Annotated in this window: 46 protein-coding genes and 1 tRNA gene (1 of these 47 cut by a window edge); 21 read left to right on the forward strand and 26 right to left on the reverse strand. The window is 44.5% G+C overall.

The window, feature by feature from the left end; genetic code table 11:
• The 7 genes from EWM62_RS03515 to EWM62_RS03545 all read right to left on the reverse strand — a co-directional run.
• Positions 1-880, reverse strand: partial view of an aldose epimerase family protein gene (locus EWM62_RS03515; protein WP_317127789.1) — the 5' portion only. It extends 200 nt beyond the left edge of the window; only the first 880 of its 1080 coding nucleotides appear in the window; it begins with the start codon at positions 878-880; the stop codon falls past the left edge of the window.
• A 134-nt stretch (positions 881-1014) separates the two neighbouring features.
• A complete protein-coding gene (locus EWM62_RS03520) occupies positions 1015-1884 on the reverse strand; it encodes an HAD-IIA family hydrolase (protein ID WP_129875240.1) in 870 nt (289 codons plus the stop codon).
• 106 nt (positions 1885-1990) lie between these two features.
• Entirely contained in the window at positions 1991-3028 is a 1038-nt protein-coding gene (locus EWM62_RS03525; protein WP_203234974.1) for a hypothetical protein, read from the reverse strand.
• Between the two features lie 91 nt (positions 3029-3119).
• Entirely contained in the window at positions 3120-3500 is a 381-nt protein-coding gene (locus tag EWM62_RS03530; protein ID WP_129875242.1) for a GxxExxY protein, read from the reverse strand.
• A 57-nt stretch (positions 3501-3557) separates the two neighbouring features.
• Positions 3558-4916, reverse strand: coding sequence for a glutamine synthetase family protein (locus tag EWM62_RS03535; protein ID WP_129875243.1), 1359 nt, complete (start codon positions 4914-4916; stop codon positions 3558-3560).
• Positions 4917-5085: 169 nt separating this feature from the next.
• Complete coding sequence (locus EWM62_RS03540) at positions 5086-6099, reverse strand: glutamine synthetase beta-grasp domain-containing protein (RefSeq protein WP_129875244.1); 1014 nt, start codon at positions 6097-6099, stop codon at positions 5086-5088.
• Positions 6100-6376: 277 nt separating this feature from the next.
• Positions 6377-6895 (reverse strand): hypothetical protein, encoded by a 519-nt coding sequence (locus tag EWM62_RS03545; RefSeq protein ID WP_129875245.1) that lies wholly within the window; start codon positions 6893-6895, stop codon positions 6377-6379.
• A gap of 274 nt (positions 6896-7169) precedes the next feature.
• Between EWM62_RS03545 and EWM62_RS03550 the strand changes: the two genes are divergently transcribed.
• The gene (locus EWM62_RS03550; RefSeq protein WP_317127790.1) at positions 7170-8699 is read left to right on the forward strand and encodes a malate:quinone oxidoreductase; all 1530 of its coding nucleotides are present in this window, start codon (positions 7170-7172) and stop codon (positions 8697-8699) included.
• 13 nt (positions 8700-8712) lie between these two features.
• Here EWM62_RS03550 and EWM62_RS03555 read toward each other — a convergent pair whose 3' ends face one another.
• Positions 8713-9714 carry an energy transducer TonB gene (locus EWM62_RS03555; RefSeq protein WP_129875247.1) on the reverse strand — a complete coding sequence of 334 codons (1002 nt, stop codon included), beginning with the start codon at positions 9712-9714 and terminating at the stop codon, positions 8713-8715.
• A gap of 75 nt (positions 9715-9789) precedes the next feature.
• A complete protein-coding gene (locus tag EWM62_RS03560) occupies positions 9790-10791 on the reverse strand; it encodes a toxin-antitoxin system YwqK family antitoxin (protein ID WP_129875248.1) in 1002 nt (333 codons plus the stop codon).
• A gap of 96 nt (positions 10792-10887) precedes the next feature.
• Here EWM62_RS03560 and EWM62_RS03565 point away from each other — a divergent pair, with 96 nt between their 5' ends.
• The 7 genes from EWM62_RS03565 to rseP all read left to right on the forward strand — a co-directional run bounded on the left by EWM62_RS03565 (position 10888) and on the right by rseP (position 18156).
• A complete protein-coding gene (locus EWM62_RS03565; protein WP_129875249.1) occupies positions 10888-11838 on the forward strand; it encodes a glycosyltransferase family 2 protein in 951 nt (316 codons plus the stop codon).
• Between the two features lie 107 nt (positions 11839-11945).
• The gene (locus EWM62_RS03570) at positions 11946-12914 is read left to right on the forward strand and encodes a glycosyltransferase (RefSeq protein ID WP_129875250.1); all 969 of its coding nucleotides are present in this window, start codon (positions 11946-11948) and stop codon (positions 12912-12914) included.
• A gap of 9 nt (positions 12915-12923) precedes the next feature.
• Positions 12924-13652 (forward strand): hypothetical protein, encoded by a 729-nt coding sequence (locus EWM62_RS03575; protein WP_129875251.1) that lies wholly within the window; start codon positions 12924-12926, stop codon positions 13650-13652.
• A gap of 2 nt (positions 13653-13654) precedes the next feature.
• Positions 13655-15154, forward strand: coding sequence for a GH3 auxin-responsive promoter family protein (locus EWM62_RS03580; protein WP_129875252.1), 1500 nt, complete (start codon positions 13655-13657; stop codon positions 15152-15154).
• Between the two features lie 45 nt (positions 15155-15199).
• Positions 15200-15577, forward strand: a complete 378-nt coding sequence (locus EWM62_RS03585; RefSeq protein ID WP_129875253.1) for a four helix bundle protein — start codon at positions 15200-15202, stop codon at positions 15575-15577.
• Between the two features lie 63 nt (positions 15578-15640).
• Positions 15641-16816 (forward strand): 1-deoxy-D-xylulose-5-phosphate reductoisomerase, encoded by a 1176-nt coding sequence (locus EWM62_RS03590; RefSeq protein ID WP_129875317.1) that lies wholly within the window; start codon positions 15641-15643, stop codon positions 16814-16816.
• An 8-nt stretch (positions 16817-16824) separates the two neighbouring features.
• A complete protein-coding gene (gene rseP / locus EWM62_RS03595) occupies positions 16825-18156 on the forward strand; it encodes an RIP metalloprotease RseP (RefSeq protein WP_129875254.1) in 1332 nt (443 codons plus the stop codon).
• 300 nt (positions 18157-18456) lie between these two features.
• Here the strand turns inward: rseP and EWM62_RS03600 are convergent, their stop codons facing one another.
• From EWM62_RS03600 to EWM62_RS03645, 10 genes are all read right to left on the reverse strand, one after another.
• On the reverse strand, positions 18457-19005 hold the full coding sequence (locus EWM62_RS03600) for a DUF4199 domain-containing protein (protein WP_129875255.1): 549 nt from the start codon (positions 19003-19005) through the stop codon (positions 18457-18459).
• A 30-nt stretch (positions 19006-19035) separates the two neighbouring features.
• Positions 19036-19704, reverse strand: coding sequence for a hypothetical protein (locus EWM62_RS03605; protein WP_129875256.1), 669 nt, complete (start codon positions 19702-19704; stop codon positions 19036-19038).
• A gap of 11 nt (positions 19705-19715) precedes the next feature.
• Positions 19716-20969, reverse strand: a complete 1254-nt coding sequence (locus EWM62_RS03610; protein WP_129875257.1) for a dihydroorotase — start codon at positions 20967-20969, stop codon at positions 19716-19718.
• Positions 20970-20990: 21 nt separating this feature from the next.
• A complete protein-coding gene (locus tag EWM62_RS03615) occupies positions 20991-23036 on the reverse strand; it encodes a BatA domain-containing protein (RefSeq protein WP_129875258.1) in 2046 nt (681 codons plus the stop codon).
• Positions 23037-23127: 91 nt separating this feature from the next.
• Entirely contained in the window at positions 23128-23415 is a 288-nt protein-coding gene (locus EWM62_RS03620; RefSeq protein WP_129875259.1) for a hypothetical protein, read from the reverse strand.
• Between the two features lie 73 nt (positions 23416-23488).
• Complete coding sequence (locus tag EWM62_RS03625) at positions 23489-24232, reverse strand: hypothetical protein (protein ID WP_129875260.1); 744 nt, start codon at positions 24230-24232, stop codon at positions 23489-23491.
• Between the two features lie 15 nt (positions 24233-24247).
• On the reverse strand, positions 24248-26563 hold the full coding sequence (locus EWM62_RS03630; protein WP_129875261.1) for a family 20 glycosylhydrolase: 2316 nt from the start codon (positions 26561-26563) through the stop codon (positions 24248-24250).
• A gap of 218 nt (positions 26564-26781) precedes the next feature.
• The gene (gene trxB / locus EWM62_RS03635) at positions 26782-27738 is read right to left on the reverse strand and encodes a thioredoxin-disulfide reductase (RefSeq protein ID WP_129875262.1); all 957 of its coding nucleotides are present in this window, start codon (positions 27736-27738) and stop codon (positions 26782-26784) included.
• Between the two features lie 85 nt (positions 27739-27823).
• A complete protein-coding gene (locus EWM62_RS03640) occupies positions 27824-28999 on the reverse strand; it encodes a dipeptidase (RefSeq protein WP_129875263.1) in 1176 nt (391 codons plus the stop codon).
• Between the two features lie 135 nt (positions 29000-29134).
• Complete coding sequence (locus EWM62_RS03645; protein ID WP_129875264.1) at positions 29135-30763, reverse strand: acyl-CoA carboxylase subunit beta; 1629 nt, start codon at positions 30761-30763, stop codon at positions 29135-29137.
• A 157-nt stretch (positions 30764-30920) separates the two neighbouring features.
• Between EWM62_RS03645 and EWM62_RS03650 the strand changes: the two genes are divergently transcribed.
• Positions 30921-31259: a cupin domain-containing protein gene (locus EWM62_RS03650; RefSeq protein ID WP_203234975.1), complete on the forward strand. Its 339-nt coding sequence runs from the start codon at positions 30921-30923 to the stop codon at positions 31257-31259.
• Between the two features lie 222 nt (positions 31260-31481).
• Here EWM62_RS03650 and guaB read toward each other — a convergent pair whose 3' ends face one another.
• The 3 genes from guaB to EWM62_RS03665 all read right to left on the reverse strand — a co-directional run bounded on the left by guaB (position 31482) and on the right by EWM62_RS03665 (position 35713).
• Positions 31482-32951 (reverse strand): IMP dehydrogenase, encoded by a 1470-nt coding sequence (gene guaB / locus EWM62_RS03655; RefSeq protein ID WP_129875265.1) that lies wholly within the window; start codon positions 32949-32951, stop codon positions 31482-31484.
• 146 nt (positions 32952-33097) lie between these two features.
• Positions 33098-34402: a M16 family metallopeptidase gene (locus tag EWM62_RS03660; RefSeq protein WP_238989271.1), complete on the reverse strand. Its 1305-nt coding sequence runs from the start codon at positions 34400-34402 to the stop codon at positions 33098-33100.
• A gap of 48 nt (positions 34403-34450) precedes the next feature.
• Positions 34451-35713, reverse strand: coding sequence for a M16 family metallopeptidase (locus tag EWM62_RS03665; protein WP_129875266.1), 1263 nt, complete (start codon positions 35711-35713; stop codon positions 34451-34453).
• 228 nt (positions 35714-35941) lie between these two features.
• Between EWM62_RS03665 and EWM62_RS03670 the strand changes: the two genes are divergently transcribed.
• Positions 35942-36508 carry a hypothetical protein gene (locus tag EWM62_RS03670; protein ID WP_129875267.1) on the forward strand — a complete coding sequence of 189 codons (567 nt, stop codon included), beginning with the start codon at positions 35942-35944 and terminating at the stop codon, positions 36506-36508.
• A 131-nt stretch (positions 36509-36639) separates the two neighbouring features.
• Here EWM62_RS03670 and EWM62_RS03675 read toward each other — a convergent pair whose 3' ends face one another.
• Positions 36640-36984, reverse strand: coding sequence for a phosphoribosylpyrophosphate synthetase (locus tag EWM62_RS03675; RefSeq protein ID WP_129875268.1), 345 nt, complete (start codon positions 36982-36984; stop codon positions 36640-36642).
• 250 nt (positions 36985-37234) lie between these two features.
• Entirely contained in the window at positions 37235-39832 is a 2598-nt protein-coding gene (gene clpB, locus EWM62_RS03680; RefSeq protein WP_129875269.1) for an ATP-dependent chaperone ClpB, read from the reverse strand.
• 186 nt (positions 39833-40018) lie between these two features.
• Between clpB and EWM62_RS03685 the strand changes: the two genes are divergently transcribed.
• A complete protein-coding gene (locus EWM62_RS03685) occupies positions 40019-41350 on the forward strand; it encodes a sensor histidine kinase (RefSeq protein ID WP_129875270.1) in 1332 nt (443 codons plus the stop codon).
• Positions 41351-41748: 398 nt separating this feature from the next.
• Here the strand turns inward: EWM62_RS03685 and EWM62_RS03690 are convergent, their stop codons facing one another.
• Positions 41749-43179: an ATP-dependent DNA helicase gene (locus EWM62_RS03690; protein ID WP_129875271.1), complete on the reverse strand. Its 1431-nt coding sequence runs from the start codon at positions 43177-43179 to the stop codon at positions 41749-41751.
• 537 nt (positions 43180-43716) lie between these two features.
• Between EWM62_RS03690 and EWM62_RS03695 the strand changes: the two genes are divergently transcribed.
• The 4 genes from EWM62_RS03695 (at position 43717) to coaD (ending at position 46320) form a co-directional block, all read left to right on the forward strand.
• Positions 43717-44529, forward strand: coding sequence for a DUF3822 family protein (locus EWM62_RS03695; protein WP_129875272.1), 813 nt, complete (start codon positions 43717-43719; stop codon positions 44527-44529).
• Positions 44505-45038: a 16S rRNA (guanine(966)-N(2))-methyltransferase RsmD gene (gene rsmD, locus EWM62_RS03700; RefSeq protein ID WP_129875273.1), complete on the forward strand. Its 534-nt coding sequence runs from the start codon at positions 44505-44507 to the stop codon at positions 45036-45038. Before EWM62_RS03695 ends, rsmD begins: the two co-directional genes overlap by 25 nt.
• A gap of 18 nt (positions 45039-45056) precedes the next feature.
• Positions 45057-45638 (forward strand): GDP-mannose pyrophosphatase NudK, encoded by a 582-nt coding sequence (gene nudK, locus EWM62_RS03705; RefSeq protein WP_129875274.1) that lies wholly within the window; start codon positions 45057-45059, stop codon positions 45636-45638.
• 220 nt (positions 45639-45858) lie between these two features.
• A complete protein-coding gene (gene coaD / locus EWM62_RS03710) occupies positions 45859-46320 on the forward strand; it encodes a pantetheine-phosphate adenylyltransferase (protein ID WP_129875275.1) in 462 nt (153 codons plus the stop codon).
• On the opposite strand, the gene EWM62_RS03715 is transcribed toward coaD, so the two are convergent.
• Positions 46289-46927: an NUDIX hydrolase gene (locus tag EWM62_RS03715; RefSeq protein ID WP_129875276.1), complete on the reverse strand. Its 639-nt coding sequence runs from the start codon at positions 46925-46927 to the stop codon at positions 46289-46291. The genes coaD and EWM62_RS03715 overlap by 32 nt on opposite strands.
• Between EWM62_RS03715 and pyrE the strand changes: the two genes are divergently transcribed.
• The 6 genes from pyrE to EWM62_RS03745 all read left to right on the forward strand — a co-directional run bounded on the left by pyrE (position 46926) and on the right by EWM62_RS03745 (position 52600).
• Positions 46926-47567 (forward strand): orotate phosphoribosyltransferase, encoded by a 642-nt coding sequence (pyrE, locus tag EWM62_RS03720; protein WP_129875277.1) that lies wholly within the window; start codon positions 46926-46928, stop codon positions 47565-47567. The two genes, EWM62_RS03715 and pyrE, sit on opposite strands and share 2 nt — an antisense overlap.
• A gap of 7 nt (positions 47568-47574) precedes the next feature.
• Positions 47575-47970, forward strand: coding sequence for an SRPBCC family protein (locus EWM62_RS03725; RefSeq protein WP_129875278.1), 396 nt, complete (start codon positions 47575-47577; stop codon positions 47968-47970).
• A 366-nt stretch (positions 47971-48336) separates the two neighbouring features.
• Positions 48337-49965: an ABC-F family ATP-binding cassette domain-containing protein gene (locus tag EWM62_RS03730; RefSeq protein ID WP_129875279.1), complete on the forward strand. Its 1629-nt coding sequence runs from the start codon at positions 48337-48339 to the stop codon at positions 49963-49965.
• Between the two features lie 30 nt (positions 49966-49995).
• On the forward strand, positions 49996-50814 hold the full coding sequence (locus EWM62_RS03735) for a carboxypeptidase-like regulatory domain-containing protein (protein WP_129875280.1): 819 nt from the start codon (positions 49996-49998) through the stop codon (positions 50812-50814).
• Between the two features lie 50 nt (positions 50815-50864).
• Positions 50865-52430 carry an ADP-ribosylglycohydrolase family protein gene (locus tag EWM62_RS03740; protein WP_203234976.1) on the forward strand — a complete coding sequence of 522 codons (1566 nt, stop codon included), beginning with the start codon at positions 50865-50867 and terminating at the stop codon, positions 52428-52430.
• Between the two features lie 97 nt (positions 52431-52527).
• Positions 52528-52600, forward strand: a tRNA-Lys gene (locus tag EWM62_RS03745).
• Positions 52601-52676 lie beyond the last annotated feature (76 nt).

The raw sequence follows: 52676 nt of genomic DNA on the forward strand, positions 1-52676 counted from the left end.
AAGCGGGCTCTTCGGTAAATATCTCCATTTTAATGCCGCTTTTATCGCCAACAACAGTTGCTATCGGTGTGGTGATATCATGTTTGCTCAGCACAAAATTATGGTCGTAGCCCTTGCCATCTTTTAACTGGATGTTATCCGTATTAATGCGCGCGCCAATAGTGGTTGCCTTTGTAAAATCGAAAGGCGTGCCCGCAACCGCGTCTATTTTACCGGTTGGGATAAGCGTACTATCAACAGGCGTATAGTTATCGGCGTTAATTTGTACCAAATGATCTAAGATGGTACCGCTGCCTTCGCCGTTAAGGTTAAAAAAGGCGTGGTTGGTTAAGTTAACCACCGTGTTTTTATCTGTAGTGGCCGAGTAGCTTACCTTCATGGCATTGTCGTCGGTTATCTGGTAAGTAACCTTTACGTTTAAGTTACCGGGGAAACCACCCTCCATATCTTTGGCCTGGTAGCTTAACTCCAATGTGGCGCTGTCTATTTGCTTAGCATCCCAAACCACTTCCTGAAAACCCGGATGGCCGCCATGCAGGGTATTTTGCCCGTTATTGGTAACCAAGGTATATTCTTTACCATCTATCTTAAATTTCCCTTTGGCAATACGGTTACCGTAGCGGCCGATGGTTGCACCATAATATGGTTCTTTTGAATTGATAAAGCCATCAACACTTTCAAAACCTAAAACCACATCGGTTAGTTTGCCATCTTTATCGGGCACTAAAAGGCTCACAATACGGCCACCATAATTGGTAACGGCGGCTTCTACCCCATTCTTATTCTTCAGGATGTATAAGTGCGTTTGCTTGCCATCAATTGTTTTTTCGAAGGCCGATGCAGATGGTAATTTTGGTGTAGCTGTGGTACTGTCTGTCATGTTAGATGTGTTTTGTTTGGCGGATTGATTGCAGGCAGCAACAAGTAAACTTCCTGCTATCGCGAGCGCTAAAATTGGTTTTTTAAATGTATTTCGCATAATAATTTATAATTATTGGTTGTTTTGATTTAATATTAAAACGCTAAAACATCTGGCCCTAAAACCGCGCTGTTACATATATATGTGGGCACTATCCCTGTGGCCGAAATGCGGTTTTCGGCATCAGCCGGTTGTGTGTTGCCTGTTAGCACCAGCACCGTATCCAAGCCAAATTTATTGCCTCCTATGATATCTGTTTGCAGGGTATCGCCTACCATTACTATCTGCTTTTTGCTTATCTGGCGATAATCACGTATCAGGTCATAAGCAAACATAAACATCTGCGAATCGGGCTTACCAAACCGGATGAACTGCTTGCCAACTATGGCCTCAACCATTCCGGCAATACCGCCAATAGCTATACCCACATCATTTTTTGATACCGGGTAGGCGTAATCTGTATTAGCCACAATAGCCGGGATGGTACGCTTACGCAGCAGGTTAACGGTTTTATTCAGGTCCTGGCACCAGTCGAAGCCTTCATCATCCATAAAAACCAGCACATTAACTTTATCGATATTGGTGTTGTTGATATCGCGTACCGGCAAAGTATGCAATCCGGCACTTTCCAGGTAATGTGCCGAGTCTTCGGTACCTAAATAGGCTACTATACCATCATTCACTTTTAGGTCAAGATATTCCTTGGTTAGCATACCCGATGATATGATCCTATCGGCCGTTACGGCGTAAAGCCCTTTGTCGTGATATGATTGCGCCAATTGCCCCGGACTGCGCGATGCATCGTTGGTGACTATATAATATTCCTTTTTTTGCGATTGCAGGTAATCAAACGTACGTTCGATACCCGGCACCAGCCCGCTATGGGTTTTTAAAACACCAAACGCATCAAAAAATATAATTTCGTAACGGTCAATTATCGATTTAAAATCTTCAATGCGCTTCATTAATTTAATTATAAACGGTGCAGTTATTATAGTATCGTAAAATTCAAATTACCTGGCGGGATAAATTTATAAATGTTTATTAAACATTTATAATAATCATGCACTTTTAACTTAAGCCAAGCTCTTTTATTATTATTTCGGCGTTAAAATCCCTGTCGATGGATGGCAGGTAGATCTCCAGCGCCTCGGCCTGGAGTTTTTTGGCATACTGATCATTAAAAAAATATTTGCCATCTTTTATTACATAGTTAAGGATAAAGAAACGGTAAGCTTCCTTCAAAAACCGTATCTCGTCGGCAGTAACCGGGTTCACCTGGTGATATTCTTTCAAAAAGGTGATAAACCGGTCTTCCATCATCGGCCCTATTACATAACTAAATACCGTGCGGTCGCCGGCATCAGAAACCACGCGACTGAAAAAATAAAAATCCAGCAGGCGATAGCTCATCCTGAACCAGTCGTAATCCCAGCGCGAGTAAAGTTCCAGATCGGGCGTTACCGAAAAGTTACCGATGTTCCAGTCGATAAATACCGGTATGATCTCGAACGATTTCATATCATACCTTGATCTGTTCTTCAGAAACTGCTCGCAATGGTGTTTCAATAAATCAACCTGGGCGGCGTTGCCAAATTTACTTCCGTTTTTATCCAACTGGCGCTGCAGGTCGTATATATCGGTACGCAGCGTTTTTGATGATTTTGGTAGTACATTTTTAACACGCGAACAAGCTTTATGAAATTTACCCAATTGCGTACCCAGGGTTTTTATCTGGTCGGTATTAAGGCGGCGTGGCAACCTGTTTAAAATGCGGGTTGGGTTGTAAAACACTACCCATGCATCGTCTTTACCATGTTTATAGCGATATACATATACCCTGTTGTTTTTTAGCAGCGATTTAGATAGCAGATTCTCGAATGGATAAAGCAGATTATTAGATAGCGACTGGATAATGCGGTGATCCTCCTTAAAGTGCTCGAACTTGCCAAAAAACGAAAGCTTGGCAATAATAATATCCTCGTCGTCGAAAGTGATACGGTACACATGGTTGGTAGAAACCATCGCGCTGATATCCTCAATATCCTTAATAATTTTGGAGCTATCGTAGCCTTCCCAGGCCGATTTTATGATTAGATGAAAGTCCATTACCGGGATTAATTTATAATTGCATAGATAGTTTATTTAACCACAAAGAGCACAAAGTTTTTTCACAAAGGTCACTAAGATTGGTTATCTGCTATATTGAGCCATTAATAACTCGTTTTATCCCATCCTTTAATCTTACCACATTGAAATTGATAAGCAATCCTAATTTGTAATTTCCAAGTTTCAAATATGTTAGCGTTTGAGCTAAATGAACATCGTTAGTAGCTTCTACACTTTTAATTTCAATTACCAATTTATTATCCACCAACAAATCTATTCTGTAACCACAATCTAAACGCACTTCTTCAAACACTAAGGGCATCGGTTTTTCTTTTTCTACGTAATATCCCGCTTGAAATAATTTATAAAAAAGACATTCTTTATAAGCACTTTCCAACAAACCAGGACCCAAAGCCTTGTGAACTTCTATTGCAATACCTATTATACCATTCGACAATTCATTTTCATTCATAAAGCTTTGTGTACTTTGTGATTTTCCTCGGTGTTCTTTGTGGTTAAAACTAATAAACTAAATAGATTCGAAATACCTCTTCAACTCCCAATCGCTTACGCTTTTGGCGTATTGGCGGTGCTCCCAAAGGCGGGTATTAGTAAAATGCTGCACAAAGCCTTCGCCAAACAGCTCGTTGGCAATTGATGAGTTTTGCATGGCAATTGCGGCATCGTAAAGGCTGGTATGCAGGGTACCGTTACTTTTATCCTGGTAGCCGTTGCCTGTTGTTGGGGCAATATCGAGCTTCAACTTATTCCTGATGCCATATAAACCCGATGCTAAAGCGGCGGCCATGGCCAGGTAGGCGTTGGTATCAGAGCCCGGGATGCGGGTTTCTAAACGTGTTGATGATGCTGACGAGTTGATCACGCGCATGGCTGTAGTGCGATTGTCTATCCCCCAGGTAATGGTGGTTGGCGCCCAGGCACCTTCTACCAGGCGTTTATAGCTGTTAACATTAGGCGCGTACATGGGCAGCAAATGCGGCAGGCAGTAAAGCTGGCCTGCAAGATATTGCTTATATGTTTCGCTCATTTTATTTGCATCGCCGGTATCGTAAAACAAATTCCGGGTTTGGCCTTTATCCCACAAGCTTTGGTGGATGTGGCCGCCGCAGCCCGGCAGCTGCTGGTTCCATTTGGCCATAAACGATGCGGTAATGCCATGCCTTGCGCCGATCTCCTTAACAGCCGCTTTAAATAAAATAGCCTTATCGGCGGCATCTAAAACATCCGAATGCGCTATAGCCGCCTCGTATACACCGGGTCCTGTTTCGGTGTGCAGGCCCTCTATGGGTATATTAAATCGGGTTAGTAAATTAAACAGATCGTAATAAAACGCGCTGTTTTGTGATGTGCGCAGCAGCGAGTAACCAAACATCCCCGGCGATAAGGGTTCCAGGTTAGTAAAGCCTTTCTGATGCAACGTTTGCGGTGTTTCTTTAAAATTGAACCACTCAAACTCCTGTGTAAACGCGGCATGGTAACCCATATCAGTACAATTATTGGCAATTTGTTTTAACAGGCTGCGCGGGCAAGCGGGCAATGCACCCCCTTTAGGCCCGGTAAAATCAGCTAAAAAGAACGGGATGTTATCTTCCCATGGCACAGTACGGAAAGTAGACAGATCGATATAACATTGCTTATCGGGGTAACCGGTATGCCAGCCGGTAAGTTCAACATTATCGTAGGTAACATCAGCGCTGTCCCATCCAAAAACAACATCGCAAAAACCATATCCCCCCTGCAAGCCATCCATAAACTTTTGGGTACTGATAACCTTGCCCCGCAAAATGCCGTCGATATCGGCAAAAGCAAATTTCACTTTCTCAGTGTTGTTCTCTTTTATATAGGCAATAATCTGTTCCTTATTCATTATTTATAGTATAAAATGCCAATTTAAGCAAGATAAATAATATGTATCGTATTATATTATATGCAAATCGGCAATTGCCTCTTTGCATTACCGGTCATTACATCAAATTATAAGGCAAAAAAAAGTCCCCCGGTTATAACACGGGGGACTTTTGGCAGATATAGGGGTATTAAACTTTTGCAGATTTTACAGTTTTAATAATAACTGCGGCTACTTTGTACGGATCGGCAGCTGAGTTAGGGCGACGATCTTCCAGGTAACCACTCCAGTCGTGGTCTACAGTATATAACGGGATACGGATAGAAGCGCCACGGTCTGATACGCCGTAGCTGAAATCAGTGATAGAGGCTGTTTCGTGCTTACCGGTTAAACGCAGCTCGTTATGAGCGCCATATACGGCAACACACTCGTCAACCGCAGGGCGGAAAGCTTCACAGATTGCAGTAAAGGTTTCTTTACTGTTTGCAGTACGTAAAGTTGTATTAGAAAAGTTAGCGTGCATACCAGAACCGTTCCAATCTAAAGTACCCAATGGTTTGCAATGCCAGTTGATAGAAACACCATAGCTTTCGCCAATTCTTTCTAATAAATAACGCGCAACCCAGATCTGGTCGCCGGCTTCTTTAGCGCCTTTGGCAAATATCTGAAACTCCCACTGGCCGGCAGCAACTTCGGCGTTGATACCTTCAACGTTAAGGCCTGCTTCTAAACAAGCATCCAGGTGTTCTTCAACAATATCGCGGCCAAATGCATTGTTAGCACCTACCGAGCAATAGTATGGGCCTTGTGGTGCCGGGTACCCGTTTTTAGGGAAACCAAGCGGTTTATCTGTTTCAGGGTCCCACAAAAAGTATTCCTGCTCAAAACCAAACCAAAAATCATTATCATCATCCTGGATAAGTGCACGGCCGTTCGATTCGTGCGGCTGGCCTTTTGAATCTAAAACTTCGCACATTACAAGGTACGCATCCTTACGTTGCGGATCAGGACAAGCATAAACGGGTTTTAAAACGCAATCTGATGAACCGCCTGGTGCCTGTTCGGTGGATGATCCATCAAAGCTCCAGTTATCCAACTCTTCTACCGTACCATTGAATGGTTTATTAAGAATTTTAGTTTTACTACGCAGGCTTTGTGTTGGTTTGTAGCCGTCAAGCCAGATGTACTCAAGTTTAGTTGCCATTTTTAATGATTGATTTTAGTTTTTTAAGTTTAATTATAATTTCTTATAAGATTTACCAGCATTTATCCTGCGAATTTAAATTATTTTTATAAAATTCATAGTAATGTTGATAAATTTTATAAAAATTAACAATAAAACCCAATTAAAATTCTAAAATATATGATTTAAGTGCAATTTAGACAATAATTAATCATGCTTACAACAGTTATAATTAATCAAGAGCAAAAAAACGGGCAGCCATATGCAATGGTTGCCCGTCTTTACCTAAAAGGATTATCTATTTTGCTGAAGCTACGCCCCAATAACACTTATCCCTAATAAGTTTCAGTTCAGCTTTATCAATATTAACTTCATTTTTACCATTGTTTAACTCAAAATACAGTTTAGATAAGCTATTATCGTAAATAAACGATGCTACTTTGGGATTTGTAGCATTTTTTTCTAAAATCTCAACCTTTAAGCTATTTGTTGCCTTTTTTTTATTGGTTGTATCCTGAGGCTGCGCGCCCTCTATCCAATTAACAACGTAATATATATCTTTTGTCGACCTTGAAGAGGTAACAACCTTATAGTCTATTGTTTTTTGGATAACTCCTATAATGCATTTAACGCAGGGCTCGGCCACAGTGGCATTACCATAGTTTTTTTTAGGATTATTTATTACGCTATCCTTTTTTTGGTTTACAGTTACAGCGGTTTTGGTAATATCGTCTGAAACTGGTTTAGGTTTATTGTTATTGCAGGATATAAATGCTACACATAGCATTATCCATAGGGGGAGTATTGACCTGTACATTGTAGTATTGTTTACAGTTAAACGTTTATAACTGTAATTTGTGTTTTAGCATGCACGTTATTAATTATGTCCAATTTGCACGGCATAAATTCCAAACCAATTATTTGTTATTAAATAAGGCATCAATGGGTGATTTTGCATAAATTTTACTAAAATTGCGCTCTGTATATCATATAGATGATTACACAGCAATGTCGCGACTCCATTGCGCTTAGTGTAAACTTTATATCATTAAATTAGTTTATAAAAGGTATTAATCCATCAAATAATTTATTTGAATGTATCTTTAGCATTCAATAATATCATGAATAACGGCAGTAATAGTTCAAATACAACGGTTGATGTAGTTTTAGTTGGCGCGGGCATTATGAGCGCAACACTTGGGGTAATGCTTAAACAGCTGCAGCCCGATCTTACGATAGAAATTTTTGAACGCCTTGATACCGTAGCTGCCGAAAGTTCTGACGCGATGAACAACGCCGGTACAGGCCACTCCGCCTTTTGCGAGCTTAATTATACCCCACAGCGTAAAGATGGCAGTATTGAAATATCAAAAGCCATAAAAATTGCCGAGCAGTTTGAAATTACCAAAGAGTTTTGGGCCTTTTTAGTGGAGAATGGTTATGTGGGCGCACCGCAAACCTTTATTAGCAAAATACCACATATGAGTTTTGTTTGGGGCGATGATAATGTAAATTACCTAAAAAAGCGCCGGCAGGCATTGGTGCAACACCATTTCTTTAAGGGCATGCAATATTCTGAAGATCATGCGCAGCTTAAAAAATGGATACCGCTGGTAATGGAAGGCCGCGACGAAGGCCATAATGTATCGGCCACATATATGGATATTGGTACCGATGTTAACTTTGGCGCCCTTACGCGCAGCCTGATCGACAAATTGAAACAAAAACCCGGTGTTAACTTAAACCTTAACCACGATGTTAACGATATAAAGCGCAATAAGGATAACAGCTGGCAAATAAAGGTTAGCGACCGTGTAAGCGGCAATAAACGAAAATTAAACGCAAAATTTGTTTTTGTTGGTGCAGGCGGCGGTGCCCTGCCCCTGCTGCAAAAATCGGGCATACCCGAGAGCAAGGGTTTTGGCGGTTTTCCGGTGAGCGGGCAATGGCTGGTATGTACCAATCCCGATGTTATTAATGAACACTATGCTAAGGTATATGGTAAGGCATCGGTAGGTTCGCCGCCTATGTCGGTACCGCATCTGGATACCCGGATGATAGACGGCAAAAAGGCATTGCTTTTTGGGCCATACGCGGGTTTTTCCACCCGTTTCTTAAAAAAAGGATCGCTGCTCGACCTGTTTACCTCTATAAAACTGAACAACATACTGCCATTGCTTGCGGTAGCACGCGATAACATGGCGCTTACCAAATATCTTATCAGCCAGGTGATGCAATCATCGGGCGACAGGTTAAAGGCTTTGCAGGAATATTTTCCGGGAGCCAAAGCCGACGAATGGGTTTTGGATATTGCCGGCCAGCGTGTACAGGTTATAAAAAAGGATGCTAAACGTACCGGCGTACTGGAGTTTGGTACCGAGGTGGTAACCAGCGCCGATGGCAGTATATCTGCCTTGTTAGGGGCCTCGCCAGGCGCCTCAACATCGGTGCCTATAATGGTAGATCTGATAAGCCGCTGCTTTAAAGATAAGGCTAAAACTACCGAATGGCAGGACACATTTAAAAGGATGATCCCATCTTATGGACAGTCGCTTACAACCAACGAGGTTTTAGCAGATGCTACACGTGAGCGTACAAGTAAAGTGTTAGGATTGGTATAAGATTTTCAAGCGATCAATAACGACTTCTCGACTTGCGATTATTGGCCGGGGCATTCTCCGTTTGCAAAGCGTAACTTATGGGCACACTATATTGTACCCGTACCGGCTTACCTTTGGAAAGCCCTGGTTTCCATTTTGGCGATTCGGCAAGCACCCTCACAGACTCTTCATCCAATCCGCTCCCTAATCCTCGTAATACTCTTATATTGGTTATAGTACCGTCTTTTTCTACAATAAAAGTGATAACAACTCGTCCTTGCACATTATTTTCACGCGCCCTGGCCGGATATCTGATATTTCGTGAAAGATATTTCCCAAATGCCGAATCTCCGCCGGGGAAAGACGGCGATACATCTACTTTTTCAAATACACTGTCTTTTATCTTTAAAAACTCTTCTCCCGAAATAATCTGCCCCTGTTTATAAACAATAGTGTAAACAGTATCAGCAATATACCGTTTCCATTCGCCCTCCTCTTTTCCATTTAAAACCGGCCCTTCCATATAACCCTCTAAGTTACCGTCGCTCGTTTTTAACCACTTGCCGTTACCATTATTTGCAAGAATGTTTCCGGCAGTATCAAGGCATTGTTTAAGGTAGATATCTTTAAGCGAATGGTTTTGAATAGTGTGTAAGCTTCCGTTAGAATAATAAGTTACCGCATCGCCAACAATAACTCCTTTTTCAAAATTCCGGATACTCTTCCGTTTCCCATTAGGATAATATTCATAACAAATACTCCTGGCTCCGGGAAAAAAATTCAAGCTATCAACGGTTGTTTTTGCTGTAAGCTTTAATGTACCATCCATATAATAATCATTCACCCTAAACATGTTGGAATCGGTTTTGATCAATAGGCGCACAAATTTAGCATCTTGTTCGCTTGCCATGGTGGTTTCATCCAACATATAATACCCAACAGAATCAGGGCGCTTTTCGGTTTTACGGCTGTTGCTCTGAGCAATAGCAGTAGATGATAAGGCCCAAAGTATTGTAAGGTATATATATTTCACCATTAATATTAGTTCAAATAAGTCATAAACAGTATAAAGTAATCCCGGAGTTTCATGATCAATTATTTACAATGCTGATCAGTAATAACTACTCATGTCTTTGTGAAGCCCTATACGGCTTAGATTTATATCCAAAATCACCGGTGAAAAAGAAATGGCTTTATCCTTCTTATGCGCAGGTATCCAGGGTGACGTTTCATTTAGCACCCTGATGATCTCGGCATTAAATGTTGTATCGGTGGTAGCGTTTATCTTTATATTGGCAAGGCTTCCATCAGCTTTCACATCTAAAAAAACAAGTATCCGGCCATAGCCAAAAAATTTCGGGTTATTTAATTTCGAATATTTGATGTGTTTGCCTAAATATTTATATAATTCGGTCAAGCCGTTTTTATACATCGGGATTTTAGGAGAATAATCATACTTTCTTCCTGAGTAATCGTAATAAACACTCGATAAAAGTTTTCCATTTTTATAAGTATAAACCGTTTTAATAGAATCTTCATCAATGCCAACCCACTCGCCAGTTTCTTTTTCATTTTTAATATCGCCCTCTAATAACACGTTTTTAAACGACTCATCAAATTTTATGAAATGTCCGTTGCCATTTTCAACCAATATTTTACCGGTCGAATCCCTGCATTCTTTAAAACTAAACCCTTTGTTTTTGTAATACGATTTTATTGTGTAAGGTTTTCCATTAGGGTAAAAATCATATATATCACCATCCAGGTGCCCAAGTGTATAATTTTCAATAGCTTTTTTATGTCCATTTTCATAATATTCCAGATACGGGCCCTGGTATTTAACCTTAAATGAGTTAGTAAATGATTTTGCAACAGACCTGATCTTGCCACTCGGAAAAAAACTTCTGATCAAAAATAGATTTGTATCAGGTGCTTCGGGCGGGGAAATTACATATATAAAGTCGGCACTGTCTTTAGTTTCAACCAGTGCGCTGTCTTTTATATAATAAACAAGTGTTTCGGCTTTAATATCGTGAGTGATGTGAAGCGTTTGTGCGTAAGCAAATCCCGATAAAAAAACATTAAACAGGATAATAATTAAAGGTTTAGGCATTATCATATCAACGGTAAATTTACAGGTATTTTCTTTGTTTAAACAAACCCTATTTTTTATATTTTTGCAGCTGCCTGTGTAAGGGTTTCCCAATAAATGGATATATCAGTAGTAGTACCACTTTACGATGAAGTAGAATCGTTACCTGAGCTTACCTCGTGGATAAGCCGCGTAATGGACGAGAACCGTTACAGTTACGAGATTATTTTAGTTGACGATGGCAGCAAGGATGGTTCGTGGGATATGATAGTTAAGCTAAAGCAAAGCAACCCGTTTATAAAAGGTTTCAAATTCAGGCGCAATTACGGCAAATCTGCCGCGCTGAATATTGGTTTTGAAGCTGCACAAGGCAACGTGGTTATTACAATGGATGCCGACCTGCAGGATAGTCCCGACGAGATACCTGTACTTTACCGCCGCATAACCGAAGATAAATACGACCTGGTATCGGGATGGAAGGCCAAACGTTACGACCCTATAACCAAAACCGTACCCACCAAGCTTTTTAACGCGGCCACACGCAGCATGAGCGGTATACATAACCTGCACGATTTTAACTGCGGCCTTAAGGCTTACCGCAACACCGTGGTAAAAAACATAGAGGTATATGGCGAAATGCACCGTTATATACCCGTTATTGCCAAATGGGCGGGCTTTACCAAAATTGGCGAACAGGTGGTTGAGCACCGCGCCCGCAAGTACGGTAAAACCAAATTCGGGTGGACACGCTTTATCAACGGCTTTCTGGATCTGCTTTCCATATTTTTTGTAGGAAAGTTTGGCAAGCGCCCAATGCACTTTTTTGGCGCTATGGGCACCCTTAGCTTTTTTGCGGGAATTGTTATTACAATATGGATGCTGAGCGAAAAGCTATACCTTATAGCACACAAGCTACCTTATCGGGATGTAACGGATAATCCGCTGTTTTACATCGCGCTGGTAGCCATACTGTTAGGTTCGCAGCTTTTTTTAACCGGCTTTGTTGCCGAGCTTGTTGCCCGCAGCGCACCCGAACGCAACAGGTACCAAATTGAGGAAAATATTTAGATATGAGATTTGAGATGTTAGATTTGAGAAGCCATTGTGCTATCCTTTTTCTAACGTCTTCGCGTCGTCTCATATCTCAAGTCTCATATCTCACATCTAAATAAAGAATGTTTTTTTCCATCATCATACCTTTATATAACCGCCCACAGGAAATTGCCGAACTACTGGCTACGCTGATATTGCAAACCTATAAGCAGTTCGAGGTTTTGGTGATTGAGGATGGCTCGGTTGACAGGGCCGAAGATATCGTAAAGGGCTATGAAAACAGGCTTAATATCCATTACTTTGAAAAAGCCAACGAAGGCCAGGGCTTTACCCGCAATTTTGGCTTTGAACGCGCCAAAGGCGATTATTTTGTAATATTTGATTCGGACTGCCTGATCCCTGCGGATTATTTGCAGATAGTGAACGATTCGCTCGGCAAAAACTGGCTGGATGCCTACGGCGGGCCTGATGGCGCGCACGAATCATTTACCCCACTGCAAAAGGCTATCAGCTACTCCATGACCTCTCCATTCACCACCGGCGGCATCCGCGGGGGTAAAAAAGGCATCGGGCAGTTTCACCCGCGTAGCTTTAACATGGGCGTATCGCGCGCGGTATGGGAAAAGGCAGGCGGTTTTATCATTACCCGTTTGGGCGAGGATATTGAATACAGTATCCGCATCCACTCCTTAGGCTACAAAATAGGCCTGATACCCGAGGCGGTAGTTTACCACAAACGCCGCACCGATTTTTTAAAGTTTTATAAGCAGATCCACTTTTTCGGCAGGGCACGCATCAACATCTATAAATTCTTTCCGTCGCAGCTTAAGCTGGTGCATTTTTTCCCGGCATTTGCAACGCTGGCCATGCTTTTTACCATAATTGCCAATGTAGCGCAATGGCCAATTGCCCTATTGTGTAATATTATGTTAGCTATTTACATTATGTTGATATTTTTTCACTCGTGGATGAAAAACAAATCAGCAAAAATCGCATTTTTGAGCATAATAGCAGCCTTCACACAACTGATAGCCTACGGGTTAGGATTTATGCAGGATTTTTGGAAGCGTGTAGTGTTAAAAAGCTCTTAAAAACGTAGTATGTACCACCCCTTTTCTGTTGCAGAAACTATAAAATCTGCATGGATAATTTTCAAAAAAAATTTTGTAACCATTATTGTTTACTCGGTAATTGCGTTTTTCCTGCTCTCTGTTCTTGGCATAATAATAGGCTTCATTTACTCCCCTACAGATTTTACAGGAACCATGATTGTATCGTTCCTGCTAATATGGGTGCAGGCATATACTACCCTTGGGTTATATAAGCTGATATTTACCTTAATTGACAGTGAGTATTACGATTTTGAATTTATGCAGGTAATACCTAAGGTAAAAATGATTTGGAGTTACCTGGCTGTGGTATTCATCATTGCTTTTATTATCACCAACTTAACAATCCTGATAGATTATTTAGAGCCGCATCCCGAAGTGCAGTTCGGAGTGGAAATACTTGCAGGCATAGGCGGCCTTTATCTTGCTTTAAGGTCTATGTTTTTTAACACTTTTATTGTAGATGACGCCTCCGGCCCTATCGAATCAATAAAACAAAGTTTTGAACTTACCAGGGGGAACCTTTTAAAAGTAGTGCTGATACTGGGCATTATTATCCTATTTATTGCATTGCCTGCAAAACTCGCACAATATTACCCTGTTATATCCTTAGCAATAGTATTCACTTATCCGTTTGTAAACATTATTCTGGCGGTTACTTATCGCAAGCTTGTTTATAGCCATCAGGATATAGACGACGACATCGCCGAAACCAATTAATTATGGGTTTTAAAGCAGCATTGAGCAAGGTATTTGCCTGGTATGTAAACAGGCATTTGAATACTGTAAGGCAAAATGCTGTCGCGCTGCAGCAAAAAACATTCAGCAATTTAATTCACGATGCAAAAAACACCGCCTTTGGTACTGATCACCATTTTGATAAAATAAACTCATATGAGGATTTTAAAAAACACGTACCTGTACGAGATTACGAGGAACTACGACCGTACATAGAACGCGTAGTAAACGGCGAGGCCGATGTTATGTGGCCCGGCAAACCGGCTTACCTGGCTAAAACATCGGGCACAACATCGGGTGTAAAGTATATCCCCATCTCTAAAGAGAGCATGCCCGAGCATATCAAGGCTGCCCGTAACGCACTGTTAAGCTATATCCACGAAACAGGCAAGGCAGATTTTGTGGACGGCAAAATGATTTTCCTGCAAGGCAGCCCAGTACTGGCCGAAAAGCACGGTGTACAAACCGGCCGCTTATCGGGCATTGTGGCGCACCATGTGCCGGGCTATCTGCAAAAAAACAGGCTCCCATCATATCAAACTAACTGCATCGACGACTGGGAAGAAAAAGTGGATGCCATTGTAAAGGAAACCGCGACACAGGATCTGCGCCTGATATCGGGCATCCCCCCCTGGTGCCAGATGTATTTCGACAGGCTTTCGGTAGTATCGGGCGGAAAAAAGATAAAAGACATCTTCCCAAATTTTAAGCTATACGTACATGGCGGCGTAAACTACGAGCCCTACCGTGCCCGCATGGAAGAAAGCATCGGCTTCAAAATAGACAGCATAGAAACCTACCCCGCATCCGAAGGTTTTATCGCTTTCCAGGATTCGCAGAAAGAAAAAGGCCTGCTGCTGATGGTTGATGCGGGGATCTTCTACGAATTTATACCGTCCGACGAGTATTTTAACGATAACCCCACCCGCATCAACCTAAAAGATGTAGAGCTTGGTAAAAACTACGCCCTCATCATGAATACCAATGCAGGCTTATGGGGATACAGTTTGGGCGATACGGTAAAATTCGTTTCTAAAAACCCGTACAAGATTGTGGTAAGCGGGCGTATCAAACATTACATCTCCGCCTTCGGCGAACACGTTATCGGCGAAGAGGTTGAACAGGCCTTAATGGGTGTGGCCGCCGAAGAGGGTGTTGAGGTGATCGAATTTACAGTCGCCCCGCAGGTGGCGCCCACAACAGGCGAACTACCCTACCACGAATGGTTTGTAGAGTTTGGTAAAGAACCAAAAGACCCGGCAGCATTTGCCCTTAAGGTAGACAAAGCCCTGCAGCAAAAAAATATTTACTATTTTGACCTTATTGAGGGTAACATATTGCAACCATTAATAGTCAGAAGTTTAAAAAAGGATACTTTTATAAACTATATGCGCAGCCAAGGCAAACTTGGCGGGCAAAATAAAGTACCGCGGTTATCTAACGACAGGAAGATAGCGGATGAGTTGAAGGAATTTATTGTTTGATTGCTATATTGTTTAATTGTTCTATTGCTTTATTGTTGACAACTAATGGAAAAGAATTATTTACAATTAAACGATTTGACTTGTTATAAATCCTCCTTTGCATTTAGTAATGAGGTCTGGGGTTTAGTTTTAAAATTGGATTATTTTGCCAGGGATACTATCGGAAAGCAATTTGTTAATGCAGCGGATTCGATATCGGCAAATATAGCCGAAGGTTTTGGCAGGTATCATAAAAAGGATAAGATAAAATTTTACTATTATAGCTTTGGTTCTGTTAAAGAATGTGTGGATTGGTGTAACAAGGCATTAGCAAGAAACTTGATAACTCCCGAAACACATGCAAAATTATCTTTTACTTTAGATGCTTTGCCAAGAGAAATTCACCAACTAATAAAGTTTACAGACGAACGACTTAAAGTTTAACAATACAGCAATCTTAATATACCACGTTTGACCAACAATAAAACAATAGAACAATCTAACAATATCAGGTCTATTGCCATCCTCGGTTCTACCGGCAGCATAGGCACACAAACGCTTGAGGTTATCCGAGATAACAGCCAGTTGTTCAGGCCTTTTATGCTTACCGCGCACTCAAACGCGTACCTGCTTATCGAGCAGGCCATCGAGTTTGTGCCCCGGTATGCCATCATTTGCGATAATGCCAAATATCAGCAGGTAAAAGAAGCCCTTGCCCATTTGCCCATTACGGTGATGAGCGGGCACCAGGCGATTAAAGAAACGGTTACACATCCTGATATCGACATAGTGCTTACCGCCATGGTTGGCTTTGCCGGCTTGGAGCCTACTATCGAGGCCATAAAGGCTGGCAAAGATATCGCCTTAGCAAACAAAGAAACCCTGGTTGTTGCCGGCGAGATCATAACTACACTCGCAAAAAAACACAATGTTAAGATACTCCCGGTAGACAGCGAACACTCGGCGATATTCCAATGCCTTGCCGGCGAGGACTACAGCAAAATAGAAAAAATAATTATTACCGCATCCGGCGGGCCGTTCAGGGGTAAAACAAGCGACTTTTTGGCCGGTGTTACGCGTGAGCAGGCGCTTAAGCACCCCAACTGGGTAATGGGCGCCAAGATCACCATTGATTCGGCCTCGTTAATGAATAAAGGCCTGGAAGTTATCGAGGCCAAATGGTTGTTCGATCTGCGGGCCGATCAGATTGACGTTATTGTGCACCCGCAATCTATTGTCCATTCGCTGGTGCAGTTTGCTGATGGCTCAATAAAAGCACAAATGGGTTTACCTGATATGAAGTTGCCCATACAGTATGCCCTAACCTGCCCCAACCGTGTAAAAACAAATTACAAGCGGTTTAATTTTATGGATTATCCAAATCTTACGTTCGAAAAACCGGATATGGATACGTTTCGTAACTTAAAGCTGGCTTATGAGGCTTTAAACCGGGGCGGCAATATGCCCTGCATCATCAATGCCGCCAATGAGGTTGCCGTAGCTGCTTTTTTAAAAAACGAGACCGGATTTTTAGCCATGAGCGATGTGATTGAAACCTGCATGCAGAAGATCAGCTTCATTAAAGAGCCATCTTTACACGACTATTTGAATACTGATAAAGAAACACGCATATTTGCGCAAAATTTAATACAACAAATGCCGTTAAAGGCAATACAATCTTAATATACAGAATGAGCGTTTTAATAATGGCCGGCCAATTAATACTTGGTCTTTCAATTTTAGTGATACTACACGAGTTCGGGCATTTTTTAGCTGCCCGCGCTTTCGGAATAAAGGTTGAAAAATTTTACCTGTTCTTTGATGCCTGGGGTGTAAGCCTGTTTAAGTTTAATTACAAAGGTGTTGAGTATGGCATTGGCTGGCTGCCACTTGGCGGCTACGTAAAAATTGCCGGGATGATAGATGAATCGATGGATACCGATCAGCTTGCCGGCCCGCCGCAGCCCTGGGAGTTCCGTTCCAAACCGGCCTGGCAGCGCCTTATTGTAATGCTTGGCGGTATTATTGTAAATATTATAGTAGGTATATTTATATTTTGGGTGCTAACCATCCGTTACGGTGAAACTTACACGCCCAATTCTGAAATTAAAAATGGTATTGTACCCGGGGTTATCGGCCAAAAAATGGGCCTTAAAGCCGGTGATAAAATCTATGCGGTTAACGGCAAGCCTGTTGAGCGCTTTGAGGACCTGATAAGCTCGAAAGTGCTGCTTGATAAAACCGTGTTGAACGTACAGCGTGGCAACCAAACACTGGATATAAAAGTACCGCCGACTATTTTAAATGACCTGTCTGATCTGGGTATCGAAGAATTTATAAGCCGCTTACCGCGTGTTAAATTTGCTATAGATACCGTTGCATTAAAATGCGGCGCCCAAAGCGCCGGCTTAAAAAAGGGCGACAGTATCCTTGCCGTTAATAATAAGGCAATAACATACTTTGATGAGATGCAGGCCCAACTGCGCCAAAATAAAAACAAGCAGGTACAGCTTACCATTAAGCGCGATAACATCCTGGATACCGTAAATGCACATATCGATAAAAATGGTGTGCTCGGCTTTAAACCGAAAGCATTATTGCCAAAAGACACTACTATTAACTATGGGTTCTTTGGATCGTTACCTGTTGGCGCTACCAAAGCGTGGAGCATGTTTACGGATAACGCTAAAGGTATAGCCAAGATCTTTACCGGCCAGGTTAAGGCCCGTAAGGCTATATCAAGCCCTATAGGCATCGCTGTTATGTTTGGCAGCCACGTAGACTGGATTCGTTTTTGGAGCCTTGTGGGCTTCCTTTCGATGGTTTTAGCGCTAACTAACCTGCTGCCTATCCCGGGTTTGGATGGCGGGCATACTGTGTTCCTGATAATAGAAATGATAAAAGGCAAGCCGCTAAGTGATAAATTCCTGGAACGCGCGCAGATAGTTGGTTTTGTACTGCTGATATCCCTGATGGTGTTTGCCTTTGGTAATGACATTGTGAAGCAGGTAATGAAGAAATAGTAACCTTAAAAACGGAGCCTTTTAGATATTCGAAAGCCCATCTGTTTAGTCAGATGGGCTTTTTATGTGTTGTTGGCAAGCGTCAAAACAACGACGTGTTAGGCACTATCACCGCAGTCAGCAGCTTATCAACTTGTCATGCTGAACGCAGTTAAGCATCTATTCGCCGACATGCTTAACGGCCATGCAGCATTCGCTATTAGATCCACTCCGTTGGCCAACGGATCAGGATGACAAGGGGACTAAAACAAGAAAGCCGCTTCAAAATTGAAGCGGCTTTCTGATAATGTTATGTTTTATTTATAAAGTTGGGTCTGTAGGTGTTTCATCAATTATATCATAAGCAGTGCGTTCTTTTTTAAGGATTGCTGCACCTATTAAGGCAACAATACATCCGAATATTAAAGTTCCTATCGCTGCAACAACACTACCAATAACAGCTCCATATTTGAGGGTCATTTCTGCCGCCTTGTCAATTGTCTCCTGTGATTGATTTTGTTCTGCCAATTTTGCTCCCTGCGCGTCAACTATTTGTTGCATAGTTCCCGGACTTAAAACACTTAGGTATAGGTATAGAAATACTGCGGTTAACAAACCTGAAAACAGTGCATATCTAAAACCTGGGTTAAACGCTTGCCCAAATGTTATAAAACCGCCTAATTGATCTTTATACTCCTTTTGGGCCAAAAAACAAAATCCTATAAAAGGCAAATAGCTAATGTATTTAATGGGTGAATCCTGAGCAAGGTGCAAAAACTCGTATGTATAGGTCAGAACAATAGATACGCCCAAATAAAATAATGCCCATTTAGTGGCGATAATAGTTGGGTTTGGTGCTTTAGTTTCCATAGTTAATTGATAAGGGTTTATAATTAATTTTTATTTAAAGCTAAGCAATATTTCTAAAACAGCCATATCAAATGGTTTATTTACGGCATTATCTGCAATGACCCTTTTCTCCTCTGCCGAAACTTCAGGGTTTTGAAAAAAGCAGATCATGGGGTAAAACAGTTCTTTCACTTCCGAATCCTCGGGGATAGTTTTGGCTACTTTATTTACTTCGCTCACGGGGCTTTCTATAAGTACCTGGTGCGCTATAACCGGTTCGTAAATGCGGTACTCGTCCTGAAACTCGTCCTCATCAACCAGTAAAAACTCTTTCAGGTAATCTTCCAGCTCAGGGTCGATGTTTTCGTCCTCGCACTCATTCAGATATAATAATAAGTTCAACAGCTCGGTACCACGGTCAAGCGTTTGTTCCTCAATATCTTCCCATTCGGGGGTTTCCAGGTAGTCGTCTTCAAGTTTCTTTACGTCCTCGCTAAAAAAGTTGATCATCAGCAGATCAAAAAACACTTCGCGAAGCTCTTCCAACTGCGGCTGATCATCAAAAACGGCATCAAGTGAATCTACTTTAGTTAAAAAATCATCATCAGATGAAAAAACAGCTTCAAATTTTGCGGTAAGCGCGGCAGCATCGAAGCCGCCATATTGTGTAAAAGCATTTAAAGCGCCTGTAATGGCTGATCTTACTTTTGGGTCGGTCATGTGGTTATGTGTTAAAATTTCGAGATCTGTTTGTTATTACAGGTTAACAATACTTTACCTTTTAAGTTCTGCCCTATAAAAGGTGAATTGTAACTTTTTGAGCGGTTGTTGGCCCTTGTATATTCCCATTCGCCATCGGCGCTAAACAATACCAGGTTGGCGGTTGCGCCTTCGGTTACCGTTGGCACATCAATATTCAATATTTTACGCGGATTTATGGCCAGCTTTTCAACTATCAGCCCGACAGGTAATCCCACCTGCAAGGCCAGCGAGAAAGCCGTCTGCAGCCCGATTATGCCATATTCGGCCACTTCAAACTCCACATCCTTAAACTCAATTTCGTGCGGGGTGTGCTGACTTACAATAGCATCTATGGTGCCATCTTTTAAACCTGCTACCAGCGCGTCTACATCCTTTTGGGTGCGCAGCGGTGGTTTTACTTTGTACAGGCTGTCGAAGCCCATCAGGGCCTCGTCGGTAAGTATAAGGTTATGCGCGGCAACATCGCAGGTTACCTTTAAACCCTTGCGTTTGCCTTCGCGGATCAGTTCGACAGCGTGTTCGGTAGATATAGTGGTAAAGTGGATCTCAGAATCGGTATCCTCGGCAAGATAAAGGTCGCGGGCTATCATCAGTTCTTCGGCCAGCGCGGGTATACCTTTCATGCCCAGCATAGTACTCACCACACCTTCGTTCACCTTTGCCTTACCGGCTATAGAAGTATCTTCGGGGTACGAGATCACCTTAGCGCCAAAGTTTTGAACGTACAGCAGCGCACGTTCCATCAGGCCGGCATCCTGCACGGGGCGGTTACCATCTGTAAAGGCTTTTGCACCGCTCTTGAACATGTCGAACATCTCGGCCATATCCTTGCCTTCGCGTTTGTTAGAGATGGCGCCCAGGGGGTAAATATCCACCAGGTTATTTTTAGCGCGGTTAAGCAGGTATTCAACCTCGGCTTTTGAATGCACCGGCGGGTGGGTGTTTGGTGTTAAAGCTATCCCAGTGAAACCGCCTGCTGCTGCAGCAGCCGTACCGGTTTGCAGGTCCTCCTTGGTTTCTAAACCCAGTTCGCCAACGTTACAGTTCAGGTCGAAAAAACCCGGCGAAAGGTAATAGCCTTTAGCCTCGACAGTTTTTACATCCTCGTTTATCGACTTTGCAATTTTTGTAATGATGCCTTTTTCTATTAAAATATCGGCAACCTTATTATTAAAGGGCGAAGCGGGGTCTACAACAGTGGCGGATTTGATAAGCAAATTCATTAGCGCTGTTTTATGGTGGGTTTAGTTAATATCTGCCGGTTGCGAAAAGCTTGTTTTATTGGTTTTGTAATACCTTATCAGCAAGGTTTCGGCAGCCAGAAATATCAATGCCAAAATTATACAAAGTTTCCATAATTGAAGCCCTGAATTTGCAGGGCCTGCATTTAGTTTATTCGCGTTTAGCAAGGTGCCGTTTTTGGGGAATAGTTTTTCCAGGTCGGCTGTGCTTAGGTATGAAAGGTCAGATTCCGTACGGTTATCGTTAAAGGCCAAAACGGCTGCGGTGCTGTCCTGCTTTTTCAGATCATAAATGCCGGTTTCGCTAAGCTGGCCGGGCAGGTAAAACATGGTGCTCCCCTCCTGCTGTTTTACATCAGGGATGATGGTTTCATTGCCCTTTACCAGTTTTACCAATTGTTTTTCAGTTGATTGTAGCGGCACTGTCTCAATAGGCTCGCTGTTCCCTGTGGTATAAAACAAGGGCTGGTCGTGCCCGCTCAGCAGGGCTATCCTGAACATCACCGGCACAAACAAAGCATGAACCGGAAGGTTGCTAAAATCCTCGTTCAAAGCTACGGCAGCTACATATACCTTGCCCCTGCCGGTTGTAGTGCCCTGCCAGAAGGTTTGCCCGGCCTGCATCCTCATCAGGTATTCGCCCCGGCGGGTACCGGCGCTTAAGGCGTAATATTGCTTCACCACGGGCAGGTCTGGGTTTTGCGGCGATGATTCAAAGATGCTTTTGAACACCGGGCTTTGCAGGTTAATGGCCGACACTTTAGTGGCCTCGGTTTTCAATCCTTCGGGGTATGCCGCGCCTATGGGCTGTAAAAAAGCTTTGTAACTATCAAGATCTGCATCGGCAGCGGGGAAAACCATCAGGGTACCGCCCTTGCTTGCGTAAGTTTTTAAAGCTTGCGCCAAACCTGCCGATATGGTTTTGATATCGCTTAAAACAATAATGGGATAAGCATTTAAACCTGCATAATCTACATTACCATCTGGCACCTGTTTTGGCGCGAAAAATGCATCAGCCCCAAAAACAGCGCTTAAATACTTGTTTGGCGCGCCGCCATTAATGAGCAGTACAGGCAATTTATCGTTCACCTTAAATGTGAAATAAAACTGATTATCGAACGTAACCGGGTTATCCTGCAATTGGATCTCTCCTCTTTGCCAGCCGCTTTGTAAGCCCGAAAATGATAAAGTATCGGTTTGCGCCGAACGGGCATTTACCGTAAAACTACCGATAGCCTTCTGCACACCGTTTATCAGCAGTTTAAGCGGCACTTTCTCTGCCGCTTTATCGGCGTAATTGCGCAGCCTTACCACCATCTTCTCGCTTTCGCCGGGGCGGTGCGTGGCGTTCAGCATCCATACCGAATCGACCGCTACATTTGGCAGTGTATTGGCCTTTAGCTGTACTAAATTCACAGGGAAGCCTGCATCCGCAAGTGGCGATGTCCCTTCTATGTTCTTCTGAAAATCGGACAGGATATAGCTTAGTTTAGGCGAGTTGGCCTGCATATTCAGGAGGCTTTGCTGCCGCGCGATAACCTGGTTTATTTGCCTGCTCTGCGCACTGATCTTTACCGCGTCCACCGCGTCGTTAAACTCGGTGCGGTTAAGCAGCCGCTGATGCTTGCCCTCAAAATCCTGCGTAAGGAGCTGGAAACGGTCGTTTATATTGTAAGAGGCGGCTATTTGTTTGGCCTTTTGTTTAGCCTCATCAAGCAATGTACCCTCGCGGTTTAGGGTTTGCATCGAGTACGAGTTATCTACAAAAATGCTTACCACCTGCTGCTTGCCCACGTTGGCTTCATCCTTACCAGTAATGTATGGCCCGGCAAAGGCCAGCACCAAAAACAACAGGGCCAGCAAGCGCGAGGCCAGTACCAGGCGCTCCTTTAAATTACGGCGGCTTGCCTGCTGCTCCTGCACCTCTTTCAAAAACTGCACATTGCTAAAAAGCACCTTTTTATACCGCCTGAAATTGAACAGGTGAATTATAACAGGGATAGCCAGCGTTAACAGTGCAAATAAAAAAGCGGGATATAAAAAGTGCATTACGCAAATGTGCAAATTATTGGGCAGATGCAGGAATATGTATTGTGTTTACAGGCGAAGATATTGTTATTACAATTACCCTTTAAATAAGCTACTCTTCAATCTTATTGATTAGCAAAGCCAGCCCTGTTTTTACCTTTTTAATCAGCAATACCAGATCATCCGGCGAAAGGTCCTGGTGCAGGTCGTCTTCGTTTATATCGTTCATCTTATCCAGGATCTGGTCTAAGCCAAGGTCGTGTTCTTCGTTCAGGTTATCGCCATCCAGTTCCAGTACTACAAACAGGCTGCTAAGGCGCTGATAGTAGGTTTCGGTGTTTAACTTATCCAGCGTATGGTATTCCAGCTTTAGCCGGTATAAAAATTCATCTAATATCATCTGCCTAAAATAAAACAGGTGGTTTAGTCATTGCCAGCTAAACCACCTGCGTGTAAATATTGTGTCGTTTTGCCTAACCTCTGCGCCTGCGGCGTTTTTTCTTAGTTTCGGCTTGTTTCCGTTTTTTTGATTTGCTAACCGTTTGCTTCTTTTTGGGTTCGGCCTGCTTTACAACAGCGGGCTTATCGTTATCTACCGTTGTAGAATCTTTACTTAGCTGTTTTACGGTAAAGTTGTTGCTGCGCAGGCTGTATTCTAACTGGCGTTTTGCACCGGTGGGTTTAGCTGCAGCCGTATTGCCATCGTATATCGGGAACTCGCGGATCAGTTTGCCTTCCTTTATATAAAAGTTATCATTACCCCGGTAACCTTTTTTTTGTGAATTGGTAAGCTTTGGGAAATCCAGCTTATCGGCATCATTGTTACGAAACTCAAACGCATACACCCTGGCATAATTAACCGTATCCTTTCCTTTTGACTGGATCAAGATCTCGGGGTTGCCATCCAGATCCATATCGGCGTTGTACACGTCGGTAATAGTACCGTCAAGATCGCCGGTGGTAGTGGTATATTTCATGCCCGATGAATCGGAATGCAGGATGGCAAAAGCGCCGGTTTGGGTTGAGCCCCTGCCCCAGCTTACCACATCGTACGTTTGCCCCGGCGATACTTCTATCGCTTTGTGGAAACGGAACGGCGCCATAACCACCGGTTTAGCTACTATGCTGTGATTTACAGCCGGCTTTTTATCGCCACCGCCGCAGGCTGCTATGGACAGGCAAACTGCTGATATGAATAAATAGTTTCTAAAATTCATACGTGAATATAGCGATTAATTAAACATCATATCGGGTGATATCTCTCCTTTTGGCTTACCCGGTATGGTCATATAAACCCGCAGGCCGCTGCCCGAAGAGTTGGCGTCAACATATTTTATGGTAATTTTGTGATAACCTTTAAGCAACGGTATGGCGCCCTGCTGCTCAACCTGGCCTGTGCGGCCGTCATTATCTACAATTGGTACATCATCAATTAATAACACCGAACCGTTAGATGACTGGGTGGAAAACGCATAAGTACCATCAACATCAGCCTTAAGGTAACCACTAAAAACGACACCATATTTGTTAAAAGCTTTTTTAAACGCGCTTAACGCGGTACTAAAGCTTTTTGCTATGCCTGTATCAATTACAGCAGCGGGGTTTATCTGCGTGGTATTTACATAAGTACCGGCCGATGCCTGATACTTTAGTCCCGGTGTATTGCCTGAGTACTGAACCGGCGCTAACGGGGCTTTATTAAACATTTTTGAAGCTGTAACCACACTACGTTTGCCGGAAGGTGTAATTACAATGGTTTTCAGATCGCGGTACTCGTTAAGCGGCACCGGGTAGGTCATTGGCCTGGTGTACAGTATCTCCGTTTCGCGCGGGGTGTAACCATCTATGGTATAATATACCTTTGCGCCGGTTACAGGCGACTTAAGATCAACCGTCATGGCAGAGCCTATCATCACTGTATCGGCACCACCAATAGCCGGCGGTACACGGAAATTGTAACCATTTTTATCGAACCAGGCTAAATGCGTTGGCAGGCGTGTTTCAGAAAAATCCTTGTAGTTTTTATTGGCGGTTGGTGTCCAGGCTACTTCAGACAGTGCCAGCATACGCGGCAATAGCATGTATTCAACCTTGGTATCGGTGGTAATGTATTCCGTCCATAGGTTGGCTTGCACACCTTTGATGTACTTTTGCTGCTCGGGCGTTAAGGCCGCGGGTGTTGGGTTATAAGCATAAGTGCGATACATTGGCGCATTGCCGCCGATGCCAACAGGCTCCTGGTTTATTTTGCCCTGTGCGTGGTCAAAATATAACGCCTGGCTGCTTGGTGTCATAATTACATCGTGGTGTTGTTTAGCGGCCTCTATACCGCCTTCTTCGCCCCTCCAGCTCATTACGGTAGCGTTTGGCGCAAGTCCGCCTTCCAATATCTCGTCCCAGCCAATAATGCTGCGGCCTTTGCTGTTCACAAATTTTTCCATCCGCTGGATGAAATAGCTTTGCAGGCCATGCTCATCTTTCAGTTTAAGGCGCTTGATCAGGTCCTGGCAAAATTTAGATTGCTTCCATACATCTTTGGGTGCTTCGTCGCCACCAATGTGGATGTATTTACTTGGGAACAGGTCTATCACCTCCGTCAATACATCCTGCAAAAAGCTGAATGTTTTTTCGGATGGGCAATAAATGTTGTTGAACACCCCCCATTTACCGGTCACCTCGTATTTTTGAGTTGGATCGCAGCTCAGTTCCGGATATGCAGACAATGCGGCTAATGCATGGCCCGGCATTTCAATTTCGGGTACAATGGTGATATAACGGTCGGCGGCGTATTTGATCACATCGCGGATCTGGTCCTGGGTGTAATAACCCGATACCGGTACACCATCGTACTGAAGCGGCGTGCGGTCTTTATAATTACCTATCACGCTTTCCTTGCGGGTACTGCCAACGGAGGTAAGCTTTGGATATTTTTTGATCTCGATGCGCCATCCTTGATCATCAGTTAAATGCCAGTGAAAAGTGTTTAGCTTATATGCAGCCATCAGATCGATATACTTTTTTACAAACTCCACCGAGAAAAAGTGGCGGCACACATCGAGCATCATACCCCTGTAACCAAAACGGGGGTAATCTTCTATGGTTACGGCCGGCAGCTTTGCGGTGGCTGCCCTTTCAAGCGGCATTAACTGTATCAGCGTTTGCACGCCATAAAACAGACCTGCCCCCTTACCTGCAACGGTTATTTGCTGCGGGGTAATGGTAATGCGGTAACCCTCGGCAGGCAGGTTTTCGGTACCGCTCGATGTTAAATATATGGTTGTGGTGCTAACGCGGGCGTTTCTTAAACCAACCTGTTTGTTGTAGGCCATATTATTGGCTAAAAATGCGGAGAAGAACTGAACGGCTTTGTTAATTGGTGTATCCGCCTGTATAACAGTTTCCTGGCTCAGCACAAATTCGCCGGGGGCTTTTTTAACAGATACCGGCGCGGGAATGATCCCGGCGTATGGGTCGGTGTCCTGGGCATTAACAATAACTGATGAGGCCATCAAAAAGGTAAGCAGTAATGCAGAGATCTTTTTATTCATAGTAAAACGGGAATCAGGTGTTATAATGAGGTCGTAATTTAGCATTATAAAAGTAAAAGGCCAATTCTTTGAAAGAATTGGCCTTTTACTTTTATGAAGATTGGTGATTGGAGATCAAAGATTAGTAATAAAGATTAGTTATCAGAGATTAAAGATTAGGTTTTAAAAGCCCAAATCAGACAAGACCTAATCTTCAATTAACTGCTCTCTAATCACTATCACGCGGTAACCACGTGCTCTTTCCCACCAAGGTACCGTTCGGCATCAATTGCGGCCATACAACCTGTACCAGCCGCTGTTACGGCCTGGCGGTAGATATGGTCTTGCGCGTCGCCGCAGCAAAACACGCCTTCAATGTTGGTTTCGGTTGATCCGGGACGAGTGATGATATAACCTGTTTCGTCCATATTAATGATACCGCGGAAGATATCGGTATTAGGCTTATGGCCTATTGCTACAAAGAAACCGGTAACGTCCAGCGTGCGGTCTTCGTTAGTAACGTTATTGCAAACCTTAACCGCGTTAACACTCTGGCCATCGCCTAAAATTTCGATAGTATCGGTATTGTATAAAATTTCTATGTTCGGGGTGTTCAACACTCGGTGAACCATCGCTTTTGAAGCGCGGAACTCGTCGCGGCGAACGATCATATATACCTTACGGCAAAGTTTAGCCAAATAGGTAGCTTCTTCGGCAGCGGTATCGCCCGCGCCAACAATGGCTACATCCTGCCCTTTAAAGAAAAAGCCATCACAAACCGCGCAGGCCGATACACCAAAGCCACTGTATTTTTGCTCACTCTCCAAACCCAACCATTTTGCAGATGCACCGGTAGAAATAATAACAGTATCGGCCAGGATGGTTTTGCTTTCATCAACCGTAACCTTGTGTGGCAGCGATGAAAAATCAACTGAACTTACATAGCCGAAGCGGATATCGGTACCCAGGCGCTCGGCCTGTTTGCGAAAATCTTCCATCATTTCGGGGCCCATGATACCATCAGGATAGCCGGGGAAATTCTCAACATCGGTGGTTTGGGTAAGCTGCCCGCCTGCCAGCATACCGGTGTACATAACAGGGTGAAGGTCGGCACGTGAAGCATAAATAGCTGCGGTATAGCCCGCCGGACCCGACCCTATGATAAGGCATTTTACGTGTTCAGTATCTTGTGACATTTGTATTTTAAATGAGATGCGAATTTAAGCTTTATACCCCATTGTGCCAATAGGGAATAGTCAACATACTGCCATACGTTAATGACTATTTACCAACATTCGCTTTCAACACCCTGATGAAATTACCACCCAAGATCTTATCGATATCCTTTTCGCTATAGTTTAGTTTAAGTAGTTCGGCAGTTATTTTGGGATAATCGGTAACGCTGTCCAACCCCAGTGGGTAGGATTCCGCACCGTCGAAGTCAGAGCCTATACCCACATGGTCGGCACCTATCAGCTTCACCATATAATCGAGGTGTTTGATAAGCATCCTTAAAGGCGGGCGAAACTGGTCGGCCTCGGTTTTGTTGATCACATTAAGGCGAATGCTGGCCAGGTCATAATCGTTGTAGATCTTGATCAATGAATCTAACTCTGCTTTGTGCTTTACCAGGTATGCTTCGTGCCTGTCGTTGTAAGCGCTATCCACAAAACCGCTGTAAAAATTAAGGAACACCACTCCCCCGTTTTTGGCGATGGCTTTTAGCTGGTAATCTTTTAAGTTACGGCGGTGGGGGTCTAAGGTATATACGCAGCTATGCGAGGCAATAACCGGCTTGGTGGTGATAGCCATTACATCATTAAAGGTTTGCTCGCCGGGGTGCGACAGATCGATGATTACACCCAGGTTGTTCAACTTTTTAACTACTTGTTTACCAAATTCAGTTAGCCCTTTGTGTTTTAAAGTATCGCCATGCAAAACTTCGTCGCGGGCGGATGTTGCCCAACTGGTGCTGTTGTTCCAGGTAAGGGTTAGGTAGGCCATGCCGCGTTTGTGCAGGCTATCTATATAATCCAGCCTGTCCTCTATCATGTGGCCGCCTTCTACGCCTATCATGGCAGCCAGCTTATTTTGTTTCACCGTTTTCTGCAGATCGGCAGCGGTGCGTACCAACTGTATTTTTTGGGGATAACGTTTGATTAGCGCGTATAGCGAATCTATCTCGCGGTTGGCAAAGTTATAAGCTGTACCGTTACCATACTGATCGCCGCACCAAACGGAAAACACCTGCACATCCAACCCGCCCTGTTTTGCGCGCGGCAGATCGAAGTTACCGGTAGTTTGGAGCTTGCCCAAATCTACCTTTGTTATCAGTTGGTTTGATAAGGCATCGTTATGGGTATCTATCAGGATAGCCCGCTGATGGACCTGTTCAACATTTTGGGCGGATGCGGATAGTGCGGATATTAAGAATAACGGTAGAAGAATTTTTTTCATATTTTGAAGGTAGGAAAAAAACATGTCATTGCGAGCGATAGCGTGTCAATCTTAGCATATCCGCTTGTCCTCTGAGATTGCCACGTCGCTACGCTCCTCGCAATGACATAGTTTCACTAATTTCTAATCACTAACTTACGTCTGTATTATCCCAACATTAAATTGCTTTTCTATCGGCGCGTGGTTGGCTACCTCGATACCCATGGAAATCACCTTGCGGGTTTCCAGCGGGTCGATAATACCATCAACCCAAAGCCTTGCGGCTGCATAGTATGGCGTGGTTTGCGCGTTGTAGCGGTCGGTGGTTTGTTTAAGCAGTTCGGCTTCTTTTACATCATCTACTTGTTCGCCTTTTGCCTTTAAGCCTGCCGCCTGCATCTGCACCAATACCTTGGCTGCCTGACTGCCGCCCATTACGGCTATTTTTGCCGATGGCCACGCGTATATCAACCGTGGGTCGTAAGCTTTACCACACATGGCATAATTGCCTGCGCCATAGGAATTACCTATCACAATGGTAAATTTTGGCACCACTGAATTAGCAACCGCGTTCACCATTTTGGCACCGTCTTTTATAATGCCGCCATGCTCGCTGCGGCTGCCTACCATAAAGCCGGTAACATCCTGTAGAAAAACCAGCGGGATCTTCTTTTGGTTACAGTTCATGATAAAACGGGTTGCCTTATCTGCCGAGTCGGAATAGATCACCCCGCCAAACTGCATCTCGCCTTTTTTTGATTTGATCACCTTGCGCTGGTTGGCCACAATACCAACCGCCCAACCATCCACACGGCCAAGCCCGCAGATGATGGATTGCCCATATCCTGCCTTGTATTCTTCAAGTTCCGAATCATCTACCAGGCGTTTGATGATCTCTTTCATGTCATACGCCTTCTCGCGGTTATCGGGCAGTATGCCGTAAATATCTTTTTCGTTCAGTTTTGGGGCAGAGGGTTTAATGCGGTCGAACCCGGCCTTGTTGTAATCGCCAACCTTGTTCATGATGTTACGGATAGAATCAAGGCAGGCCTTATCGTTAGGGTGTTTATAATCTGTAACGCCCGAAATTTCACTTTGGGTGGTAGCGCCGCCCAGTGTTTCGTTATCCACATCCTCACCTATGGCAGATTTAACGAGGTATGATCCCGCCAGGAAAACAGAACCCGTACCCTCCACGATCATGGCTTCATCGCTCATAATAGGCAGGTAAGCACCGCCAGCCACGCACGAACCCATAATAGCAGCGATCTGGATAATCCCCATGCTGCTCATGATGGCGTTATTGCGAAATATGCGGCCAAAGTGTTCCTTATCGGGGAAGATCTCGTCCTGCAAAGGAAGGAACACACCCGCCGAATCGACCAGATAAATAATGGGCAGGCGGTTTTCCATCGCAATTTCCTGCGCGCGAAGGTTTTTCTTGGCTGTTATCGGGAACCAGGCACCGGCCTTAACGGTAGCGTCGTTGGCAACCACCACGCATTGCCTGCCGCTTACATAACCAATACCGCAAACCACGCCGCCGCTGGGGCAGCCGCCATGCTCGGTATACATGCCATCGGCAGTAAAAGCGCCAACTTCCAGCCAGGGTTTGTCGTCATCAATCAAATAAGCTACACGCTCACGGGCAAGCATTTTGCCTTTTTCTTTTTGTTTGGCAGCGGCCTTTTCGCCGCCACCAAGGAATATCTTTTTAAGCCTTGTATTAAATTCGTAAACGAGCTGTTTGTTAACATCCTCATTCTTATTGAATTCCAGATCCATACGTGTTTATAATAGGTTATGTAATTTTAGGAAAATAAATTAGAAATAACCCCCCTTGCAGTGTAATTTATTATGCATGCATAATAAATACAAGTACAGAAGCTATATTTTTATCTAATCGAATAAATTTCGGAACGTTTTTATTTATAATTGAAGCGTGAAAATATCAACTGAAGAAGCACTCGAAAAATTGAATAGCCTACCCGGCCAGCTGTTTACACAGGTAATGCGGCACGGCAACATGTCGGCAGAGATCTACCGGCCACATAAGGTGGACAAGCAAACGCCGCACCTGCAGGATGAACTATATATAATTATTAGCGGAAAAGGCGAATTTGTGAACGATGGCAAGCGCATTAGTTTCAAACCAGGAGATATGATATTTGTAGCCGCCGGTGCCGAACACCGTTACGAAAACTTTACGGATGATTTTGCTACCTGGGTTATATTTTACGGCCCGCTGGGAGGGGAAGCGGAAGCCTCAAGTCAAAAGTGAAAAGTAAAAAGTCAAAAGTCAAAATAGGACTTAGGCCTTGAGACTTAAGACTTAGAACTTATGTAAGGTTTCTATCTCTGAACCAACCTTCATCTGGTTTTATATCGATGTTTTCTATCAGGTTAGATTCTGTATATCTTTTTAGAATTAGAGATCAGGGGTTAGATTTATCCTAATCACTAATCTCTAATCACTAAACACTAATCTCTAATCTCTATTCACCTACCTCGTATAATTAGGTGCTTCTTTTGTGATGGTAATATCATGTGGGTGGCTTTCGCGCATGCCGGCAGCAGTGATACGTACAAACTTGGCTTTTTGCAGGTCTTCGATATTGGCGGCACCGCAGTAATGCATACCGGCACGTAAACCGCCAATGTACTGGTAAACCACCTCGGCCATGTTACCTTTAAATGGTACGCGGCCAACAATACCTTCGGGAACCAGTTTGGTTACCACATCGGTCTCGTCCTGGAAATAGCGGTCTTTTGAACCTTTAGCCATAGCTTCGATAGAACCCATGCCCCGGTACGATTTAAACTTACGGCCTTCGTATATAATGGTTTCGCCCGGTGATTCTTCTACACCGGCAAACAACGAACCTGCCATGATAGAGCTTGCACCCGCAGCTATGGCTTTTACAATATCGCCGGTTTGTTTGATACCGCCATCGGCAATAACCGGTACACCGCGGCCCTCAAGGGCTTTGGCACATTCGTATATGGCGTACAGTTGTGGTACGCCCACCCCTGCAATAATGCGTGTAGTACAGATAGAACCGGGGCCAATACCTACTTTAACGGCATCGGCACCTGCATCGGCAAGTGCAATGGCAGCATCGGCAGTAGCGATGTTACCGGCAATAACCTGTACATCCGGATAAAGCTGTTTAACCGCTTTTACCATATCAATAACTCCTTTTGAATGGCCGTGGGCTGTGTCTACCGTAATTACATCCACACCCGCTTTAACCAGGGCGGTAACGCGGTCTATATTATCTGCAGCAACGCCAACGGCTGCGCCTACCCGCAGGCGGCCAAATTCGTCCTTACAAGCATTAGGGAAGTTTTTAACCTTCTGGATATCTTTATAAGTGATTAAGCCTACCAGCACCCCATCTTTATTTACAACCGGCAGTTTTTCAATTTTGTTAGCTTGCAGTATAGCAGCGGCATCAGTAAGGTTTGTGCCCTGCGGCGCTACGATCAGGTTTTGTTTGGTCATTACCTCGCTTACCTTAACGGTAAGGTCCTTTTGGAAACGAAGGTCGCGGTTGGTAATGATACCCTTCAGCTTGTTATTAGCATCGATAATGGGGATACCACCAATGCCATTCTCGCGCATAATGTTCACCGCGTCTGATAGCAATGCGCCTTCCAGCAAGGTAACCGGTTCCTGGATCATGCCGCTTTCCGAACGTTTTACTTTGCGGACTTCGTCGGCTTGTGCCTGTATGGTCATGTTTTTGTGCAGCATGCCAATACCACCTGCCTGGGCAATGGCAATAGCCAAACCGGCTTCGGTTACGGTATCCATAGCGGCCGAAATGATCGGAATGTTTAAACGGATCTTTTTTGTTAAAAAAGTGCCCGTGTTAACCTCGCGTGGTAATACTTCTGAATAAGCGGGGAGTAATAATACGTCGTCATAGGTTAATCCTTCGGCGACAAATTTGGATGGGTCTAACTGCATAGCAAATAATTATTTGGAGTTATTATTTGCCGGGCAAAGCTACTATTTTATTTGGGATTTTAGATGTATGATTTTAGATTTATGCAATCCTGACAATGCCTTGATTATTCAAAATCTAAAATCGTATATCGTAAATCTAAAATTGTCTAATATTTCCCTACGATTACCTTGTAAAAGTTCTCAAAATCAAAATACTTATTGGCTAATGTCTTTAACTCTTGGGCGGTAATGTTTTTTACAGTTTTGGTGTAGCGTTCGTAGTAATCATAATCCAAACCGGCAAAGTACAGGTTCTTGAATTTATCGGCATGCGACAGCACATTCTCCAGGCTGCCCAGAAGCGAGCCAAGCATAAAGTTGCGCACCAGCGATAATTCCTCGTCTGGAATAAGTTCATCCTTTAACAGGTTCACTTCTTTTTCAATTTCGGTTACTGCAGCTTTACATACATCGGCGCCCACTTCTGATGCGATGAAGAACGAGCCCGTTTGTTTGAATGACGACATGCCCGAGCCAATGCCATAGGTATAACCCTTATCCTCGCGGATATTGGCCATCAACCTGGAGCCAAAGTATCCGCCTAAAACGGTATTTAATACCTGTAAGCCGGGAAAATCCGGATGGGTACGGTTAACAAATGGTGTACCTATGCGGATGGCCGATTGCAATGCATCCGGTTTTTTGATGTAAATAAAGCGCTCGTCAGATGGCTGCAGTTCGGGCTGCGTGGTGTCAACAGGTGGTACTGCTTCTCCCCACTCCCCCTCAAAAGTTGCGGTTACGGCCTTTAAAATTTCAGGATCGGCTTTACCGGCGATAATGATATTGCAATTGCGCGGCTGGTACATTTGTTTAAAGTTAACCAGCAGGTCCTCCCTTTTCAGGGATTGGAAATCTTCGGGCTGGGCAGCCAGGCCGTAAATAGTTTCGCCGTATAATGCTTTATTGAATGCCCTGCGGGCAACAAAATCGTTCTTCTGCAAGCTCACCTGCAGTTTTTGCTGCTGGTTGCGTACAAAGGTTTCCAGTTCCTTTTCGGGGAAGATAGAATCGGTAAGGATCTGCTTAACAACCGGCAACGTGGCTTGCAAATGTTTGGTAAGCGTAAACAGTGTTACCTGCGAATGGTCGTAGCTGTAATCAACCTGCAGGAACGCGCCGTAAAAATCTATCTTATCGGCAATTTGCGCGGCCGTAAGATTGCTTGTGCCATCGGTAAGCATGGTATTCACTGCTACATTCAGTAGTGGCTTCTTCGGGTCAAAACGGGCGTTATTAAAGATCCATTCTATCCGCACCAGGTCAAGCCCGCCCGAGTTAAAAGAAAAGATCTTGCAGCCGTTTGCCAGCGTGGTGCTTTCGGGGCGTATCAGGGTTATATTTTCTACCCCGTTAAATTGGGGGGCGGTTGTTCTATCCAGTTGCGTCATTGAATCATCGAGTTTGGTCATTGGGTCATTATGTCATTGCCTTGTGGGGGCTAAAACATTCTGTAAATTCTATAATTCCGAAAATTCCGGTTCAGACAATTCTGCCAGGTAAATTAGTGTCGACGAGTTATCTTTACGGAAGATGGTATTGGCGTGCGCTTTGATCTGCGCCGCGGTAACCGCCAGGAATTTAGCAGGTTCGTGGTTAAAGCCATCAGCATCGCCCATTAGTTCGTAAAAGGCCAGGTTCATGGCCTTGTCTAAAAGCGACATTTCAGAAAACACCATGGTCGACTCTGTTTTATTCTTCACCTTTGTCAGTTCATCGCCGGGTACTTCTTCGTTCTTCAGTTTATCCAGTTCCTGCCAAAGCGCATCTTCGGCCTGTTCAATACTGATATTTTCAAGCGGTTTGCCTTCCAGCACAAACATGCCTTTGTCCAAACTACCTGTGATGTAGGCATGTACCTCGCTGAAGATCTGTTTTTCTTTTACCAAACTGCGGTACAGGCGCGATGAGTTACCCCTCGAAAGGATATCAGACATCAGTTCCACCGCGTAGTAACTTTCATCCACACGTCCTTCCATCTGAAAAGCGATATACACATCGTTCAGCGGCACTTTGGCGGTGACCGTTTCGCGGCGTTCCTCGTGCTGCGGTTGCTCCTGCGGCAGGTTACGCACATATTTTTCGCCGGCAGGGATCGGGCCGAACCATTTTTCGGCCATCAGTTTTATGTCTTCGGTCTTTACATCTCCCCCTACTACCATAATGGCGTTTTGCGGGGTATAATGTTTTTTAAAAAAGGCTTTTACATCCTCAATTTTCGCATCCTCGATGTGTTTGATGGTTTTACCAATGGTTGCCCAGCGGTATGGGTGCTGCTTGTAAACCAACGGCCTTAGCTTCAGCCAAACATCGCCGTAAGGCTGGTTAAGGTAACGTTGTTTAAACTCCTCTATCACCACGTTGCGCTGCACCTCAAGGCTTTTCTCGCTAAACGCAAGGCTTAGCATGCGGTCGCTCTCCAGCCAAAAGGCGGTCTCTAAATTGGCCGATGGCAGGGTGATGTAATAGTTGGTAATATCGTTACTGGTGAAGGCGTTGTTTTCGCCCCCTACCCTTTGCAGCGGGCCATCATAATTGGGGATATTTACCGAGCCGCCAAACATCAGGTGCTCAAATAAATGCGCGAAGCCGGTTTGGGCGGGATCTTCATCGCGTGCGCCAACATCATATAAAATGTTTAGCACGGCCATCGGTGTGGTACTATCTTCATGAACAATAACGCGGAGGCCATTGTCCAGTGTAAAGCGATTGAATTTAATCATGTAATAACGATCAATTAACGGTAGGCAAATGTATAATTTTTGTTATCCCGCGGTGTAGAAATGGTGTAAAGTTTTTAAAGCCCTGTTTATATGACGTTTAAAACGATCCGTTGTTACGCTTAATCATACTCCTGCCGGCTATACATTTTTTTAATTATGCTGTACACGTTAAGTGTAAAAAGCAAGCCGGGCAAATAAAAGTTTTTATAATTTTATAATTCCTGATGAATGATGATGCTTACTAATGATCAACTTATTAAAGAATTATCGGTCGACCCAACCAAGGGTTTTATCGAGCGCCTGTCGGTAACTTTAAGGGAGCAGCATTTTAATATTAACCAGTTAATAGATCTTACCTTTCATCCGGATGCACAAGTAGGTTTCCGTGCCGCCTGGCTGTTGGATACTACTATACTGGCCGCGCCCGAACAATACGCCAACAACTTAGAATACTTTGTAAAACGAATGGGCGAGGTTACAAATGGCAGCTGCAAGAGGCATTATACCCGCATTATGATGAACCTTACCGCACCCTTTGCACCCGACATTGTAAGGCTTAAATTAGAATCTATAGACATGGAAATAGTGGTTGAGCAATGTTTCGACTGGCTGATAGACCCTAAAGTGAAAGTTGCAGTAAAAGTCTTCGCAGCCGATACCCTGTTTCATTTATGCCCCCGTTACGATTGGGTAAAAGAGGAACTGGGCAACCAGGTTCAGTTTATGCTGCGCGATGGCGGCCCGGCCATACAATCGAGAGGGAAGAAATTGTTAGCTTTATTAGTTGAAGGTTAAAAGTTGAAGGTTTAAAGTGACCTTGTTTATTAACGGGTTATTTAAAAGTGAAAAGCCAAAATTCAAAACCTAACCTGTCGCTTGTTAAACTTTGAATCCTGACTTTCTACTTTAAACTTTCGACTTCGAACTTATTCAGTAGGCCTGTCGCCCCCATGCAGGTTATCGCTTACCTGGTGGTGGTGTAATTTGGCAGATATGGCCGATGAGCTGTCATCAGCATAAGTACCGTAAGCGTTTATTAAAATGCCTTTAACATTATATTTTGCCGAGCTGATAGCGTATACTATAGACATATCTGAAGGGTTACTTTGCCCTTCGAAACGATAGAACTCGTCTATCTCAAAGTCCTCGGCAGTCATGTGTATATCCTGCGACTTATCGTCGATGGTGTCGCCTTCAAGGCTTAAATTCGCGGTATATCCTCTTTTAGTGAGGTCGTTAGTGGCATCCACTAAGGTTTCAAAATTTTTCATGGTAGTAGCGTTTATTTTGATGTGATAACGATTATACCTGAATAACGATAAAGCCCGATTGTTGTTTTGATCGTTGTTGGGATTAAACTGATTTTTTGGATTGATTGTACCTGTTTTAACTTTTTAGTGACTTTAGTTTTATAGCCTAAAACAAAAGAGCCGCCCTAAAGGCAGCTCAATTGTCAGAATCAGAATTTTCAGGATTTTAGAATTTACCAAATGGATATACACCTAATCTCTAATCACCATCTTACTCACCGGCATTCATAAACACAAAGTTGTTATCAAACATATCCAGCTTTATCCTGCTGTCCCTATCCACCTTTCCGGCCAGTATTTGTTTTGATAACTCGTTCAGTATTTTCTTTTGTATCACCCGTTTTAACGGCCTTGCGCCAAACTGCGGGTCGTAACCCAGTTGTGCCAGCCAGTCTAACGCTTCTTCCGACGCCTCGATGGTTACACCCATTTCGGCCAGGGTTTGCTGAACCTGCCTGAACTGCAGCTTCACAATATCCCCTATCTCGTCGCGGCTTAGCGGGGTAAACATGATGATCTCGTCTATCCTGTTCAAAAACTCGGGGCGGATAGTTGCACGCAGCAGGGTAAACAATTCGTTTTTTGTTTTGGCGATAACTTCCTCACGGTTATTGTCCTCCAATTCAGAAAAATTCTCCTGGATAATGTTGGAGCCGATGTTGGATGTCATGATGATGATGGTGTTCTTAAAATTTACTACGCGGCCTTTGTTATCAGTTAAATGGCCATCATCCAATACCTGCAGCAGGATATTGAATACATCCGGGTGCGCTTTTTCTATTTCATCCAGCAAAACAACGCTGTAGGGTTTACGGCGCACGGCTTCAGTCAGTTGCCCACCTTCATCATAACCCACATATCCCGGCGGCGCACCTATCAGCCTCGAAACCGAATGACGTTCCTGGTATTCACTCATATCTATGCGCACCAGCGAGTTTTCGTCGTTAAACAAATATTCGGCAAGGGCCTTGGCCAGTTCGGTTTTACCCACACCCGTTGTACCCAGGAATATGAACGACCCGATAGGCTTGCGTTTATCCTGCAAACCTGCGCGGCTGCGGCGTATGGCATCGCTAATGGCTTCAATAGCTTCCTCCTGCCCTGCCACACGCTTGTGCAGTTCATCTTCCAGGTTAAGCAGTTTTTCGCGCTCGCTCTGTATCATTTTACTCACCGGGATGCCTGTCCAGCGGCTTACCACACCGGCAATATCATCGGCGGTAACTTCCTCTTTCAGCATGCGGTTATCATCCTGATTTTCGGCAAGGGCGGCTTTCAGTTTATCAACCTCCTGCTGTGCTTGTACGATGGTACCGTAGCGTAATTCGGCTACTTTACCGTAATCGCCGGCACGTTCGGCCTGCTCAGCTTCCAGCTTATAATTTTCTATCTGCTCAACCTTTTGGTTTATGCCATCCACAATATCCTTCTCGCCCTGCCATTTGGCACGTAACGAATCGCGGTCGGCACTGAGGTTGGCAATTTCTTCGCTCAGTTCTTTTACCTTGTGGTCGTCTTTTTCGCGTTTGATGGCTTCGCGCTCAATTTCCAGCTGCATAATGCGGCGCTCCAATTCGTCAACCACCTCAGGTACCGAATCCATTTCCAAACGAAGCTTTGAGGCGGCCTCATCCATCAAATCGATAGCCTTATCCGGCAGGAAACGATCGGATATGTAGCGTTGCGACATTTCTACCGCGGCGATAATGGCTTCGTCCTTTATACGCACTTTATGGTGGGCTTCGTAACGCTCTTTTAATCCACGAAGGATGGAGATTGCATCGGCAGTATCCGGTTCGCCAACCATCACCTTTTGGAAACGGCGTTCAAGAGCTTTATCCTTTTCTACATATTTTTGGTACTCGTTAAGCGTGGTTGCACCAATCGCGCGTAATTCGCCGCGGGCCAGGGCTGGTTTCAGGATGTTCGCGGCATCCATAGCGCCTTCGCCGCCACCGGCACCAACCAATGTGTGGATCTCATCGATAAACAATACGATCTCTCCATCGCTTTGGATAACTTCTTTAATAACGGCCTTAAGTCGCTCTTCAAATTCGCCTTTGTATTTGGCGCCTGCTATCAGCGCACCCATATCAAGCGAGTAAACAGTTTTGGTTTTCAGGCTTTCGGGCACATCGCCTTTAATGATCCGGAAGGCAATACCTTCTGCAATGGCGGTTTTACCCACACCCGGCTCGCCAACAAGTATCGGGTTATTCTTGGTACGGCGACTCAGGATCTGGATCACCCGCCTGATTTCCTCATCACGACCGATAACCGGGTCGAGCTTACCGCTTTCGGCGTACTCGTTTAGGTTACGGGCATATTTGTTTAGCGCGTTATACGTGGCTTCGGCATTTTGGTCGGTAACCTTGCTATCGCCGCGCAGGCTGGTGATAGCCTTTTTAAGATCATTTTCGTTTACGCCGGCATCCTTTAAAACACCCGATGTGGCATCACTGCCGGCCAATATGCCTAACAAAATATGCTCTACGGATACAAACTCGTCCTTAAATTCTTTTAAATAGGCTGTCGCTTTTTGCAAGGCAGCGTTTGTAGCCGACGACAAGTAAACATCGCTCCCGCTAACTTTTGGGAACGATTTGATCTGCGCATCAAGCGTATCGTTAAGCCTGTTTAGGTTAACGTTTAGTTTTTTTAGTAAGTAGGTTATAACATTCTCGTCAACCAGTAACAAACCTTTCAGCAAATGCGCGGTCTCGATAGCTTGCTGCTGATTGCCGGTTGCAATTTCGGATGCCTTTTGAACGGCTTCCTGGGCTTTTATGGTAAAATTGTTAAAATTCATAGTAATCAATCAGCCTCAAAACAATTGCCACAAGTTAATTTCTGAATAAATGGCATTTAATTTAATAAAGCACCGCCATTTTGTCAATTTGCACATTTACACATTACAACATCTATCAATTATGGCCTATTTTATCAATAACTGAAATATTTGATATATTTTTGAATACCCTTACACAAAACTGACTTGGAAACTCATTTTTTCACCAAACTTTCCCCAAAGTATAGTGCGGCTTATCGTAACTATTATACTTACCAGAACCTGCAAAGCGTTCGTACGGCGAGCTTTATATTTCTTACCCTAAGCATCGTTATCAGGATACTTTACCACGTTTTCCCGGAAAGCCTTACTAAAGCGCAGAATTTCCCTGAGTTTAATTTTGTAAACTGGATCTTTATAGTGGTCACCCCTTTTTTTTATATCGGGAGCCATTTGCTTGTTCTGCGCATGCGTAAAACAAAACGGGCAACAGCCGAAATGGCATTGTTTGTTTTTATTTTCGCGCTGTATATCATCAGCTGCGGCATGTACTCCAGCTTCATCTCTACATCCGACCCAAGCAACGCCCTTACACTATACCTGATAGCGCTAAGCATTGTGAGCGTATTATTTGTATTTGAATACTACGAAACCATTGTATTGCTTATCGGTATCGAACTATTGTTCACCATGATGCTTTTCCACGCGCAGGTTGGCCCTACCGAAATGACGCATAACCAAATGATATCGGCTATTTTACTGGCCGGTTTTTATTTAACCTCGCGGTATTTTTTCTCGTACAAGGCCAGCTATTACGGGCAGATAGTAGAGATACGCCAGAAGAACGATGAAATTGAGAAAGCCAATACTTTTAAAAACCAGGTGCTGGGCACCGTAGCACACGACCTGCGGAACCCCATTGCGGCTGTAGAATCGCTGGCGATGATGATGGAACTGGAGGATATTGACGAGGATACACAGGAAAGCCTGACCATGATGCGCGAATCGTGCGTGAAAGCGCGTACCATTATCGACGACCTGCTGGATGCCGCCCGCAATGAAAACACCAACAGCTTTGATACCCGCAAAACCGAGCTTAACGAGATGCTGCGCGGCATTGTAAACACCTGGAAGATACAGCAGGGAGGCAATGGTAATGTAGTACTGATAAGCGATGTAAAAACTGTTTACGCGCAGATAAACCACGATAAATTCCCGAGGGTTATTGACAACCTCATCAGCAACGCGCTGAAATTTTCGAAAGAAAGCGATAACGTTGAAGTGCACTTGAACACCGATAAAAACAATATCCTAATAAAAGTAAAAGATCACGGATTGGGCATCCCGAAAGCCATGATCCCGAAACTTTTTGAGCGTTTCTCGGGCGCGGGGCGTACAGGCTTAAGGGGCGAGCAATCAACCGGGATAGGGTTAAGTATTGTTAAGGATATTGTAGAAAGCCACCATGGTAAGATCACCGTTGAAAGTGTAGAGGGCGAAGGCAGCACGTTCGTCATTGTGCTGCCGGTAGCAGCGTAAATTGGCATTTTGCAGGGGTGTCCCACTAAATATTACACACTGCGGGACAATACGACAATTCGCTAATAATCAATACTTTATAAATAAACGATTCGCGATTTTATTTAAAGTAATACTTGAACAAAAATTACTTAAGTATTTTTAAATAAGATATTTATGGATTTTTAACAAGGTGTCCCGCTGGTTTCTGAATGGGACACCTTGATTTAGGATTTTAGATTGACGATTTCGGATTGACAAGAATAATAAACGATGTCATTTCGAACGAGGAACGAGGAGAACTACCTCTTGAACGCAGTGAAAAAATCTTATACTCCATGCATGTTGTCGACTTACTACTCGTATAAGATTTCTCCTCGCTATCGCTCGTTCGAAATAACAGGGTGGGAAAGGTTAAATTAAAACACATCCGGAGGCGGCTCTGCAAAAAACTTTTTATTAAAGTTAACCAGGTAAAGCTCGTTGGTGGCGCGGGTACAGGCGGTGTAAAACCAGCGGAGAAAGTCGGTGTTCACCATTTCATCCGTAAGGTAGCCCTGGTCAACAAATACGGCTTCCCACTGCCCGCCCTGGGCTTTGTGGCAGGTAATGGCGTAGGCAAATTTTACCTGCAAGGCGTTATAATATGGGTTTAATTTTAGCTCGTTATGCTTGGCGCGCTTATTGGCGATGTGGTCGTAATCCTTCATGGCCTCCAGGTAAAAACGCTTCTGATCGATAGATTGCAGCGCCGGGGCTTCGCTGTACAGGGTATCCAGCAGTATTTTACAATCCAGCACCGGGTCTTCGGCATAATCAATAAACTCCAGTTGCACATCGGCAAACCTAAAGCCATACATTTCCTCAACCCGGCGCACCTTTTTAACGCGGGCAATATCGCCGTTGGCAATAAAACCGGTGCTGCCCTCCTCCTGGTCCTGCAGCCAAAAGTAGTTGTTTTTAACCACCATCAGCTGGTCGCCGCCGGTAAGCTCCTCCTCGCGCATCAGTATCCGCCCGCGTATCTGCCGGTTATACAGGTTGGCGTTTTTGTTGCTGCGGCAAATTATCAGCGTATTATCGTGCCCGTATTTGCTGTAGGCGTAGTTAAGCCCTTCTTCCAGCATATCGCTGCCCATGCGGTAAACGTCCTTATAACCCTTAGTGACGATCTGCGGCATCAACTCTTTACCCTGGCGAATGATATCGCGCACCCTGGTAACATTATACAATATGCCCGAATCCTTTTGCTGGCGTAGCACGTCCGTTAGTTCGTAGCCATACATGGTAAGGCCAAACTGGTCTTTCATCAGTTTGGCATCCAGCGCGGGGCTGTTATCGGCACCCACGGGCGGCAGCTGGGCGGTATCGCCAACCAGCATCAGCTTACAGTTTTTGGTGTTGTAAACGTAATTCACCAGGTCGTGCAGCAGGGTTTCGCGGTTGTTGCCGGTAAGTTCGTCAGATATCATCGAAGCCTCGTCGATAATAAAAAGCGTGTTGGCGTTCATGTTCTCGGCGATCATAAACGATTCGTCAACGTTCAAGGCCGATTTTTTACGGTAGATGCGCTTATGGATGGTAAACGCCTTACGGCCACTGTAATTGGTAATTACCTTAGCCGCCCGCCCGGTTGGCGCCAGCAGTACCGATTTAAAATTATACTTAGGCAATGCCTTTACCAGCGCGCCAAGCACGGTGGTTTTACCCGTGCCGGCATACCCTTTCAGGATAAAGCAATCATCCTCTTCGCCGCTGCTTAAAAAGGCGTGCAGCTTACCAAACAGCTCCAGTTGCTGCGGTGTTGGTTCGTGCGGAAAAGCCTGGCGGATATGATCGATGGTTGACACTGTACAAATGTGGGGATAAGTATGCAAAGTAGGTAACCGGTGCCGCTTAATATTTTTAGCGGCTCAGCCTCCGCGCCACTTACTCACCCGGTCATTGCTTCGCCCGACCACCCTCTCTCCGCTGCGCGGAAACAGGTTAAGCTCATTATTTTTTATCTTCTTCATCCTCGTTGCGAAGCAGAGAGGGTCGACCAGCGTAGCGAAGTCGATGTGAGTAAACATTCAGTATGATGTTTAAGCAGCAGGCATAAAAGCATTCGCCCTTGGTGGTGACAACACTAACAAGGGCGAATACATGACGGCTTCTTTTATGAAAGCGTCGGCCTGTGCGATTCCCTCCCAACGGGAGGGTGTAGGGAGGGGTTTATGCGGGATGCATCGCGGTAACCCCTCCCTTCCACCACAATACCCCCACACCCCTCCCCGGGGAGGGAATAATAAATTTGCCGCAAACACTACCAACACCAAAAGCCAAACTATTTGTAATAACGATATCGATTTACTAATCAGGAAAAAATATTACTTTTGTTAACCTGCATGAGCGAACACAGACATTACTACACCAGCGACGATCTAAGCCTGACACAGGCCCATAGCTACACCCTGTTGTTACAGGTTGATGAAAACAGCTTTAGCTATGCCGTAACTTCGGGCAAACAGCTTTTGGCCTGGGCCGAAAACTATGCTTTGGACGAACTGCGCGACCCACAGCAACTGCGCGATGTACTAACCGCCAACTACAAACAGGTTATCACCGGCCTGCATGGTACGGGTTTTACTCTGCTGCCCCACAGCCTTTTTGATAAAGACCGCGTGGCAGATATTGCCCGCCTACTTGATGTAACCGACTCGGAAAAAGTGAGCGCCGAAGTGCTGGATGACCAAAATGTTATTATTTACAAGGTAAATGAGTTTGTAACTTATGCTGTTAAAGATCTTGATAACCGGCAAGCTGTTTATACTGATGCCGGCTGGATAAAAGCCATAGCCAACAACTATCCGCTTAACAACAGCCTTTACCTTAACATTGGTAACGATACGGTATCGTTTGTGAATTTTAAGGATAGCAAGCTGCGTTTTTACAATACCTTTAAGTTTAAAAACCACGATGAGCTGGCGTATTTCTGCGCACTCATAAGTACCGAGCTTGCTGTAAAGCCTGAAGATATAAAGCTGATAATAAGCGGCGATATCAACGCTGCCGACAGGTACTTTACTTACCTGCAGGGCTTTTTTGGCGAGGTAAGGCTGAACAGCATCCAGGTGCTCGACCTGCCCGAAGGCACCCCATCACACAAAATACTGGCCCTTGCAGCTTTATCGCTATGCGCATCATCGGAGGAAAACTAAAGGGACTAAGGCTTAACCCGCCAAAAAATTTACCCGTACGCCCCACTACCGACCTTGCCAAGGAAGCGCTTTTCAACATCCTGCAAAACCAGATAGCGTTTGAGGATATTAAGGTGCTGGACCTTTTTAGCGGTACCGGTAACATTGCCATGGAGTTTGCATCGCGCGGGGCCGAAAAAGTTACCGGGGTAGACCGCGCCATACAATGTGTGCATTATTTAAAAGATGCATCGCGCCAGCATGGGCTTACCCAGATAGAGGTTTTTAAAGCCGATGTTTTTAAATACCTGGCCATGGAAACCGAACAGTACGACCTTGTATTTGCCGACCCACCCTACGACCTGAACAAGATCCCCGAGATACCCAAGATAGTATTTGAAAAGAACCTGCTTGTTGAAGGCGGTATGCTGATCGTAGAGCATCAAAGCATGCAAAACCTGAGCAACCACCCTTCTTTTGTGGAGCAGCGCAAATACGGGCACTCGTCGTTCTCGTTCTTTAAAGCATAAAATTATACATGCCTTGTCATGAATGATAAAATAAGAAACCTGCAAACCTCGGTGCTATCAGATAACTGGTACACGCTGCGCAAAGTAACCTACGAATTATTGGGTGCCGATGGCAAATGGCAGGCGCAATCGCGCGAGGCATACGACCGCGGCAACGGCGCCACCATCCTATTGTACAACAAATCGGCGCAAACCGTAATATTAACCCGCCAGTTTAGGATGCCCACTTATTTAAACGGCAATGCCGATGGATACCTGATAGAAACCTGCGCCGGCCTGCTGGATAAAGACAACCCCGAAGACTGCATCCGCAAGGAAACCGAGGAAGAGACCGGCTACAAAATAACAGCTGTACAAAAAGCATTTGAGGCGTACATGTCGCCAGGCTCGGTTACCGAGATTTTGTACTTTTTTACCGCCGAATACACCAAAGACATGAAAGTAAGCGATGGCGGCGGCCTTGAAGAAGAAACCGAGCACATAGAAGTACTGGAACTGCCTTTTACCAAGGCCCTTGATATGCTAAAAACCGGCGAGATAAAAGATGCTAAAACCATGATGCTGCTGCAGTTTGCGCAGTTGAATGGATTGATGGGTTAATCCAATGTCTTAATCTACCCTGTCATTTCGAACGAGCGATAGCGAGGAGAAATCTTATACAAGCAGTAAGTGACCGAATGCACAGCGGGATGCAAGGCGTATAAGATTTCTCCTCGCACCGCGCACCATCCACCTCCGCTCTTTCGAAATGACAGCCTGGATTGGTTCTTTATAATCAAATAATCCTTACTTTTACATAAGCAATAACGTTATCACCTTTATGAAGATAGCCCTTTTCCCCGGTTCGTTTGACCCGGTTACCAAAGCCCACGTTGATATTGTAAAACGCAGTGTTGGCTTGTTTGATAAGGTTTACATTGGCATTGGGGTAAACAGCACCAAGCAGGGCCTGCTTAGCGTTGCCAAACGCGAGGATATGCTGCGCGCCGTATTTGCAAACGACGACCGCATCCACATTGTAGCTTACGAAGGCCTAACCGTCGAGTTTTGCAAAAGCATCGGCGCCGATTACATGATAAGGGGAATCCGTACCGTATCAGATTTTGAGTACGAGAAGGCTATAGCCCAAATGAACCACGCCCTGGAGCCCGAGATTGAAAGCATTTTTATTGTGAGTAAACCCGGCTACTCTTCCATCAGTTCCAGCATCGTGCGCGAGATCATCCGTTACAACGGTGATGTTGCCCAGTTTATTCCGAAAGAAGCGCTTCCCTACTTGTGATCAGTTCTTCTTTCTCCAGCACATCAATAATGGACGGGAAGGTGTTTTTCACAATGGTTGATACCTCGTCCTTTTTAAACCAGCGCACATCGGTAATGCCTTCTTCCAGTTGGGGCACCAGTTTGGCTTTACCCTTGTATGCCATTTTATACCAATGGATTTTCTTTAATACCACTTCGCCTTTGTAGATATAGGTGTGGTAGGTTTTGCAGATCTTTTCTTCCAGTTTGCTCACTTTTATGCCACACTCCTCCTCCACTTCGCGCACGGCGGCAATTTTAGTTTTTTCCTTCTTTTCTATCTTGCCTTTGGGCAGGTCCCATTTATCGTTGCGGTAAATGAACAGGTGTTCGCCATCCTGATTGGTTACCAGGCCGCCGGCTGCCTCTATCAGGGTATTTTTTTTGATAACCTTTTTCAGGAATGCTTTTGCATCGTCGCAAAGCACATAAAACAAATTACCGGGCTGTTTATCAACCCAATGGTAAACAATTTTCAGATCAAAGTGCTCTGCATCAATCTTTTGATAATGTTTTGCAATTTTGGGTGATTTAACGGTTAGCAAAATCACTTTTTCGTTAATATAAATTCTGTATTTTTGAGCCATGTATACCAATAGTGAGACCGAACAGCAGGTCGCGGAATTTCTGCTGCAAATTAAAGCAATAAAACTACAACCTAATAATCCTTTTACATGGGCCTCGGGCTGGAAATCGCCTATCTATTGCGATAACCGCATCACGCTTTCGCACCCCACCATTCGTACTTATATCCGCCAGCAGCTTACATCGGCTATACAGGAACAATTTGGCTCGGTGGGCTGTATAGCAGGCGTGGCAACCGCTGGTATCCCGCAGGGCGCGTTGGTAGCCCAGGAAATGGGCCTCCCGTTCATTTACGTTCGAGCCAAGGCGAAAGAACACGGTACAGGCAGCCTGATAGAGGGCGAGATCTCGCCGGGCCAGCGCGTGGTGGTTATCGAGGACCTGATATCTACCGGCAAAAGCAGCTTACAGGCTGTTAACGCGCTGCGCGATGCAGGCTATACGGTTGCAGGCCTTGCAGCAATATTCAGCTATGGGTTTGATGTGGCTGCCGATAACTTTAAGGAAGCTAAATGCCCGTTCATTACCCTTTCAAACTATAACGCCCTGCTTAAGTACGCCGAGCAGCACAATTACATTTCGGCTGCCGACACCGAAGTTTTAAGGCAATGGCGTACACAACCTTCAACCTGGGGGCAATAACATTACCATGAGTGTTTTTGAAAGTACAGTTACCGTAAGCAAACCGGCAGCGCAGGTGTACGCTTTTTTGGCTGATATGAACAATCACCGCCAACTGATGCCCGATAACATTACCGACTGGACATCGACAACTGATGTGGCCAGCTTTACTATCCCAAACATCACCAAACTATCCTTACAGATAGATGAGCGCGTGGATAACGGGCTTGTGAGGATAATCCCTGCCGAGAAACCGCCTTTTGATATGGAACTGAAATGGGAGCTGAGCGAAACCGACGGCGCAACTAAAGCCACGTTTACCATTACTGCCGATCTGAATATGATGATGAAAATGCTTGCTTCGGGGCCGCTGCAAAAGCTGGCTGATGGAGAAACAACTAACTTAGTAAGCATACTAAGTTAGTTGTAAATTGATAATGGGTGTTTTTACGACCGCTTTACTTTTATGTGCTGCACTACTACAAGTGCGTTCACTACAAATAAGCTGGTCACTACAATAATCATAAAGGTTTAATTAGGGGTTAATACTTTTATGGTTACTATTCTTCAATAGTCGTTCCAACGTGTAATTTATACATTTTACGTTCATATAAACAAGTTTTTTGTAATAAAAATGTTACACTTGGGGAATTCTGTAGAAACGCGTCCTCAACCCTTTACCGCAATACGTGTATTTTATATCCCTGCTTAATTAATGTACGGCCAAAATGCCCGCAGATTAAAATAAATTAAGTATTTACCGTATTTTTGCGCAAAATATAAGTGCAGCATGATCACGGTATCTAATTTATCTTTACGCTACGGAAAACGCACCCTTTTTGAGGATGTTAACCTTAAGTTTAGCCAGGGCAATTGCTATGGTATAATTGGGGCTAATGGCGCCGGCAAATCTACCTTTCTAAAAATACTCTCGGGCGAAATTGACCCTACAAGCGGTTCGGTAAGCTTTACCCCGGGCGAGCGCATGGCCGTACTAAGCCAAAACCATTACGCTTTTGATGAATTTACCGTAATTGAAACCGTGATGATGGGCCACAAGGAAATGTACGCCATCATGAAAGAAAAGGATGCCATTTACCTGAAGGAAGATTTTAGCGATGCCGATGGCGAACGCGCAGGCGAACTGGAAAACCTTTTTGCCGAAATGGATGGCTGGAACGCCGAAAGCAATGCCGCTACCCTATTGAGCAACTTAGGTATCAAAGAAGAATTTCATTATAAGCTGGTTAAGGACCTTGATAACACCCAAAAGGTACGCGTATTATTAGCGCAGGCCCTTTTTGGCAAACCCGATATTTTACTGCTGGATGAGCCAACCAATGATCTGGATATCCACACCATTACCTGGCTGGAAGATTTCCTGGCATCGTACGAGGCCATTGTACTTGTTGTATCGCACGACAGGCACTTCCTGGATACCGTGTGTACCCACGTGGTAGATATCGACTTTGCCAAGATGACCATTTACACCGGTAACTACACCTTCTGGTACGAAAGCAGCCAATTGGCCCTTAAACAACGCAGCGACCAAAACAAGAAAACCGAAGACCGGGTGAAAGAACTGCAGGAGTTTATCCGCAGGTTTAGCGCCAACGCGTCGAAATCAAAACAGGCAACCAGCCGTAAAAAGGCTTTGGATAAGATCAACCTTGACGAGATCCAGCCATCAAACCGTAAATACCCTGGCATTATATTCAACAACCAGGGCCGCGAAATTGGCGACCAGGTATTGCAAACCGAAAAGCTGGGTAAAACCCTTAACGGCGAAGTGCTGTTTGCCAATGTTAACATTATGGCCAACAAAGGCGATAAGATCGCTGTACTATCACAAAACAGTTTGGCTACATCGGCCTTTTACGATATTTTAACCGGAAGGGACAAAACCCACACCGGCAGCTTTAAATGGGGTGTTACCGTAAACATGGCCGATATCCCTATTGATAACGCCGAATACTTTAAAGGCAAAGACGATAACCTGATAGACTGGCTGCGCGAGTACTCGACCGGCGAAAAGGACGACCAGTTTATCCGGGGATTTTTGGGCCGGATGCTGTTTAGCGGCGAGGAGGTTTTAAAGAAAAGCAACGTACTATCGGGCGGCGAAAAAATGCGTTGCATGTTTAGCCGTATGATGCTGCAATCGGCCAATATGCTGCTGCTGGACGAGCCTACCAACCACCTCGACCTGGAATCTATCACCGCGTTAAACAACGGCATGGAGGACTTTAGGGGCAACATCATCTTCACCTCGCGAGATCATGAGCTGGTACAAACCGTTGCCAACCGCATTATTGAATTAACACCGGGCGGCGCTATTGATAAGCTGATGACCTACGATGAATATATTAACAGCGAAGTGGTACAGAAACAACGCGAAGAAATGTACGCGATGGCGTAACCATTTGATAATTTTTATCGTCTTGCCGGCATGAAACGTTTATTGCTTGTTACTTTGTTGAGCGCCACTGCCCTGTTTGCAAACGCTCAGGTATTTAATGGCCTGGTTAAAGATGCCAAAACCAATTTGCCACTGCCCTACGTAAATGTGGGCATCATTGGCAAAAGCGTGGGTACGGTTACAGATAGCGCCGGTCGGTATAAAATAAACCTGGCCGGCCACGATGCCGATACGCTTAAACTATCCATGATAGGTTATGTTGCGCAAACTTATACGGTTGCAGGTTTTGTAAGCGCCAACAAACAAACCATTTTGCTGCAGCCGTCTGTTACCCAACTTAAAGAAGTTAAGGTAACCAATAAAAAATGGAAGGAAGTTATTTTAGGCAACACCTCACAATCAGACAATAGCAACGCGGGTTTCGCCAATAACAGGCTTGGGCACGAGATTGGCACCGTTATCAAAATAAAAAAGTCGCCCACTTTTTTAAAAAAGTTCAATGTGCATATTACTAACCCACCGGTGTACCCTGTTAAGCTTCGCCTTAATTTTTACACGCTTAAAAAAGGCATGCCCGATCAGCTGCTGCAAAACCAGAATATTTATGTAGATGTGCTGGCAGGGCAAAAGGATATACACGTTAACCTGGAGCCTTACAACATTTATGCCGACGACAACTTTTTTGCAAGCCTGGAGTGGATAGAAAACAGCAAAGGCCACGGCCTGATGTTTACGGCATACTTAAGCCTGTTTGGCAGCGGGGCAGTAATAGCCCGCGAAACAAGCCAGGCCGCATGGGAAAAAGAAGGTATTGCGGGTGTGGCGTTCAACGTGCTGGCCGAATATTAGCATAAACCGCATAAGGCAGTATACTCAAATCATCACAAAAACTTAATTTAGTGACCGACCAAACAACCGGCACTATGTATCCTGTAAAAAATTACTTTTTAGGGTTTGCTTTCTTCATTTTCAGCGTTGCGGTAATTAAGGCCCAGCCCGCAAAGTTTTCTATCAGCAAAACCCAACTGCAAAACAAGATAAAGGGCGGCTGGGCCGGGCAAACTATCGGGGTAACCTTTGGCGGGCCGTACGAGTTTCAGTTCAACGGTACTTTTATTGGCGATTACCAGCCGCTTAAATGGGATAAGGGCTATTTAAAAGAGCAACTGACCAACAACCCAGGTTTATATGACGACCTGTATATGGACCTTACGTTTATAGACGTATTTGAAAAATACGGCCTTGGTGCGCCGGTTGATTCTTTCGCCAATGCTTTTGCACATGCCGGTTATACTTTATGGCATGCTAACCAGGCCGGGCGGTATAATATTTTGCATGGTATAAAAGCGCCGCAAAGCGGTCAGTTTAATTATAACCCGCATGCCGATTGTATCGACTACCAGATCGAAGCGGATTTTGCCGGTTTAATGAGCCCGGGCATGCCCAACACCGCATCGGCTATCAGCAACAAGATAGGCCATATCATGAACTCGGGCGACGGCTGGTATGGCGGGGTGTTTGTTGGCGCGATGTATGCCTCGGCATTTACATCAAGCGATATCAACTATGTAGTAGGCAACGCCCTTAAAACCATCCCTGCGCAAAGTCAATTTTACCGTTGCATCAATGATGTTATCCGCTGGCACAAAACTTACCCTAACGATTGGAAAAGGGCCTGGTTTGAAGTGCAAAAAAAATGGGCTAACGATGTTGGCTGCCCCGATGGCGTTTTTGCCCCTTTTAACATAGATGCCAAGGTTAATGCAGCATATGTAGTAATAGGTTTGCTGTATGGCAGGGGCGATTTTACAAAAACCCTTGAAATTGCCACCCGATGCGGCCAGGACGCCGACTGCAACCCATCAACCGCCGGTGGGGTAATTGGCACCATATTAGGTTATGATAAAATACCCGCCTATTGGAAACGAGGTTTAAAAGAAGCCGAAGGCATCAATTTTAAATATACTACCATGAGCCTGAACGATGTTTACCGTGTTGGGTTTAAACACGCGCTGCAAAACATCCGGTTAAACGGCGGTACTGTTAATGGTGAAATGGTAACCATACATCCTCAGCAACCAAAGGCGGTACAACCCGAACAAAATTTTACCGGGCTTTACCCCATATCTAAAATACCGGCAAAATTAGCTGACACGAAAGATGCCGTGAATTTTGAATTTGAAGGTACCGGGTTTGTTTTGCGTGGCGAAACAGCCCAATGGGATACGTTTACCTATTTTGTTTTCCATACGCAGCTGTTTATTGACGGGAAACTTGTGGAATCGCCGGAGCTGCCCGTTAATTACACCACCCGCCGGTACGAGCTTTGCTGGAATTACACCCTGCCAAAAGGCAAACACCAGGTATCGTTAAAAATACTCAACCCCGATAAAAAGTACCTCGCCCAGTTCAGGCCTGCCGATATCATTGTTTACAGCGATACACCTGCAAAAGGCAGGCTGTAAATAAGGTTTAGCAAACACTGCACTAACTTTGAATAAAATATTAGCAGTTACAGCTATAGATTGTATATTTGCAACCCAACAGAATACAACATCACCAGACTTGGTAGCTCAGTTGGTAGAGCAACTGACTCTTAATCAGTGGGTCGAGAGTTCGAGCCTCTCCCAGGTCACATTCAAGTTGAGAGCCTTAAGTCGAAAGTCTTGAGGCTTTTTAAGTTTTAACGCTTTTGGTAGAGCATCCCGATC

The sequence above is a fragment of the Mucilaginibacter terrigena genome (assembly GCF_004168255.1).
In the GTDB taxonomy this organism is placed as follows: Bacteria; Bacteroidota; Bacteroidia; order Sphingobacteriales; family Sphingobacteriaceae; genus Mucilaginibacter; species Mucilaginibacter terrigena.

What these genes read in the sequence shown, in the direction of transcription:
- EWM62_RS03575 (WP_129875251.1), top strand. Translation starts at nt 12,924, where the DNA reads ATGTACCACCCCTTTTCTGTTGCAGAAACTATAAAATCTGCATGGATA.
- EWM62_RS03555 (WP_129875247.1), bottom strand. Translation starts at nt 9,714, where the DNA reads ATGGTGAAATATATATACCTTACAATACTTTGGGCCTTATCATCTACT.
- EWM62_RS03585 (WP_129875253.1), top strand. Translation starts at nt 15,200, where the DNA reads ATGGAAAAGAATTATTTACAATTAAACGATTTGACTTGTTATAAATCC.
- EWM62_RS03630 (WP_129875261.1), bottom strand. Translation starts at nt 26,563, where the DNA reads ATGAATAAAAAGATCTCTGCATTACTGCTTACCTTTTTGATGGCCTCA.
- EWM62_RS03530 (WP_129875242.1), bottom strand. Translation starts at nt 3,500, where the DNA reads ATGAATGAAAATGAATTGTCGAATGGTATAATAGGTATTGCAATAGAA.
- EWM62_RS03540 (WP_129875244.1), bottom strand. Translation starts at nt 6,099, where the DNA reads ATGGCAACTAAACTTGAGTACATCTGGCTTGACGGCTACAAACCAACA.
- EWM62_RS03715 (WP_129875276.1), bottom strand. Translation starts at nt 46,927, where the DNA reads ATGGCTCAAAAATACAGAATTTATATTAACGAAAAAGTGATTTTGCTA.
- clpB (WP_129875269.1), bottom strand. Translation starts at nt 39,832, where the DNA reads ATGAATTTTAACAATTTTACCATAAAAGCCCAGGAAGCCGTTCAAAAG.
- pyrE (WP_129875277.1), top strand. Translation starts at nt 46,926, where the DNA reads ATGTATACCAATAGTGAGACCGAACAGCAGGTCGCGGAATTTCTGCTG.
- EWM62_RS03615 (WP_129875258.1), bottom strand. Translation starts at nt 23,036, where the DNA reads ATGCACTTTTTATATCCCGCTTTTTTATTTGCACTGTTAACGCTGGCT.
- EWM62_RS03645 (WP_129875264.1), bottom strand. Translation starts at nt 30,763, where the DNA reads ATGGATCTGGAATTCAATAAGAATGAGGATGTTAACAAACAGCTCGTT.
- rsmD (WP_129875273.1), top strand. Translation starts at nt 44,505, where the DNA reads ATGCGCATCATCGGAGGAAAACTAAAGGGACTAAGGCTTAACCCGCCA.
- coaD (WP_129875275.1), top strand. Translation starts at nt 45,859, where the DNA reads ATGAAGATAGCCCTTTTCCCCGGTTCGTTTGACCCGGTTACCAAAGCC.
- EWM62_RS03600 (WP_129875255.1), bottom strand. Translation starts at nt 19,005, where the DNA reads ATGGAAACTAAAGCACCAAACCCAACTATTATCGCCACTAAATGGGCA.
- guaB (WP_129875265.1), bottom strand. Translation starts at nt 32,951, where the DNA reads ATGCAGTTAGACCCATCCAAATTTGTCGCCGAAGGATTAACCTATGAC.
- EWM62_RS03725 (WP_129875278.1), top strand. Translation starts at nt 47,575, where the DNA reads ATGAGTGTTTTTGAAAGTACAGTTACCGTAAGCAAACCGGCAGCGCAG.
- EWM62_RS03545 (WP_129875245.1), bottom strand. Translation starts at nt 6,895, where the DNA reads ATGTACAGGTCAATACTCCCCCTATGGATAATGCTATGTGTAGCATTT.
- EWM62_RS03520 (WP_129875240.1), bottom strand. Translation starts at nt 1,884, where the DNA reads ATGAAGCGCATTGAAGATTTTAAATCGATAATTGACCGTTACGAAATT.
- trxB (WP_129875262.1), bottom strand. Translation starts at nt 27,738, where the DNA reads ATGTCACAAGATACTGAACACGTAAAATGCCTTATCATAGGGTCGGGT.
- EWM62_RS03580 (WP_129875252.1), top strand. Translation starts at nt 13,655, where the DNA reads ATGGGTTTTAAAGCAGCATTGAGCAAGGTATTTGCCTGGTATGTAAAC.
- EWM62_RS03665 (WP_129875266.1), bottom strand. Translation starts at nt 35,713, where the DNA reads ATGATTAAATTCAATCGCTTTACACTGGACAATGGCCTCCGCGTTATT.
- EWM62_RS03610 (WP_129875257.1), bottom strand. Translation starts at nt 20,969, where the DNA reads ATGAATTTGCTTATCAAATCCGCCACTGTTGTAGACCCCGCTTCGCCC.
- EWM62_RS03735 (WP_129875280.1), top strand. Translation starts at nt 49,996, where the DNA reads ATGAAACGTTTATTGCTTGTTACTTTGTTGAGCGCCACTGCCCTGTTT.
- EWM62_RS03695 (WP_129875272.1), top strand. Translation starts at nt 43,717, where the DNA reads ATGAGCGAACACAGACATTACTACACCAGCGACGATCTAAGCCTGACA.
- EWM62_RS03620 (WP_129875259.1), bottom strand. Translation starts at nt 23,415, where the DNA reads ATGATATTAGATGAATTTTTATACCGGCTAAAGCTGGAATACCATACG.
- EWM62_RS03565 (WP_129875249.1), top strand. Translation starts at nt 10,888, where the DNA reads ATGGATATATCAGTAGTAGTACCACTTTACGATGAAGTAGAATCGTTA.
- EWM62_RS03535 (WP_129875243.1), bottom strand. Translation starts at nt 4,916, where the DNA reads ATGAATAAGGAACAGATTATTGCCTATATAAAAGAGAACAACACTGAG.
- rseP (WP_129875254.1), top strand. Translation starts at nt 16,825, where the DNA reads ATGAGCGTTTTAATAATGGCCGGCCAATTAATACTTGGTCTTTCAATT.
- EWM62_RS03675 (WP_129875268.1), bottom strand. Translation starts at nt 36,984, where the DNA reads ATGAAAAATTTTGAAACCTTAGTGGATGCCACTAACGACCTCACTAAA.
- EWM62_RS03560 (WP_129875248.1), bottom strand. Translation starts at nt 10,791, where the DNA reads ATGCCTAAACCTTTAATTATTATCCTGTTTAATGTTTTTTTATCGGGA.
- EWM62_RS03670 (WP_129875267.1), top strand. Translation starts at nt 35,942, where the DNA reads ATGATGATGCTTACTAATGATCAACTTATTAAAGAATTATCGGTCGAC.
- nudK (WP_129875274.1), top strand. Translation starts at nt 45,057, where the DNA reads ATGAATGATAAAATAAGAAACCTGCAAACCTCGGTGCTATCAGATAAC.
- EWM62_RS03570 (WP_129875250.1), top strand. Translation starts at nt 11,946, where the DNA reads ATGTTTTTTTCCATCATCATACCTTTATATAACCGCCCACAGGAAATT.
- EWM62_RS03625 (WP_129875260.1), bottom strand. Translation starts at nt 24,232, where the DNA reads ATGAATTTTAGAAACTATTTATTCATATCAGCAGTTTGCCTGTCCATA.
- EWM62_RS03605 (WP_129875256.1), bottom strand. Translation starts at nt 19,704, where the DNA reads ATGACCGACCCAAAAGTAAGATCAGCCATTACAGGCGCTTTAAATGCT.
- EWM62_RS03730 (WP_129875279.1), top strand. Translation starts at nt 48,337, where the DNA reads ATGATCACGGTATCTAATTTATCTTTACGCTACGGAAAACGCACCCTT.
- EWM62_RS03640 (WP_129875263.1), bottom strand. Translation starts at nt 28,999, where the DNA reads ATGAAAAAAATTCTTCTACCGTTATTCTTAATATCCGCACTATCCGCA.
- EWM62_RS03525 (WP_203234974.1), bottom strand. Translation starts at nt 3,028, where the DNA reads ATGGACTTTCATCTAATCATAAAATCGGCCTGGGAAGGCTACGATAGC.
- EWM62_RS03660 (WP_238989271.1), bottom strand. Translation starts at nt 34,402, where the DNA reads ATGACCAAACTCGATGATTCAATGACGCAACTGGATAGAACAACCGCC.